This is a genomic window from Pseudomonas fulva, from assembly GCF_023517795.1.
Taxonomy (GTDB): domain Bacteria; phylum Pseudomonadota; class Gammaproteobacteria; order Pseudomonadales; family Pseudomonadaceae; genus Aquipseudomonas; species Aquipseudomonas fulva_D.
Window position 1 is genome coordinate 3,916,997 of record NZ_CP082928.1, and the last position, 53,705, is coordinate 3,970,701.

Genomic DNA, 53,705 nt, shown 5'->3' on the forward strand with positions numbered 1-53,705 from the left:
GGGCATCGGCATGTTCACCTCTGACGACGAGTTCGGCGCCGAAGTCTATGCCGGTGCGACGACAGAGAAGCAGGCCTGGGAGGTGTTCCGCCCGGCGCGCCTGATGGTCAAGCGCTCGCCCATGCTGATGGAAGCGGCCGGGATCGAGGTCAATGCCTCGAACATGAACCGCCCGCTGGACGGCAGCCGCTTCGAGCCGCTGATCGGCAACCCGGGCGACGGCGCCTCGCCGAGCTGCGCAATCGTCGACGAATACCACGAGCACCAGACTGCCGCGCTGTACGAGACGATGCTCACCGGCATGGGCGCTCGCCGCCAGCCGCTGATGTTCATCATCACCACCGCCGGCTCCGATATCGAAGGCCCGTGCTATGACCTGCGCCGCCAGGTGATCGAGATGCTCGCCGGCGACGTGCCGGATGACGAGCTTTTCGGGTGGATCTGGACCATCGACGAAGGCGACGAATGGACCGACCCCAAGGTGCTGGCCAAGGCCAACCCAAACTTCGGCATCTCGGTGTTCCGCGAGTACCTGGAGAGCCAGCAGCAGCGTGCCATCCGTACCGCGCGGTTCACCAACACCTTCAAGACCAAGCACCTCAACATCTGGGTGTCGGCGAAGGCGGGCTTCTACAACATGGAAGCCTGGCGCAACAGCGCCGATGCCAGCCTGACCCTGGAGCAGTTCGAGGGGCAGGACTGTGTGCTGGGCTTCGACCTGGCCCGCAAGCTCGACATGAACAGCATGGCGCGCGTGTTCTGGCGCGTGATCGACGACCGCATCCACTACTTCTGCGTGGCGCCGCGCTTCTGGGTACCGGAAGACACCGTGCGCAGCGTGGAAAACCAGCGGATGTCCGAGCGGTATCAGGCCTGGGTAAACACCGGTGACCTCATAGAGACGGCCGGCGCCGAGGTGGACTACCGCGAGATCCTGGAAGAAGCCAAGGACGCCGGCCGGCTGAGCGCCGTGAAGGAATGCCCGATCGACCCGCACGGTGCCACGGGCCTCTCGCACGAGCTCGAAGACGAAGGCCTTACGCCCGTCGTCATCACCCAGAACTACACCAACATGTCCACGCCCATGAAAGAGCTGGAGGCCGCCATTCTCAGTGGCCGCTTCCACCATGACGGCAACCCCATCATGACCTGGTGCATGGGCAACGTGATCGGCAAGAACCTGCCTGGCAACGACGATGTCGTGCGGCCGATCAAGCAGGGCAACGACAACAAGATCGACGGCGCCGTGGCGCTGATCATGGCAGTTGGGCGGGTGCTAGCCCAGGCCACAACGCCCAACACTGACGACGACTGGTTCGACGCCATACGGAATCCCATCATCACATGAACGCCTTCCATGCATTCCTGCTGGTCAGCCTGGCCGGCTTCGCGCTGTTGTGCGCGGGCGTCTGGTGGCTGGTTGGTACCGGCTGGGCGCTGATCGCCGGCGCGTGCTCGCTGTTCTGCATCGCAGGCTTCATCCGCCGGGGTATGACCAATGGGTAAAAGCCTCATGCAGGCGCTGGTCACCTCGGCGCAGCGGCCTGCCGCCAGCCTCACGGAGTGGGTCGGCAAACCGATTCGCCTGAGTGACGGCGGGTTCTGGAGCAGCTATTTCGGTAGCCAGTCCAGCTCAGGCAAGACGGTGAACGTCGACAACGCCATGCGCCTGTCAACCGTGTGGGCCTGTGTACGCATCATCTCGATGTCCGTCGCTGGCCTTCCGCTCAATATCTACCGCCGCAAGGCAGACGGCAGCCGCGAGACGGCGCGGGACTTCCCGCTGTATGACGTGGTGCACACCAGCCCCAACGAAGACACGACCGCCTTTCACTTCTGGCAGGCCGTTGTCGCCTCGATGCTGCTGTGGGGCAACGCCTACTGCGAGATCCACCGATCCGCCGGCCGCGTGATCGCCATCGACTTCCTGCTGCCGGGCCGCGTGAAGCCCGAAACGGACGATGACGGCCGGCTGCGCTACTGGTACTCGCCCAAGAAGGGCCCGCGCCGCGAGATCCGCCGCGAGAACATGCTGCACATCCCGGCCTTCACCCTGGACGGCAAGATGGGCCTCTCGGCCATTCGCTACGGCGCCGACGTGTTCGGCTCGGCGATGTCAGCGGATGACGCCGCCAACAGCACCTTCAAGAACGGCATGATGCCTACCGTCGCGTTCAAGATGGATCGGGTACTGACGCCCGAGCAGCGGACGGACTTCCGCGAGTACGCCAAGACCATTAGCGGCGCCATGAACGCCGGCAAGTCACCAGTGCTGGAATATGGCATCACGCCTGAGGCGATCGGCATAAACCCCGCCGATGCCCAACTGCTGGAGTCCCGCGGGCACAGCGTCGAAGAAATCTGCCGTTGGTTCGGTGTGCCGGCCTGGATGGTCATGAAGACCGACAAAGGCAGCAACTGGGGCACAGGGCTGGAGCAGCAGCAGCTAGCGTTCCTGACCTACTGCATCATGAGCTACACCGCGCCCATCGAGCAGTGCGTGGAGAAGAAGCTGCTCACCGCAGTGGATCGCATCACCTATTACGCCGAGTACTCGCTCGAAGCGTTCCTGCGCGCCGACAGTGCAGGGCGCGCCGCCTATTACGCCACCATGACTCAGAACGGGAACATGACCCGCGGCGAAGTGCGGCGCAAAGAGAACCTGCCTTCCAAGCCAGGCGACGACATCCTCACCGTGCAATCCAACCTCGTGCCGCTCGACCAACTGGGCAAGCAGAGCGAAAGCCAATCCGTTCGCGCCGCCCTGATGAACTGGCTCAACGCCGACAAGCCAAAGGAATAACCCATGAAGCTGAAGATCCAGTCTCGCGGCCTGCGCAGCGAGCTGAGCCCGCGCGCGCTGGAGAAATGGAACCCCGCCATCCAGGCGGCGGTGGAGAGCACCTCCGACACCATCACCATCTATGGCGTGATCGGTGAAGACTGGTACGGCGAAGGCGTGACCCTCAAGCGCATTGACGCCGCGCTGCGCGCCATTGGCGAGCGTGACGTGACCGTCTACATCAACTCCCCGGGCGGCGACATGTTCGAGGGCATCGCCATCTACAACCGCCTGCGCGAGCACAGCCACAAGGTCAGCACCAAGGTGCTGGGCATGGCCGCCAGCGCCGCCTCGGTGATTTACCTGGCCGGCGAAGAGCGTCAGGTGGCCAGCAGCGCTTTCTTGATGATCCACAACTGCTGGACGGTGGCGGGCGGCAATCGCCATTACTTCCGCGATATTGCCGACGACATGGAAGAGTTCGACGCCGCCATGGGCGACCTCTACGCCGAAACCAGCGGCCAGGCGGTCGAGAGCATGGCCGAGATGATGGACGACGAAACGTTCATCCGCGGCAAGCGTGCCGTCGAGCTGGGGCTGGCCACCGGGCTGCTGGCGGCCGACGAGGTGACCGAACGCGCCACCACCGAAACCCAGCAGAACAACGCCCTCAAGGCCATGGACATCGCCCTGGCCAAAGCCGGCGTGCCGCGCTCCGAGCGCCGCGAACTGTTCGCCAATTTTAAGTCCGGCACGCCTCGCGCTGCCGGCGGGGACACGCCGCGCGCTGTCCCGACCGATAAGCCCCGCGCTGTCGCTCCTGACCTGTCCGCATCGGTTGATGCGGTGAAAAACCTTCTCTCGCAATTAGGAGGCACACATGCCTAGCGAAAACTTCGATGCACAGGTCAAAGAGCTCAACGCTTCTCTGACCCAAATTGGCGACCAGATCAAGGCTCAGGCTGAGAAGGTCGAAAAGCAGATCAAGGCATCCGGCGAGCTGCAGGGTGAAACCCGCGCCAAGGTCGACGAAATGCTGACCAAGCAGGGTGAGCTTCAGGCCCGTCTGCAGGAGGCCGAGCAGAAGCTGGTGAACGCCAGCGCCGGCCGTAGCCAGGACGAACGCCAACAGTCCGCCGGCGAGTTGGTCGCCAGTTCCGAGCAGATGGAGGGCTTCAATAGCTCCTTCCGCGGCTCGCGCCGTGTGTCGGTGCCGCGCGCTGCGATCACCACCGTAACCGGTGGCGCTGTGGTCGCGCCTGATCGTCGTGCCGACATCATCCTGCCGCCGGAGCGTCGCCTAACCATCCGTGACCTCATTGCGCCGGGCGAAACTCAAAGCAACTCCTACGAGTACGTCCGCGAAACTGGCTTCACCAACAACGCCGCTCCAGTGGCGGAAGGTGCTGCCAAGCCATACTCCGACATCACCTTCGAGCTGGTAACTGCGCCGGTGCGCACCATCGCTCACCTGTTCAAGGCCAGCCGGCAGATCCTGGATGACTCCGCAGCGCTGCGCAGCTACATCGACGCCCGCGCTCGTTACGGCCTGATGATCGCCGAAGAGCTGCAGCTGCTGTACGGCAACGGCACTGGCGTGAACCTCGAAGGCCTGATGACCCTGGCCGAGGAATATGCGGCGCCGAGCGGCATCGTCGTAACTGGCGAGCAGCGCATCGACCGCCTGCGCCTGGCCCTGCTGCAGGCAGAGCTGTCCGAGTTCCCGGCCGATGGCATCGTGCTGAACCCGATCGACTGGGCGGCCATCGAGCTGACCAAGGACGGCGAAGGCCGCTACATCATCGGCAACGGCCAGGATGGCGCTACCCCGCAGCTGTGGCGCCGCCCGGTTGTGTCGACCCAGGCCATGCAGCAGAACGACTTCCTGACTGGCGCGTTCCGCCTCGGTGCCCAGATCCTCGATCGCATGGATGTCGAGATCCTGATCTCCACCGAGAACGCCGACGACTTCGAGAAGAACATGGTGTCCATCCGCGCTGAAGAGCGCCTGGCGTTCGCCGTGTACCGCCCCGAAGCCTTCGTCACCGGCCCGCTGACCGGCGCCGCCGGCGGCTGATCCTCAATTCGTCGATAACCCAAGGCGCCCGAGCCGGGCGCCGAACACGAGGGCATTCCCGTGGAAGGTACCGAGAACAGCAACACCCAGACCGCCTCCGGCGCAGGTGATGGCGCGAATGGCGCAGCGCCTGCAGCCACTGGCCAAGCCAACCCCCCAGCCACCGCCCCAGCCGCCGCTGCAGCTCCGGCCAAGCCGGCTGTCGGCAAGGCTGCCGGCAAGCAGGGCAAAAAGAACGCTGGCACCGCTGAGCAAGCCGATACAGGCGCAGCAGGCAAGGCCAACGCCAACCCGCAAACCGTCGAAGTCTGGCCGCTGCGCTCCTACCAGGACGCCGGCGAGATCAAGCGCCGTGGCGGGCCAGGCTATAGCGTTCCCAAGCGCCACTCCGATGCACTGATCACCCGTGGCCTGGCCACTGACGAGCAGCCGGCCTGGGCCAAAACCGACAGCACCGAGTAAGGAACCATCCCATGCCCATGCCGACCCTCGCGGACCTTAAAACCCACCTGCGGATCCGGCACGGGCATGAGGATGCGGATTTGCAGATGAAGCTGGACGCGGCCATCGACAACGCCAGCCAGTTCATCAACCGCCCGATCCCCTGGGCGGACGAAGCCGGGGACCCCGTGGACGTACCCAACAGCGTACGTCTGGGCATCCTCATCATCGCCGCCGAGCTGTACGCCAACCGCGAACAGTCCGTGGTGGGCACGAGCTACACGCCCATCCCCAAGGCCGAGAACATGCTGCACTTCTACCGCGTGGGGCTGGGCATATGAGAGCAGGGCGCCTCAACACCCCGGCCACGCTGCTGGAGCTCAACGCCGACATCCAGGCCTGCGAGCTCGACTGGCTTTGGTGCGGCATCGACACCAAGGAAAGCGCCGAACCGCCGTACCCCACCGGCCTGCGCAACCCCGCCAAGGTCGCCATCCGCGCTTGGTGGGACGAACGCCTGCGCCAGGGCCGCTACCTGCGTACCGAACACCGCCTGTTCCACATCGACAGCGCCCGCGACTACCGCGGCGACCGCGCCGAGCTGGCCATCACCGCCACCGAGTTCATCGGCGAGCAGGCCCAGCTGCTGCGCCCCGGTCAGCCGCCGCGCTGTGTGAGGGTGTTCATGATCTACGACGCGCCTTACCGCGATGACTTAGGTCAGGTGATCGAGTACCGCATCCGTGCCGAAGTCGCGCTGATTGAATCGGGCAGAGTTGAGAAGGGTGACCGCATCAATCTGGCCGGCCGAGCGTACTCGGTCACCAACCAGGCCGACGATGAGAACGACGGCATAGTGAGGGGCCTATGGCTCGCCGAGATGGAATGACCATCACGCTGCGCGGCGCTGACTCGCTGCTCAGGCAGCTCGATGCGGTCACCAAGAACGTGGCGCCGATGGTTCGCGGTGCCTTGAACACCACGGCCGCGAAGGCGCGCAACCAGCTCTACATCTCGCCGCTGCGGGCATCTATCAAGGCCGGCAAGCTGCGGCGCGCGCTGAAGCTCAAGCGGGCCAATACCCGGCACATGAACGCCCGGATCATCCCGTCCAGTTCGGGCATCCCCGTGCCGGAGTACCGCGGCTGGGGGTTCGACCGTATCGACGCCACCCGCGGGCGGATCTGGGTCACCGGCCCGCACGGCAGAAAGATCGCCGCCGGCTTCGTGAACCCGGCCTCGGTAGGTCGCCAGCCGCTGGCGACACGCAGCGAGGTCACCCGGCAACTCAAGGGGCGTGCGAAGGCGACCACGTACAGCTACCGCCGATCACTGGGCACAGCCCTCGGCCCGAGCCTGGCGTACTGGTTCAAGCAACTGACCACCCAGGGCGACATCGAATGGATTGGCGACGAGCTCGCCAAAGAGTTCGAGCGGCGCCTGGACCAAACACTCAGGACACGATGATGAGCAGAGCCGCTGAACTGTCGACCGCGATCATGGAGCGCCTGTCGTCCATCAAGCCGGCCGATGGCTTCAACACGCAGATCGACAGGGTGTACGGCTTCGGCGACGTGAAGCCAGAGCGTGCCCAGCCTCCGTATCTGCTGGTGCGCATCGCAGGCGATAGCCTCAAGGAAATGGCCGGCACAGTGGCCAGCCGCGAAGTCACCTACGAGATAGAGGGCGTGCTGGGCCGCGATGCCAGCCTGCAGGATCTGCAGCATCTGCACTACGACGTGCTCGTCACCCTGGGTACAGGCCAGCTGCCGCACATCAGCCCGCTCAAGACTGGCCGACCATTCGAAGAATCAGCCGAATTCACGCCCGACGTGAACGGCTCCAACGCCCGCAGCTTCGTCAGCTCAGTAACGCTGGTCTACGTCGAGCGGTACTGAACACACCACCCCAACAAGCCGGCCATGCGCCGGTTTTTTTTCGCCAAGAGGAAACCCGCATGGCCAACTATGCATACATGGGCAAGGGCATCGTCAGGATGCAGAAAGAGGGGTCGACCGAACCGGCGATCGACCTCGGCAACGTTTCGAACCTCACCTTCAACGTGAACGAGAACGTCATCAACCTGGCCAACTACCGTACCGCCGGCGGCGGCAACTACGCCCAGGTGCGCCGCATCGAAACGGTCGAGGTCAGCATGACCCTCACCGACCTCTCGCCCGAGAACCTCGCCATGGTGCTGTTCGGTACCGCCACGGTTGAGGCCAACGTGGCCACCATCGAAGCGCTTACCACCGGCGCCCAGACCTTCACCATGTTGTTCGAGGGCGTGAACGAGGCCAACACCGGCAAGACCGTGAACGTCACCGTGCACCGCCTCAAGGTCGGCGCCTCTCAAGGCCTGGGCCTGATCGGCGACGAATTCGCCGCCCTGGAAGTAACCGGAGAAGCGCTGCTCGACACCAGCATCACCGACCCGGGACTGTCGCAGTTCTTCCGCGTCGAGATGGACGTGATCACCTGAAAGCCTGATCGGCACCGCAGCAAACGGTCGGGAAACCGACCGATTTATTCCGTTTCACTCAAGCCCTGGCGGGCCATCCCGCCGGGGCTTTTTGTTTTTGGCTGCAGCTAGGGGGCACCCGAACGCGCCTTCCCTGGGGCGCTGCTGCAGCCGATCTATTCCAGGGCTATTGCAGGGGATATGCCATGAAGAACGTGATTCCTTTCAACTACCAAGGCCAGCCGGTGCGCTTCAGCAGCGAAGGCTGGATTAATGCCACTGACATCGCGGCCAAGCACGGCCTTCGCCTCGACAACTGGCTGCGCAACAAGGAAACGATCGATTACATCGACGCCCTGGCACGGCATTTAAATACCTCGGTTTCGAGGGATTTAATCCAGAGCCAGCGCGGCCGCGCCGGCGGCACCTGGCTTCATCCCAAGCTGGCTGTCGCGTTCGCCCGCTGGATCTCGCCAGACTTCGCCGTCTGGGCAGACCTGCACATCGACGCGCTGATCCGCGGCGAGCTGAACGAAAAGCAGCAGTTCGACAGGGCCTGTAAGCGGCTCAACGATGCCCAGGCCGTTGCAAGCTTGAGCGGGCGTGAGCTGGCCGCGTGGCGCTGGAAGAAGCCGGAGCTGGTCGAGCAGGTTGAGCACTGGCGCCATGAGCTTCAGCTGACGCTCGGGCTTGAGGTTGCTTAAGGGTAGGCAGATTGTGCCGACCCTTTGAATCTAACCCGAACAATCTTCGTGTTCGGCAAAGCAGGAATTCCTGCTTTGGGTCAGGCTGATGGAGCTACCTGGCGCCTTGAGTGAGCAAACGCCAGATCTGGCGTTAGTAGTTGGTGGCCACGGCAAACCGGGAATTCCCGGTTTGCCGTTGTTTTAACTCTTCTCGGTGGAAGAGTTAGAGGAGAGCGCCGCGCGGGTGCTCAGAATGTGCGTACTGCCATCGGCTACTGGGTAGCGAACCATGCGAAGCCGCGAATGAAAAGCAAAGCCGGAGTAACGGCTTTGACACCCAAAGCGGGAATTCCCGCTTTGGGCGTACGGAAGGGTGTCCACTCAATGGACCCATTTCACCGGGACTGATCAGCACTTCAGCAATCGGTCGGTGGACCGACCGATTTACCTTGATTCACTCAAGCCCTGGCGGGTCATCCCGCCGGGGCTTTTTGTATTTGGCTGCAGCTAGGGGCGCCCGAAAGCGCCTTCCCTGGGGCGCTGCTGCAGCCGATCTACGCCAGGGCTATTGCGGGCGGTTGGAACTAGAACCACAGATCATGGAGGCAGCAATTGCCCTATCTACAGGAGGAAAACAAAACCCCTCACTGGTAGGCCCTCGCTCGTGCTGTGAGTAAAGCGCACGAGTTGGGCTGAATTGCACCCCCGATCTCTGGCTGAATGATTTCAGCCAGCCAATAAAGCAAAACCCCCGAGGCCGGCCAGCCTCGAGGGTTTTTATTCCCATTCCTTACAGCACAAGGAACAGAACATTGCTCAATTATAGGCCCAAACACCGGGTCAAGGTAGATGGAATGATGCATCCAGAAGACGCTGGCATCGTAGGTAAGCGCTTAGCCAACGCGGCAGTGATTGCAGCTATTGGTTTCAGCTCTGCGGCAATCATCGCGGCGCTCGGCACGTTGCTTTCCTAAAAAGTCAGAGCGCGCAGGTCTACACGTCTGTAGTCCGAGCATCCAGCTCGGCAAGATCGCCGGGCGCCTGGTAGTCGGATTTGGCAGGCTCGATCAAAAGAAAGTCTCTCCCAGATGCTTTGAGCTTTTCGAAAACCTCATCGAAGGCTGCATCAGCCTGGAAAGAGTGAATGGATCCTCTGGCAGTGAATACATCGACTGCTGCAATCGATTGCGCAGCCAAAACGGTGTTCGCGTCGTCGGTGATGAGGAAGTAGGGGAACCGGGTCTGAGACATGTGACCTCCATGGTCGATGTACGGCGGTCGGTATGACCGGCGCCCGGTAACGCTAGCCGATGGAGTGGCAATCGGACAGCTGTCTTTGAGATAGCTTGACCACCACCCGAACCCGGTGCATAGTTCACCCGCCTCTGCAAATTCAGAGGTCGGGTTTGGCGACTCGGAAAAGTCAGGCGCACGACGCCTTAATGGCGTTTTTTTGTGCCCGCGTTATGGCGGGCCGTGCGTGGGAGTCCTTCGGGGCTGCCGGGTTCCCTGACCCCGGTTCGCCAACCCGCGTACGGTTCGTCACCATCTTTTGGCGAAGATGTGGCGAACCCTAAACGATCAGGGTGACCACAATGCAAAACGCTCAAGTAATTCCGTTCCGCTTCGAAGCTCGTGAAGTCCGCACCATGTTGATCGATGATCAGCCGTGGTTCGTCGCAGCCGACGTGTGCCAAGCACTGGCGATACGCAATAGCCGCGATGCTTTCGCCCGGCTCGACGAGGACGAGAAGGGTGTCGCTAATGCCGACACCCTTGGTGGTACTCAGAATGTGAGTATCCTTAACGAGTCTGGCCTCTACTCGCTCATCCTCACCAGCCGCAAGGCCGAGGCGAAGCGCTTCAAGAAGTGGGTGACCGCAGAGGTGCTGCCAGCGATCCGCAAGCACGGCCGTTACGAAGACGAGCAGGGCAAGATGGCCACCCTGATCGGCGAGACGATTGGCACCGACGGATTCCATATGCTGGGCGCCCTGATTAAGGGAAAGGTCGCCAGCCTGCCGGCCGCTGTGCAGCGAAAAGCCAAATCAAAGATCTGGTCGCAGACTCACGCCGCGTTCGGTGTGCGCAGTGCGGCCGACATCCCGGCCAGCCAGTTGGACAGCGCCCGCAACTTCATTGCCGCCTACGCGCTTGAAGGTGAGTGGTTACCCAAGGATGCGCGCCCGAAGATTCTCTCCAGGGAACACCGTGTACTGGGATACCTGGACCTCAATGGCGTTGAGCGCTGGGAGGACATTGCTGCAGGAGCCTACATCCTGACGCGCAGGGAGTTCATCGACTCAATGCTGGTTCACTGCGACATGCCAGTGACAACGGACGAGATGTTCGAGTTTGCGCAGCTTGCGCTGGCCAATCTGAACAGCCGCAGCAACTGCATGGCCGCGCAGCTGAAAGCCTTACGCAAGCGGGACTGATTTCCGTCATAGCCGAGAACCCAGTCATGCGCTGGGTTTCGGTGCTGGCAGATCCGATCAGTAGATAAGTTTTGCCAATTTGATCAGCTCCTTGAAGTCGGTTTCAGCGACTATTCGCAGAGGTTTGCCTTCTGCAATGAGTTTCTCTGCCTTCAAGTGCTTACTGCTCTTTCCTGTTTCATTGAGGCGCCAAATGTCTTGGTCACCCATGACGAGTAGTGTTGTGTGTTTCGTAACGCCCTTTTCGACAGCGCAGCCCGCCTGAGCTGCTAATGATCCTGCTTCGCTACGCGTGATGCTGAGCGCGCCAGTGAAAGCTACGCGCTCGCCATATAGAGGGCCATCAGCGTTCACGTCATGTATGGGATCATCTGGTTTTATGCTGATCCTGTCTTTGACCTTGGCAAGCCAGCCGTGGTTATCAAGGCCGCTATCGAATAATGCATGCAGGTAGACGTAACCCGCAGCCCTGGCATCGCAAAGTGCGTCGTGGTGCTTATCTAGTGGGATTTTGAAATCGCGACAAACATTGGCAAGGTTGTAGCCTATTTTCCCATATTTTTCCGGCCAGGCGCGGCGAACCACCTGATGGAGGTTCAGCCAAGTTAAGTCATTAGGTATCTCGATGCTGTGCCTATGACAAGCCCGGCCGAACGCAGCGAAATCAAAGTTTCCATAGCAAGTAAGGAGTTTTCCAGATGCTCTGCTCCAAACGTCCCGGATGACCTCTGGAAACGTAGGGGCGCCTCTGACGCTGTCCGAGCTTATTCCGTGAAGAAAGACATTGAATTCATCAAAGTCCTCTTCTGGGTCGACCAGTGATGACCACTCTGCCGTGATCTCACCATGTTCGTCGAACTCCACGATACCGATCTGACAAATCGAGCCTAGCCATGAATTAGCTGTTTCAACATCAATCGATAAAAAACCCTTTGAGTTCATAGTCATCTTCCTTGCTGAGATGGCAGGAAGCTACTACGCCGAAGGCTGAATAGGGTAGCTGGGCTTTCATACAGGCTGGGCCTGGGTTACGCATCTGGCGCTGCGATGGTAGATTCCCGACCTCAAACGGGAGGGAAGCCAATGAACAAAGCCGCCATGATGTTGCTGGGATTATCGATGCTTGCTGGATGCGGTAAAGCTGAGTTCACCTGCAGTGAAACCCGAGCTTACGGCGCTGCACAGAGGATCATCGAGAGACACTTGAAAGCCCCATCAACAGCCGACTTTCCCTCCTCGAACTCGTCACAGGTGAAAGTCACTGAGGTGTCCAAGTGCAAGTATCGAATTCAGGCTTATGTCGACGCTCAGAACGCTTTCGGCGCCAAGATCCGCACCCCTTTTTCTATAACCGTTGAGGGTTTTCCGGCCAAGGACGAATGGCAGGGGTCTGATCTATCAATGTAATTTCTACATCACCCAAAACCCGCCTCGGCGGGTTTTTTTATACCTGGAGAAAAGCATGACTGATTCAGCTGCAAAGGCAGTTGTGACCCTGCGTGATGGCGAGGAAAAGCTCGAAGTGGTGGTCAGGGAGCTGACTGTAGGGCAGATGCGGCAGGCAATGCTGCAGGACCCGTTCCCCGGCGCTGACGCCGCGCCGGAAGAGAGCTGCTACTACCAGCTGGACTGCACCCTGTTTCAGGACTGCAGGCTCTGCGACCTCTCGCTGATGACCAGCTTGGACAAGGACGCAATTTGCGGGCTGACCGGTGGCGAGCTGCGCAAGATCCTGGCGAAATCCAAGGAGCTGAACCCCGATTTTTTCGGCGCACTGGGGCGGCTGGCACGAGCAAAGAGCGCGCCCTGAGCAACCTCGAAACCTGCATTGCGGCCCTTGGCCGCCTTGGCCACCCCAACGCCCTGAGCTACCCCTGGCGCTTGTTCAAGCGCTGCCTGAAAGGTTGACCCGCCATGACTGACGTTGAACTGCGCCTCACTGCCGACACGGCTGGTGCCGAGAAGGGTATTGCCGGTTTCCGCAAGGAATACGTGGAGCTGGTGCGTGCGATCGAGAAGCCCCTGAGGCAGATCGATGCCCTGCAAAAGGCGCAGGAGTCGGCCAAGAAAGCGAGCACAGAATTCTTCGCGGCCAAGAACCGCGTCGACCAGCTACGCACCGCCATGGAGTCGGCCGGCCAGCCAGTGAAAGACCTGGAGCGCGAGCTGCTCGCCGCCGAGCGGGCCCTGGCCAAATCCACCCGCGCATTCGATGTGCAGAAGGAGCGAGTGAAGGCCCAGCGCGCCGAGCTGCGTGCCGCCGGCATCGACTACCGCAACCTGGCTGCCGAGCAGACGAGGCTGCAGGGCGCCCTGGCCGGCGCCATGGGTAAGGGTCAGGCGGACGCCACCATAAGCCGGGCGCTGGACACCTTCGGCGTTAACAAACTTCGCGAGTTGCGGGCGCAGCTGGTGCAGTTGCGCTCTGATTACGCACGGCTTTCGCAGTCCGGACAGATGGCCGCCACTGAGCGCATCGCCGCCGAGATCAGCTATCAGGCTTCGTTGCGGCGGACACAGCAGCAGATTCAAGCCCTGACCACGGCAGATGCGGGTGGGGGTAGTGGTGGCATTGCTGCAATAACCGCCCGCCTTGCGGCTATCACGGCCGCGGCTTACACCGTGCAGCGCGTGGCCGGGTTCTACTTCAATGCTGCAGATGCAGTTGGCGAGCTTGAAGATCGGATGCGCAACGCGTTGCCGGTTCAAGAGGATTATGAGCGCTCCCAGGCCCGACTCGAGGACATATCGAGGCGAGTGCGCATCCCAATTGCCCAGGCTGGCGAACTGTTTCTGGGGGCTATTGGCCCGCTCAGAGATCTGGGGTTTACCGCTGCGCAAACCACCGATTTGGTAGGCGCACTGACAGCGGGCCTAGTAGCGAACAGTGTGAAGGGTGAAAAGGCTGCGTCGGTCATCGACCAGATAAGCAAGTCGCTGCAGACAGGCGCGATCAATACAGATGCGCTTAGTAGCATTGTGAAGAACTCTCCAGCCCTCACTGATGCGCTCGTTCGTGGGCTCGGTAAAAGTCGCGATGAGCTTCAGCGAATGGCATCTACCGGTGAGCTGACGGCTGACAAGTTCGTCACAGCACTGTCCGGCCAGTCTGACGCACTACTCAAGCTCGCAGATAACATGCGAGTGACTGGCGCAGATGCCGCGGGAACCTTTTCTCAGTCAATTGAAAAACTGATTGGATCGATCGATAAGATAACCGGCGCATCTGCTGCCGCCACCGCTGGCCTCGACAAAATTTCTGATTCGATCAGTGATCTAGCAGATGGGAAAAGCCAGAAGGCGCTGAATTTGCTGAACAGTTTCGCTATCACGGCGGGCAAGCAACTGGGCACTCTGCTTCCCGGGGCTGGAGCTATTGCGAACCTGGCAGATGGATATCAGCAATACAGCGCCCAAGCTGTCAGCGCAATTGAGGATGTCACCGCCGCAGAGGAACTTGGCCGAACCGAGTCAGAGCGAATCAACGAGCAGCGCGGCGAAGAGCAGCGAGCTTGGGCCGCCAAGTTCAACGAGTCGATCCAGAACGACCTGGTGAATCCGTTCAAAACGGCGCTCAATGATCAGGTGGCGGCGCAGAACCGCGCCAACTCCAAGCTGCGCAAGGCTCAGGAAGAGCAGATCGCTACCCAGAAGCGCTACAGCGATGCGCTGAACAAGCTGCGCAACGGCGCCACCGGCCCGGCAACGTTCGGCAACGCACAGGACCTGCGCGTTGCTGCCCGCCGGGCGCTTACGGACGGCGACTTCAAACGCGCCAAGGAGTACGCCCAGCAGTCCCTAGACATGCTGATGAAGATCGCCGAGGAGGGCGGCAACACCTACGGCTTTGCCGGCCTGATCAAGGGGCTGCAGGCAATCGAGGAGCAAGCGGACAAGTCGCTGGTCGCCACAGCGGACGCGGAGCGTACGGCTCAGATCGAGAAGGTCAGGGCTTGGAAAAAGGAGTTCGAGGAGCTCAAGAACTTCAAGATAGCGCCCACCATCGACGACGCCGCACTGGCCGAGGCGACGGCGAAGATGAAGCGATGGTCGGACATGATCGGCAAATCGTTCACCTTCAGCCCGTTTTCGTCCAGCACCACCCCAGCAGCCAAAGCGCCGGAAGGCTGGAGGCCGCCGATGGCGCTGCCAACGCCTGGCGCCTCGCCGGCCGGCAAGCCTGCGACCACGCCGAGCACGGTCAGCGTCACCAAGCCGAGCACCACACCAACGGTGCAGGCGGTGATCGAGCCGGTGGCCATCCAGAAGCCGAAGACGCCCACCCTGGTTGCGCTCGAAGTACCAGCGAATCCGAACTGGATTAGGGAAGGAAACTCGTACAGGCAAAAGCCACTGGATGTGGACGCCAAGCCCAAATGGGTGAGGGACGGAAACTCCTATACGGATAGGCCGGTGGATGTTGAGGCGAAGCCGAAGTGGGTCCGTAATGGCAACAGCTACACCGATGCTCCGGTAGAGGTGGACGTGGTCGCCAAGAAGGTGGCCACGCCCGAAGGCGAGCCGCTGAAGGTGCCGGCGCTGCTGCAGCCCCTGCCGCCGGCCGTTGATACGCCGCCGGTCGAGGTGAAGAGCGCTGTGGATACCGAGTCGCTGGCGGCTGTTACGCAGCAGTTCGGCGCGTTCATCACCGAGCTGGCCAAGGGCGCGGTGGTACCGCTGCGCACCACGCTGCTCGGTCCGGATACCGGGCCGCTGCCGCAGTACGCCACCGGCGGCATTCTCCGCGGCCCTGGTACCGGCACGAGCGATAGCATCCTGGCCAGGCTCTCGAACGGCGAGGGCGTCATCAACGCCCGGGCGGTTCGTCACTACGGCCCCAGCCTGGTGCACCAGATCAACCGCCTGCAGTTGCCGGCCTACGCCACCGGCGGGGTGCTGGACATGTCCGGCATGGGTATTCCCGACATCCCAACACCGAGCCCTGAGCTGCTTGCGCGGGCTGCAGGGCCTGAGCATCTCGGTTCGCTTGATCTGACCCTGGGTGGCGAGACCCACACGGTTTATGTGGATCGGCAGCAACGCGACGGCCTTGCGAGGCTTGCAAGAAAATTCGGCGGTACAAGCCGCAGCTAAAAAGCCCGCCACCCGGCGGGCTTCTTGTTTCTGGAGCAATCACATGTCCCTCGCACCCATCATGCTCGGCGGCCTGCCGATCGTGGCGCACTCTGGCGCGCCCGAAGAAACCATCGAGCCCATCGGTGGGAATGCCGTGCTGCGAATGAGCGACGGCTCGGCGGTCAAGCAGCAGCACTGGAGCCGCATGTCTGGCTCCATCAACGGCCAGGGCTTCATGCCGCCCGGCCTTGACGGCCTGGACTACACCCAGCCGCTGGAGCTGCGCAGCACCAAGGTGCAGAACATGGTGGATGAGTCGCCCACGTTCGTGCTGATCGGCACGCCACGCCCGGACGTTGAGCCCTGGGCACAGGCACTGGTCGGTGAGCAGTGGGTGGCCACGGCGAGCACCTTCGAAGATGGTCAGCTCACTGCCGTGGCGGTGCCTGGTGCTTCGCTCTACCAGGCCAGCTGGCTGCCGGTGTACTCCGTTTTCGGTAACAAGCCGTCGGGCTCGCAGAGCACTGGCACGGCCATGCACAGCTGGACGTTCAACTGGGAAGAGGCCTGACATGATCAACGGATCCCCGCTCAACAGCGGCCCGCTGAACACGCTTCGGGCCGGGGTGGCGCCGCAGCCTGAGCCGGAGTACCGGGTGCACGGCACCTCGTACGTGTGGCGGGTGCGGCTGATGATCGGCGGGGTGGACATGACGGCCATTCTCACCGGCCAGCTGGACGTCGACCGGGAAGAGGGCGCCGCCGCGGTGGCGGGCTTCAGCCTGTACCTGGCGCCCGGTCAGCCGGTGGTGCCCACGCAGTGGATCGGCAAGGCCGTGACGCTCGACTACATCAGCCGTGACCGCTACGGTGTGGTGACCGAGGCGCGCCTGTACACCGGCCTGCTCGAGCTGCCCACCTGGGACGCCACCACCCGCGTGCTGGGCTGCGAGTGCAGCGACCAGCTGCAGCAGCGCATCGAGGGCCTGACCCTGGAGCAGATCGACGATCTGTGCGGCGGCCACTGGTCGGCGGACGTGTTCGAGCCCGTGGAAGGTCGCAGCCGCTGGGACTACGCCGGCGAGCGCATGAGCACCCGCCCGGCCAGCCTGGATGCGGACACCCTGGGCAACCTGCGCACCACCAGCTGGTACGCCGCCGCCAAGCCGCACTTCGTGTTCGGCCCAGGCCAGACGCTGGACGGCAGCGTGCAGCTTGAGCTGCAGGCCCACGGCGGCACCACCAACTATGTGGAGATCACGCTGGACTATCGGTACAGCCGGTTGTGGCAGCTGGCCCAGGGCTTCGGCTGGACGCATGACGGCATGGCGGGGCTTAGCGGCCTGCAGGGCTTCTGCCAGTGGCGCCGCGATTCGACTGAGCTGCCGACCACCGAGATGGTGGAGTCAGCCATTACTGGTGCCGGCTTGACCCTTGTCGGCGGTGTTGGGGGTTACAAGCTGCCGCCAGGCATGACGAACCCCTGTGGCGACGGCATACCCTGGATCAATACCTTCGACAATCTCTGGCTCAGCGTGAGCGTTACCGGCTCGCGTCGCTGGGTGCAGACGGTAACCGAGCAGTACAAGCTCGAGATGTATACGCCTCTAGGTGAGGACGAAGCCACCCGAGTGATCAGCCGCGAGTCGACGAGCTTCGAGGTGGAGAACAGCCGTGCCGACGACTGGGAGAGCACCAACCCCGACGCCGGCTCCCGGCACGAGGATCTGACGGACGACGGCCGGCTCTTCTCAGCGCTGGTCTGCTTGCTAAACCGCGGCAGCACCACGCTGAACGGTGCGCACCGAGGTACGACGCTGAACTGGCAGGTGCCGACGGATATGGCGCTGGATATCGACCTGGTGCACACCCTGAAGCTGAGCGACCGTGCGAACGGGCAGGGCAAGTGCCGGCGCATCCAGCACGTGCTTGACCTGGGTGCCGGCACGGCGATTACCACACTCAGCGTGGCGATCGCCCAGGGCGGGGGCGAAAGTGACCCGCTCACGCCGCCGGCCGCGCCGGACACCGATCTGCCACCCATGCCAGGCGGTGCGCCGTTGCTCACCACCCATATTGGCGGCCGGCCAGATGCCCCGCCGTACAACGAAAGCTGGATGGGCTTCACCGGTAACTACTCGTTCACCACGAGCGATAACACCTACCCACGCCAGTTCAAAGCCCAGGCGCGGGACATCCCCGGCGAGTACCGCGACGAGCGCACGGCCACGGCTGAGCGCTCGTACCGGGTGGGCATCCCCGTTGATCTGCTGGAGCTGTAAACATGGCGACGAACGAGGAGATTCGCCGGGGCATCGGAAAGACCAACGAGGCCAACCGGCGCAGCATCGGCAAGAACAACGAAGCCCAGCGGCGCCAAATCGGCCGCGACATGATCGAGCGCCGCACCGGCCAGCAGCAGGTGCAGGACATCAACGCCCTCGTCAGCCAGCCTAGGCAGCAGCGCACACTGCAACGGCAGGAACCGCGTGGCGGCCTGGCCGGCAACGTCGGCACGGGCGTTTATACCCCGCCGCCGGCCAGCTCCGGCGGTGGTGGCATCGCCAGCCCGCTGACCGTGCAACAGATCATCTATTCGGAAGAGCCCAGCTACGTGCCGACTTTCGATGCCAGCGGCTATTTCGCGGTGAAGAAGATCGCCCGCATGGTGATGGTCGACGCCGAGGGCCGGCAGATCATCGTCGAGGGCTTTGCCGACCTGGACGAAAACGGCAACCCGAAACCACCGGAGAACCCGAATGGCTAGCAACTGGCCGCCCAGCGCGATCACGGCCATCGACCCGCTGCCGTACCACGGCCTGGTGTACACCATCCAGGGCAACCCGCAAATCATGCTTGACCCCTTGGACGGCCGGCCGCCGGTGCCCATGCCGGCGTTCTACTCAAGGTACCTGGGCGAGAACCACCGGATGGCGGACTACGCCGCGCAGCAGGACGGCTTCTTGTGGGACATCGGCATGCCGGACCCGCCACCCAACGCAGAGATCGAGGCCGCTGGCGGCAAGCTGCTCGGCCGTCGGATTGTGGGCGGCGGGTTGTTCTTACCGGTGCGCCTGGGTGAGTTGACCCGCCATTTGTTCATTTCCGGCAGTGTGTTCGATGGGCAGTTGCTGTTCGAGGCACAGCCGCGCGGCGGCGTGGGCCGGACGCTTGCGCAGATGCCGCTGGCTGACGTCGAGCTCGACTGGTCCAAGGCCGCGATCGAGTACGACGGCTCGCTGGCCTCGAGGATAATGCCCGTGCCGAGCTACGGGCTGAGTAAGCTGGATATCAGCCCGGACGGCACGCGCCACCTGTTCGGTGTAAGCCTGGCCGGCCTGGCAGATACCGCGGGCTGGGCCACCACCATGGTGGCGATCATCGAGCTGGTGCTGAGCCTGGATGAGGAGGGCGAGGTAAAGGGTGCGGCTACGATTCGGCGCACTGCAGCCGAGCTGCTGGGCAATTACAGCTTCACGGTGAGCAGCAGCCTCCAGCGCCTGACCAGCGTTTCGGACGGTTACCCGAGCTGTACCTCGCATCCCGAAGTGCAGGACAGGCCCAACGAAACCAGCGGCGATAACGGGTCGCGTGGGTGGGAGAGCAAGCGCACGGGTGTGGTGATCGGCGCGGTGTATGCGGGTGATGACATTGACTTCATCACCGCAAGCTATGCCGACCAGCGTAGCGAGACGATCAGTACCACAACTGATTCATACCAGTGGGGCAAGCCCAACGCTGAATCTGGCACCTGTGAGCCCTGGCAGCCCGGTGAAGAACCGCCCAGGCCACCGACGCGGCAGCGCTATACGTCGACTTATCACTATGAGCTGGCCTTCAGCTTCAGGGGCGCGAGCATCGACACCAGCATGGATTCCGATCGGCTGGTTACGCTCACGCAGCCTTCGGGTGGGCGGGCTACCGGCACTTCGGTAACCAATGACTCGGCATCCGCGGGCCTGCAGCGCACGCTTGAAGAGGAGGTTGCCCCCGGCACATTGCAATCGCTGGACAAGCTGAACCCTCGAAATGACGCGGGCCTGATCTACTTGCCCGCGGCGCTGTGGGCCACAAACTACTTCACGGTGAGCGCGGTGGTCCGGCGCAACTGGGTGTCGCTCGCCACGTTCGAGAGCTACACCCTGACCGGCCAGCCCGGCTACAAAACGTTCTGGGGTCCGCTGCTCACGCCGCTGGGGGTGGTGGGTGAAACCACCGAATACCCGATCCGCACTTCTGGCAGCGGCCTGGTACCGAACTTCATCTACAACGCCGCCTATAACCCCATCACCGGCCAGGCCGTGCGCGAGTGCGATATGCCTGGGCGAACCATCGCAGGATTCATATGAACTACGTCAACAACTGGAGCCGGCCCGTCACCCTGGCGCTCGGCGCGACGTCGCTCGCGCTGGATCTGCCGGATGGGCCGTACCGCCTGACCCTGACGGACAGTGCCGCCGAGCCGACGCGCTGGGAAATCATCGACGCGGTGGTGGCCAGCGGCACTGCCACGTTGCAGCGCGGCCGGGAGGGCACGCTCGAGCAGAACTGGCCGGCTGGCAGCGTGATTTACAACGCGCTCACCGCCGGTGTGCTCACGGACTTGCTGCAGGCGGTGGCTGATCTACAGGCCCGCGTGGCGGCGCTGGAAGGCGGCGCGGGCGGACAGCTGGTGACGGTGGGCGACAACGGCTTTTTCCTGGGCTACTTCCTTGACGCCCAGGGCAACCAGCTCGGCAGTATCGAGCCGCAATCCGTATCGGTGCCTGGGGCTGGCGATCGCCAGTTGATCGGCGTGGCCTTTCTGCAGGGTGCCGATCTGTTCGTGCTCGGCCTGGCCGGCGGCGAGGTGCCGGGTGATGTGCTTCAGGCTGTCGAGGTGGAAGGCTACGGCCTGCTGCTGGCGGCTGATGCCACCTTCACGCCAAGCGAGGACGGCGGCCAGTGGCAATGGACGGTCACTAGCACAGGCGGCTGGGCGGCCGGCGAGCAGCGCCGCATCGATATCCAGGTTAGCGGCGCGGGCGGTGCTAACGAGCTCACCGATTCACAAGGCCAGCCGCTGGTAGACAGCGCCGGCAATCAACTGACTACAGGGGCAACCGCGTGAGCGTACAACATGAATACCAGGGTGCCGGCGACCCGAACGGCGTCGTGACCGCCGAAATCAACAGCCACTACTTCAACCGTGATGATCAAGGCGTTTGGATTTGCACGGGCCGAACCGAGAATGTGTCGCAGTGGGCGCTGATCGGCGGTCCATTGAGCGATGCGGCGGGTGAGCGCTATGACATCAACGACTTGCAGTACTTCGACGGCGTTGTAGCGACGAGCGTGCAGTTCGTTTTCAACCTGCCCAATCGACTGCTCTCCAACGTCGAGATCAGCGGCAGCCCACCCAGTTTTCTAACCTCGGCGCGTCATTCACGCGTCGAACTCCGGCCGGTGGCCAACGGCGACCTGATGGTTTGCGTAACCCCGCTCACCGAGTACTGATCCCCTTGCCCTGGAGTAGCCAGCCATGCAGCCGGCCTGCCTCGACCTGCCCGTAACGAAAGGCGCCACGCTGCGCAAACCGCTGCTGCTGATGCAGCCCACCTACACCTACCGTCCGATCACGGCCATCCAGCAGAGTGCGCCGCTGCGCCTCACCGTGCCAGCGCATGGCCTGCCCGGCGACTGGCCGACGTGGGTGGAGGGCAGCAGTTGGTCAGCGCTGAACCGCGACAAGCAGCGCGAGCCGTTCCGTATCGCCAGGGCGGTGGACGCGGACACCCTCGACTACAACGACCTCAACGGCCTGGGCCAGCGCGCCCAGGGCGGCACGCTGGTGTATCAGCTGCCCGTTGACCTGGCCGGATGCCGCGCCGTGCTGCTGATCACCCCAGATGCTGCCCAGCCGATCGAGTTGACAACCGAGAACGGTGGCCTGGCCATCGCCGGCCTGGGCCGCCTGCTGCTGGAGATGACCGCCGTTCAAACGGCAGCCATCGACTGGAACGAGGCCCGCTACAACTTGGACATCACCTTCACCGACGGCAGCGTGCAGCGCTGGCTGCAGGGCAGGGTGACAGTCAACGGAGGCTGCTGCCATGGCTGAAGCACCGACCGTGCTCGTCGACGCCGCGCCCTTCGTGCTGGTGGTCGAGCCGCAGCAGGTGGCGGCGGTGGTGGTGGCCAGTGGGGAGCAGGGGCCGGCTGGTCGCCAGGGTGATCCCGGCCCTGCCGGCGGCTCGGCTGTGCAGCGCATCGCCGGCGAACAGCTCAGCGCTCTGCGCGTCGTGTACGAGTGGGCAGGGGTTGTGCGCTACCTAGACCTGCAGGACGCCGAGCATATCGACCAGGTGGCCGGCATCACGCTCACGGCGGTGGAGCAGGGCGAGCTCATCAACCTGCAGCTTTCCGGCCCGCTCGATGACGCCGCCTGGAGCTGGCAGCCCGGCCCGGTGTGGCTTGGCCCCGCCGGCACCCTAACTCAGATCCCTCCGCTGGATGGACACCTGTTGTTCATCGGCAACGCCGTTTCACCCACCCGCATCATCATCAACATCGACCAGCCGATCGCGCTGGCAGAGGAGTAACACCATGGCTGCAAAAACTTACCTGCGTCTGGTCAGCGGCAAGCTGCGGCAGATCGTGGCGACCGTGATCTCTGGCGGCGCGGCCAACGCCGGCGACCTGGTGGCGCTAGACGATACCGGCCGCCTGGACTCCAGCGTGCTGCCCGTCGGCATTGGTGCCAACACCAAGCAGATCCCGGCCAGCGAGGCGCTGACGGCTGGCAACTTCGTCAACTTCCACACCAATGCGGGCGCCCTCAACGTGCGCAAGGCGGACAACAGCAACGGACGCCGCGCCGATGGTTTCGTGCTGGCCGCCGTTGCCAACGCTGCCACGGCTACCGTATACCCGCTGGACTCGGCCAACACCGCCCTGACCGGTTTGACGCCTGGCGCTGACTACTGGCTCGGCACCGCGGGTGCTGTGACCAACACGCCGCTGGACGAGACCCTACCGGCCAACCAGGGCGGCACCAAGGTCAGCCAGCTGATCGGCACTGCGATCTCGGCTACTGAGCTGGTGACCAACGACTACGACCCGGTGATTCTGTAATGACTGCCCGCCGTCCACTCGTCCGCGTCGGCGGGCGCGATCAGCAGCTGCCAGCAGGTGACACGCTCGACCTGCCGCTGGCCACCACGCTCGAAGCCGGGCTGATGCCCTCCGCCGACAAGGCCAAGCTCAACGGCGTGCAGAATGGCGCTACTGCGAACAGCACCGACGCTACGCTGCTCAACCGGGCGAACCATACGGGAACGCAGCCGGCCAGCACGGTTACTGGGTTAGGAAGTGCTGCATTTAAAAATGCCACCCTGGACGCAAACCCTGGAGACGTCATGCTAGTGGAATCGGGCGGATGGATGGGGCATTCCGCACGGACTAGTCTGCAGGCGCCCGGAAGCGATACCAAGGCGCTTTACGAATACCCGACTGCTGCCTATGGATTCGGTGCTGGGGGATATTTAAACCCTGCCCCCGGCGATTACTACAACGTTCTTCACATTAAAAACGTCAACACAGCTTTCGATATATCGGCGGCTATGTTGAGTAATGAGTTTGCGGTGCGTAGGGGGTACAACGGCGCCTATGAGCCTTGGGTCACGCTGCTGCACACGGGCAATACAAATCTAAGCAACTACTCATCTATCTCGCAGACCCAGGCGGCTATTGTCGCGGCCACTACTGGCGCTCGTGTTGTCGAGTTAGCTTCTGCGTCAGGCAACACAGTTGGGGTAGGCGACTTTTATGCAGGCGCTCTCTACTGTCGCCTGACGGCTCCCAGTGCTACGACATTCACTATCCCTGCCAACAGCTCCCAGCCAATTCCAATCGGAGCCGAAGTAACCCTGCGCCGTGCATCGAACGCCAACCTCACTATTGCCGCCGCTTCAGGTGTAGTCATCAACCCTCCGGCCGGCGGCACACTGGTGATGACGCAGAACATGACAGCCACCCTCAAGAAGGTTGCCACCAACGAGTGGGATCTGATCGGCCAGACCGTGGCCGCTTAATGGAGAAAACCATGGCACTCACTGAACAAACCCGCGTTCGCCAGATCATCCTGGATTTCCCAACTGCTATCGGCTACACGTTGCGGTACCGCGAGGCGGTCGACCTGATGCGAGACGGCGTGTTCGATCAAGAGCTGCGCGTAAGCGAGCCCATGCCAGTGGTCGGTGTTGGCGAGCCACTGCCGAGCGCGCTTGCAGAGTTGTTTGGCCAGGAGGCCGGCAAGATCATCCTCGGCTCACACGAGGCAGCGCTCGAACACGAAGCGCGTCTGCAACTGCTGGCCGACGAAACCCGGCGAGCCGATACCGCTGAACAGCAGATCGAGGAGCAGGCGCGGCGCGCTGATGTGGCCGAAGCGAAGCTGGCCGCGGTGATGAAGGCGCTAAGCCCGGATTCCGCGGCACTGGCTATTCAGCCGTGATACCGGGCGTAGTGGCGGGCTTCACCCGGCCCCGAGCGCTTACTCCGCCCGGGGCGCCGCAGAACCTTCGAACCCAGGGTGGCGGCTCATCGAGCCAAATCAACGCTGCATGGGATCGCGGGTCTGGTGGCCTGCCGGATCAATACGAAGTGTGGCACCGCGCTGGCAGTTCTGGATCTTTCACTCTGCGGGGCACAACGGCCAGTACCAGCTTCCTGTTCAGCATCAACACCTCAGTGATCAACCACTTCGTTTATGTGGTGGCCCGCAACAGCGCCGGATCGGCGCAGTCCGCAACGATGCAGGTCACGGTGGCCTGATCCCACAGTATCCATCAAGCCCGCCGCGTGCGGGCTTTTTAATGCCCGGAGAGAACCATGGCCCGAATTTATGCTGCCCAGGCGGGCGGCCCGAACGTGCTCGCCTTTCTCGATATGCTCGCGTGGAGCGAAGGCACATCGACCATCAAGGCCAGCGACGACGGCTACAACGTGCTGGTCGGTGGCAAGCTGTTCACCGACTACAGCAAGCACCCGCGCGTGCTTGTGCCTCTGCCGCGCTACGGCATCAAGTCCACCGCCGCCGGCCGCTACCAGTTCCTGGCGCGCACTTGGGACAGCATCGTGCGCCTCTACAACTTCCGCGGCCGCTTCACGCCCGAAGCGCAGGACCTGGCCGCCGTGAAGCTGCTCACCGAGTGCGGCGCGCTTCCCCACATCCAGGCCGGTCGCATCAAAGAAGCCATCGCCGCCGCCGCCCCCATCTGGGCCAGCCTGCCCGGCGCCGGCTACGGCCAGCGCGAGCATGCCCTGAAAACCCTGCTGCAGATCTACGACGAAGAACGCGCGGCCGAGCCGTGCGCCGAGGGCGAGCTGCTGGCGATGTTCACTGCGTGTGGCGGGGAGATGGCGGCATGAGCTGGCCAGCATTCATCCCCGTGCAGTACCGGGCCCTGGCCCTGGGTGTGCTGGCGCTGGCGTTGATCGCCGCCGGCGCCGGCATTGGCTGGGCCGCTCAAGGCTGGCGCCTGGGCGAGCAGATGGCCGAGCAGGGCCGGGCGCTTGAGTCGCAGCTCGCTGACCGGGACAGGTTGCATGCCGCCACCCTGGCCGAGATCGGCCGCGCCGCCGCGGATCAGGAGCGCCGCAACCAGGAACAGCGCCTGCTGCTCGAGCAACAGCTGCAGGCATCATCCGCCGCCCAATACGGGAAACTCTCCGATGCTGAAAAGAATGCTGCTCGCCTGCGCGATCGCCTCGCTACTGCTGAGCTCCGGCTGTCAGTCCTCATCGCCAACCCCGGCGCCGCAGGTAGTGGCAGTAGCAACGCACTGCCCACGCCCGCCGGCGCCGGATGCCTGGTGGATGGCGCCGGCCGAGCCGACATTGACCCAGGAGCTGCTCAACGAATTGTCGGCATCGCCAACCGAGGCGACCGGGCGATCATCGCCCTGACGGCATGCCAGGCGTACGTTGAAAAGGTGTCGAAAGGGGGAGGGTAAGTGTGCCCAGGACGGGCGAGACGGGTGTCTAATACTAAGTTCGGCAATCTCGCATTTACTGGCCTGTAGCCCAGCTAAATGCTGGCAGAGTATTAGACCAGATAGGGCAGGGAGCCACGCACGGCGGGGCTTTCAGCCACGATAATCCGCTAATGCTGCATCATCGGGGTGTGGCTGGAGAGGTCGCTTTGGCTCATCGTGTCGAGTGTCCGGCTGAATCGCAAAAGCGCGTAGTGTACGGTATCGACACCCCCCGCTTTAACCCCGGAGCGCAGATGAATATCGATGATCGGCCCATCACCGCACTTGCCGCCCGTCTCGGCCAGGCACTGCTGACCAAGGGCGCCCAGGTGAGCACCGCCGAATCCTGTACCGGCGGCGGCATAGCCGAGGCCATTACCCGTGTAGCCGGCAGTTCGGCCTGGTTCGAGGCCGGCTTCGTGACCTATTCCAATGCCCAGAAGACCCGCCAGCTGGGCGTGCCCGAAGCGCATTTCGCCCGGGTGGGCGCGGTCAGCCGCGAGGTGGTCGAGGCCATGGTGCAGGGTGCCCGGACGCAGAGTGGCGCCCGCTATGCGGTGGCGGTCAGCGGCGTGGCCGGGCCGGGTGGCGGTAGCCAGGAGAAGCCGGTCGGCACCGTGTGGATCGCCTGGGGCGATGGCGAAACGCTGTTCAGTCGGCGCTTCCAGTTCCCCGGTGACCGTGATGCGGTGCGCCGGCAGACGGTGGAAGCCGCACTGCGGGGGCTGTTGCGACTACTGGTCGAAGAAAATCCTGCTGCGGGGTAGGCGAGTGCCGAACCCTGTGGAATAATACTGTCTACTTATACAGTTATTGGCCGTCAGGCCCTTCTGATCACGTGAGGAATACAATGGACGAGAACAAGAAGCGCGCGTTGGCGGCTGCCCTGGGCCAGATCGAGAAACAGTTCGGCAAGGGCGCGGTTATGCGCATGGGCGATCACGACCGTCAGGCCATTCCGGCCATCTCCACCGGTTCCCTGGGCCTGGACATCGCACTGGGCATTGGCGGTCTGCCGAAGGGCCGTATCGTGGAAATCTACGGCCCGGAATCCTCGGGTAAGACCACGCTGACCCTGCAGGTCATCGCCGAAGCGCAGAAGGCCGGTGCCACCTGCGCCTTCGTCGACGCCGAGCACGCGCTGGATCCCGACTACGCCGGCAAGCTGGGCGTCAACGTCGACGACCTGCTGGTCTCGCAGCCGGATACCGGCGAGCAGGCCCTGGAAATCACCGACATGCTGGTGCGCTCCAACGCCATCGACGTGATCATCGTCGACTCCGTTGCCGCCCTGGTGCCGAAGGCGGAAATCGAAGGTGAGATGGGCGACATGCACGTCGGCCTGCAGGCTCGCCTGATGAGCCAGGCGCTGCGCAAGATCACCGGCAACATCAAGAATGCCAACTGCCTGGTGATCTTCATCAACCAGATCCGCATGAAGATCGGCGTGATGTTCGGCAGCCCGGAAACCACCACCGGCGGTAACGCCCTGAAGTTCTACGCCTCGGTTCGTCTCGACATCCGCCGTACCGGCGCGGTGAAGGAAGGCGACGAGGTGGTCGGCAGCGAAACCCGCGTCAAGGTCGTCAAGAACAAGGTGTCTCCGCCGTTCCGTCAGGCCGAGTTCCAGATCCTCTACGGCAAGGGCATCTACCGCAACGGCGAGATCATCGATCTCGGCGTGCAGCAGGGCCTGGTCGAGAAATCCGGGGCCTGGTACAGCTACAAGGGCAACAAGATCGGTCAGGGCAAGGCCAACGCCGCCAAGTTCCTGGAAGACAACCAGGAAGTGGCCCGCGAGATCGAAGGTCAGATCCGTGACAAGCTGCTGGTGGTTTCCGGTCCTGCCAAGGCCAATGCGCCGGCCAATGACCTGGTGGATACCGAAGCGGACTTCTGATGCCCGCTGTTCTGGATAACGCCGCAGCGGTGCGGCATGCCGCCATGGATCTGCTGGCGCGTCGCGAACATGGCCGCGTCGAGCTGGCGCGCAAGTTGCGCCAGCGCGGCGCCAGCGACGAGCACATCGAAACAGCCCTCGATCGCCTGAGCGAAGAAGGGCTGTTGTCCGAGGCGCGTTATCTGGAGAGTTTCATCAGTTACCGCGCGCGCTCGGGTTTCGGCCCGCAGCGCATCCGCGATGATCTCTCCCAGCGCGGCCTGGCGCGAGCGGATATCGACCAGGCGCTGCGTGACAGCGGTATCGATTGGCGTGAAGGCTTGCGAGAAACCTGGCAACGCAAGTTTGCCGGCGAGCTTCCGGCCGAGGCTCGCGAGCGAGCCAGGCAGATGCGGTTCCTAGTGTATCGCGGCTACCCGATGGATCTGGTCGGTCAGTTGCTGCGTGGCGGGTTCGACGACTGATCCACAGCCCCAGCCATTCAGGTTGAACCGCCCGGTTCACCGCCCCCTGACGCCCAGGCGTCCCTTTCCTTTCAACGTGTGTTCAGCTCAGCCAATGCTCCGGCTGGTTGATCACGTCGAGCAACTCCCGCAAACGTCCCGCATTACGTCCGCTGAAGGCGAACGTCAGCCTTGGCAGTTTATGCAGCTCGGCGCCGTCGACGAGTTCGTCACCGGCTGGTTGTTGCTGAATGTCGCCGTGCTTGCACAGGTCGCTGAACTGCAGGTTCAGCTGGGCGATTGCGTCTTCCCTGAGCGCATGGCGCATGCGCACCACGAACTGATCCTTCAGCCAGCGGCTGGAGTGGTAGTTGGCGTAGAAACGATCGATTTCCTGGGCGGCCGACTCGGCATCCTGTACCAGGCGCATCAGGTTCATGTCGCTGGCCAGGATGTAGCCGTTGCTGTCCAGGTTCTGCCGGATGTAATCGAGCAGGCCCTGCCAGAAGGTGCCATTCGGCTCGTCGAGCAGAATCACCGGCACCAGCGGGCTCTTGCCGGTCTGGATCAGGGTGATGACTTCCAGGGCCTCGTCCAGGGTGCCGAAGCCGCCGGGGCAGAGCACCAGCGCATCGGCTTCCTTGACGAAGAACAGCTTGCGCAGGAAGAAGAAATGAAAGGACAGCAGGTTGTCGCTGCCTTGCATGACCGCATTGGCGGATTGCTCGAAGGGCAGGGTGATGTTGAAGCCCAGGCTGTTGTCGCGGCCCGCGCCCTCGTGGGCGGCAGCCATGATGCCGCCACCGGCGCCGGTGATCACCATCAGGTCATGGCGGGCCAGGGTGCTGCCCAGCTCCCGGGCCAGGGCGTAGACCGGGTGACCGGGCTGGGTGCGCGCCGAGCCGAACACGGTGACCTTGCGGCGGTGGCGGAAGCGCTCGAGCATGGCAAAGGCGCGTTCCAGTTCGCGCAGGGTCTGCAGCATGATCTTGGCGTCCCAGCGGTTGCGGTCGGCCTGGGCCATGCGCGCGACGGTGGCGAGCATTTCCCGGTACAGCGCAACGTTGGCGCTGCCGGCGGGGGTCATCCGCGTTGCCAGGGCGTCCAGCTCGGCCGCCAGCGCATCACCGCTGGCAGGCAGGTTGCCGTTCGCGTGGTCGTCCATTGCGCTACTCCTTATGCGTCAATGCCGCGAGTTCTAGCACAGTCCAGTGACTTACAGACGGCAGTCGACCTTGTTGAATCGCTCGGTGGTGATGGGGCGGTTGCTCTGGATCTCGCTGAACTCATAGCGCAGCACCGCGCCACTGGCCAGCAGCTTGCGAAACCCCGGGTTGCTGCACACGCTGTTGGTCAGTTGCGCGCGAACCGTATCGGGGTTGCCGCGCATCTGCGAGGCGTGCGAGGGGCGCACGCTGAGGTGATTGATCAGCTCGTTGCCTTCGACGCTGTAGCCGCGGTCGAGAATGTCCTCGTTGATGGCCCGTGGCGTACCGGCGCTGCTTTCCTTGGCCACTTTTTCCAGCGTCTTGGTGAGCTCATAATCCTTGAGCGACGCGGCGTGAGCGGCTGGCAGGAGCAGGCTGGCGAGGATAACGGATAGGGCGATGCGCTGCATGGGCAGACTCCTGAAGGCAGTGAGCGGTAATAGACCGGGTGCTGCTGGTTATGTTCGTTCTGGCGAATCAAGTCGACGACCGATGATCGATGTTACCAAGCTTGCGGTCACTGCGGCGTGCGTATTGAGCGGCACCGGGCGGCCTGCCCTTGATAAACTATGGGCCCCTCTCGTCAGGCGGTTCGCCAGCCATGCATTTCCCTGCTTTTCATCGCGTGATCTCCAAACCGGGCGTACGCCCATGAGCCATGCCGTTCACGCATTGCGCGCCGCACGCCTGGCACGCAGCGTCAAACCGTTTCTGGCCAGGGGCTCGCGAGCGGCGCGCTGCCCGGACTGCCGGCTGGCCGCCAGCCATTGCCTGTGCGCGTGGAAGCCGCAGGTATCCGCCCGCTCGGGGGTGTGCCTGGTGATGCACGATGTCGAGGCGCTGAAACCGAGCAATACCGGCTGGCTGATCGCCGACGTGGTGGCCGATACCTCGGCCTTCGGCTGGTCACGCACCGAAGTCGATCCGGCGCTGCCGGCCCTGCTCGATGACGGGCAATGGCAACCCTATCTGGTGTTTCCTGGCGAATATGCCGGGCCCGAGCGGGTGGTGACCTGCGTGGAGCCGACGGCGGGCAAGCGGCCGCTGTTCGTGCTGCTCGATGCCACCTGGACCCAGGCGCGCAAGATGTTTCGCAAGAGCCCGTATCTGGACGGCCTGCCGGTTCTCAGTCTGCAGCCGGAGGCGCTGTCGCGCTATCGGCTACGGCGCTCCAAGCGTGACGATCACCTGTGCACCGCCGAGGTCGCGGCCATGTGCCTGGAGCTGGCCGGCGACGAGCGTGCCGCCGATGCGCTGAACGCCTACCTGGATGTGTTCAGCGAGCATTACCTGGCCGCCAAGGCGCCCCGTGCCGTGGATCTCGGCGATGCCCTGCACGAGCGCCTCAAGACCTTCCTGTAAGCGCAGCAGGTTTCGGCCACAGCTGGGCGAGCAGCATGCCGGCGAACATCAGCGCGCAGCCGAGGTAGCCGCGCGAGGACAGCGATTCGCCCAGCAGCAGGGCACCGGCAATGGCGGCGAACACCGCCTCCAGGGACAGGATGATCGCCGCGTGGGAGGCGATTGCATGCTTCTGGGCGATGACCTGCAAGGTGAAGCCCACCGCCACGCCAAACAGGCCGCCATAGAGGATCGCAGGTAGCGCCTGGATGATCTCGGCGCCGGGCAGGTGCTCGAAGGCCAGCGCCAGGGCGAGGCTGATCACGGCGCAGGTGATGAATTGCACCAGGGCCAGCAGCAGGGCGTCGTGGCGGGCGGCGAACACGCTCACCAGCAGCACGTGGATGCCCCACACGAAGGCGCCGGCCAGCTGCAGCAGGTCGCCGGAGGCGACATGAAAACCATCGCCGACGCTGAGCAGGAACATGCCGACCACCGCCAGCGAGGCGCCCAGCCAGATGCCCAGGCCGGTCTTGTGGCCCAGCAGCAGGCCGAGCAGGGGCACCACGATCACGTAGAGGCCGGTGATGAAGCCCGAGTTGGTGACGCTGGTGAACAGCAGGCCGACCTGCTGCAGGTTGATGCCCAGCGCCAGTACGGCGCCCATCAGGCTGCCGCCGAGCAGCAGCGGGCGGCTGATGGACGAGGCCGGCTGCGCGCGGCGGCGACGCAGCAGCATGATCACCGGCAACAGCACCGCCACCGCCAGGGCGAAACGCAGGCCGCTGTAGAGGAACGGCCCGATGGCGTCCATCCCCAGCCGCTGGGCGACGAAGGACGAGCCCCAGATCATCGCGGTGACCAGCATCAGCAGGTCGGCGCGCAGCGCGTGGTTGGCCATGGTGGTGAGCTCCCTGCAAAAGGGCGCAGACTTTGCCGCAAAGCGCTGTGCTTGACCACCCCGCCTGCGCTCGGCATGCTGGTGGGCGCCGTACGTCATGCTGTCAGGCAGATGGGGTCTGCAGCACGGTATGCCTATAAAAAGAACAGGATCTGCAATGGTCGCTTACGAAATCCTGATAGCTGATGATCATCCTCTGTTTCGCAGCGCGCTGCAGCAGGCCCTGACGATGGGCCTCGGCTCCGGCGTGCGGTTGGTGGAAGTCGCCAGCATCGCCGAGCTGGAAGCCCGGCTGGCCGAGAAGACCGACTGGGATCTGGTCCTGCTCGATCTCAACATGCCCGGCGCCTACGGCTTCTCCGGGTTGGTGCTGCTGCGCGGGCAGTACCCGCAGATTCCGGTGGTGATGATCTCCGCCCAGGAAGAAGCGGCCGTGGTGGTACGCGCCCGCGAATTCGGCGCCAGCGGGTTCATTCCCAAGTCCAGCTCGCTGGAAGTGCTGCAGCAGGCCGTACGCCAGGTGCTGGAAGGCGAAGTCTGGTGGCCACCGCAAAGCGAGGAGGCGGTCAGCCTGTCCTCCGAGGCGAAAGCCGCCAGCGCCGGGCTGGCCAGCCTCACGCCCCAGCAGTTTCGCGTGCTGACCATGGTCTGCGAAGGCCTGTTGAACAAGCAGATCGCCTATGAGCTGAGCGTCTCCGAAGCGACGGTCAAGGCCCACGTCACGGCGATCTTCCGCAAGCTGGGGGTGCGCACCCGTACCCAGGCGGCGCTGCTGTTGCAGCAGCTGGAGTCCGTGCCGGCTGCCTGATTGCAGCTTCGTCCCGTGGATTTCACGGGATTTTCACGGTGTGCTCGCGTACCCTGCGCGCCTTTCCCTGTCATAGCTCACTGCCCATGTCGCCGTTCAAAGGACAAACCGGTCTCAAGCGTATTCTCAATGCCGCAGGCTATTCGCTCGATGGCCTGCGCGCCGCATTTACCGGCGAGGCCGCATTTCGCCAGCTGGTGCTGCTCAACGTGGTGCTGATTCCGATCGCCCTGCTGGTCGATGTCAGTCGCGTAGAGCGGGCGCTGATGGTGGCCGTCTGCCTGCTGGCGCTGATCGTCGAGCTGCTCAACTCGGCGGTCGAAGCGGCGATCGACCGCATATCCCTCGACCTGCATCCACTGTCCAAGACTGCCAAGGACATGGGCAGCGCTGCCCAGCTGGTTGCCCTGACCCTGATCGCCAGCGTCTGGGCGATCATCCTGCTTGGCTAGCAGCGGCTAGCGCACTGGCGGCAGCACGATCTCGTCGCTGCGGCGGATACCGGCGGTCAACGCCCGGCACATGTCTAGGAACTCGCGCATGGCGGCGGTCTGGTACTTCTGCCGGTGCCAGATGAAATAGAACTGCCGGCGCAGGTCCAGGTCCGGCGTTTCCACCGGCACCAGGCTGCCACGGCGAAAGGCATCGCGCAGTGCCAGCCGTGAAATGCAGCTGATACCCAGGCCTGACTCCACGGCGCGCTTGATCGCTTCGGTGTGTTCCAGCTCGAGGCGCACGTTGAGGGCGTCGGAGTGGTGGCGCATGGCCTGGTCGAAGGTCAGGCGTGTGCCCGAGCCCTGCTCACGCAGGATCCAGTCCTCGCCGCTCAGTTCGCGGATGCCGGCATGCCCGCGTTTGGCCAGCGGGTGGTGCGGCGCGCAGAACACCACCAGTTCGTCCTCGACCCAGCTCTGCACCTCGATGTCCGGGTGATTGCAGTCGCCCTCGATCAGACCCAGATCAATTTCGTAATGGGCCACCTGCTGCACGATATGTGCGGTGTTCTGCACGTGCAGTTTTACCTGGCTTTCCGGGTGCACCTTCATGAAGCCGCCAATCAGCAGGGTGGCCAGGTAGTTGCCGATGGTCAGGGTGGCGCCGACGGCCAGCGAGCCGAAGCCTGACTTGCCGTTCAGAAGGTCTTCGATCTCCTTGGCCTGGTCGAGCAGGGCGACCGCCTGGGGCAACAACTGGCGGCCCATGGCGTTGAGGCTCAGGCGCTTGCCGGCGCGATCGAACAGCTGGCAGCTGGACTGTCGCTCCAGCTCGCTGATCGAAGTACTCGCCGCCGACTGCGACAGGGCCAGCTGTGAGGCCGCCCTGGAGACGCTCTCCTGCTGAGCAGCGGCGACGAATACCTGGAGTTGACGCAATGTGAATCGCATATCTATATAACCGATAACCCATATCTTGATAATTCATTTAACAGATATTCTGGCCGCGATTAGAATGCCGCGCAATTGCGCTTACGAATCAGCGCGCCCGACGTATTCAGGAGCCCCGTACATGAGCAACATGAACCACGAACGCGTTCTGAGTGTTCACCACTGGAATGACACGCTGTTCAGCTTCAAGTGCACCCGCGACCCGGGTCTGCGCTTCGAGAATGGCCAGTTCGTGATGATCGGCCTGCAGCAGGAAAACGGCCGTCCGCTCATGCGTGCTTACTCCATCGCCAGCCCCAACTGGGAGGAGCACCTGGAGTTCTTCAGCATCAAGGTGCCCGATGGCCCGCTGACCTCGCAGCTGCAGCACCTCAAGGAAGGCGACGAGGTGATCATCAGCAAGAAGCCCACCGGCACCCTGGTGCTCGACGACCTCAACCCGGGCAAGCACCTGTACCTGCTCAGCACCGGCACCGGCCTGGCGCCGTTCATGAGCGTGATCCAGGACCCGGAAACCTATGAGCGCTTCGAAAAGGTGATCCTGGTGCACGGTGTGCGCTACGTCAACGAAGTGGCCTACCGCGAGTTCATCACCGAGCACCTGCCGCAGAACGAGTTCTTCGGCGACGCGCTGAAGGAAAAGCTGATCTATTACCCCACCGTGACCCGCGAGCCGTTCGAGAACCAGGGCCGCCTGACCGACCTGATGCGCAGCGGCAAGCTGTTCGCCGATATCGGCCTGCCACCCATCAACCCGCAGGACGATCGGGCGATGATCTGCGGTAGCCCAAGCATGCTCGACGAAACTAGCGAAGTACTCGACAGCTTCGGCCTGAAGATTTCGCCGCGCATGCGCGAACCCGGTGACTACCTGATCGAGCGCGCATTCGTCGAGAAGTAAGTTAGGACCAGCTGCGCGTCGGCCCAGCTGCGTTGAAAACTGGCTCAAAATGCTCATGTACAAAAGTACACTCCGCTTTTTCGCCAGTTTTCGCCTTGCAGGGCTCTAGCTCGCAAGCTCCTAGCGCCTGTATTAAAAAACCGGAGTGTCTTTGGGCGCTCCGGTTTTTTATGCCCAGATCAAAGGTTAAAAAAACGGGAGCCTTGGCTCCCGTTTTTCTGTACAGCTGCTCCCAGCTTATTCTTCCATCTGCGACTGCAGGTAGTTTTGCAGACCTACCGCCTTGATCAGGCTCAGCTGGGTTTCCAGCCAGTCGATGTGTTCTTCCTCGGACTCGAGGATGTCTTCGAGCAGTTCGCGGCTGGCGTAGTCGCCGACGCTTTCGCAGTAGGCGATGGCCGCTTTCAGGTCGATGTGTGCCTTGTGCTCGATCCGCAGGTCGCATTCGAGCATTTCCTGGGTGTTCTCACCGATCAGGATCTTGCCCAGGTCCTGCAGGTTCGGCAGGCCTTCGAGGAACAGGATGCGCTTGATGAGCTTGTCGGCGTGTTTCATCTCGTCGATGGACTCGTGGTACTCGTGCTTGCCCAGCTTGGTCAGGCCCCAGTCTTCGTACATGCGGGCGTGCAGAAAGTACTGGTTGATCGCGACCAGCTCGTTGCCGAGGATCTTGTTCAAGTGCTGAATTACTGTCTTGTCGCCTTTCATGATGAAGCCCGTCCTGCCTGGAATTAAGTAACCGATGGCGAATTCTGGGCTTGCCAAATACGACTGTCAAACGTAAGTTATTGAAATATAAGTGAAAATAAATATAAATGAGAGTGTTTAAGTTGTGCGTCTTGGCGCTAAATCATTGAATTTCGGGCATAAAAAAACCGGATACGAGATCCGGTTCTTGAAAAAAACGCTTATTCAGGCCGCAACAAAATTTCCCGGGTAGGCCATCGCTACCTGACTTTGCTGCACTTCACCCAGGGTTTCACGTACCACCTGCTTGGCCAGGCAAGCGCATTTGCCACACTGACTGGCTACGCCCAGCGTTTCACGGACTTCACGGTAGCTGCAGCAACCTTCATAGATCGCTTCGCGGATCTGACCGTCGGTGACACCTTCGCAGAGGCAGACATACATAGGCTTGGCCCGTCGCTTGGCTGAGACTGATGGCGAAGGATACTAATGTTAATGAGAATGCGTGTCAAAGATAAACCGACTCTTGATTGGGACGCTTGGACAGGCGGTACTCTGCGCCGGCAAACGGCCTTGAAAATCGGCCGGACAGCTGACGCGCAGGCAATAAAAAACCGGCCTGTGGCCGGTTTTTCGGGGGGCGGGCAGGGCTCAGCCGATCTGCGTGCACAGCCCTTCTTCGAGCCCCAGCATGATGTTCAGGTTCTGCACCGCAGCCCCCGAGGCTCCCTTGCCCAGGTTGTCCAGCTTGGCTACCAGCAGCGCCTGCTGACCATTGCTCGCACCGAACACCTGCAGCTCGGCGCGGTTGCTGCCGCTCAGGCCGTGGGGGGTGATGAAGGGTGCAGTGTCGGCCGCGATCTCGTTGTAGGGCTGCACCTGAACGAACTGCTCACCCTGATAATAGGCGCTCAGTGCCTGGTGCAGCTCGGCACCGTTGCTGCCCTGCAGGGGGATCATCACCAGCATGCCCTGGTCATAGCTGCCGACCGCCGGCTGGAAGATCGGGCGCGCCTCGAGGCCGCTCCAGTGCTGGATTTCCGGGATGTGCTTGTGATCGAAGCCCAGGCCGTAGGCCGCATAGACCGGCGCGCCTTCGCCCTCGTAGCGTTCGACCATCTTGGTGCCGCCGCCGGTGTAGCCGGACACGGCGTTGATGCACAGCTCACGATCCGCGCTCAGCAGCCCGGCATCGATAAGCGGGCGCAGCAGCAGAATGGCGCCCGTGGCGTAGCAGCCCGGGTTGCTCACCGCAGCGGCCTTGGCGATGGCCTCGCGTTGGCCCTTGGCCAGTTCGGCCATGCCGAACACCCAGTCGCTGGCGGTGCGGTGCGCGGAGCTGGCGTCCAGTACCCGGCAGCCGACTTCACGGGCCTGGGCGGCGGTTTCCTTGGCAGCGTCGTCAGGCAGGCACAGCACGGTCACGTCGACCGAGCGCATCAGCGCGAGCTTGGCCTCGACGTCGCGACGCTTGTCATGGTCGATGGTGACCACCTCGATCTGCGGGTGGTTGGCCAGGCGCTGGCGGATCTGCAGGCCGGTGGTGCCGGCCTGGCCATCGATGAAGATCTGGTATTTTTTCATGGCATTCACTCGTCGAAGTCTTCCCAGCCGCCCATTTCCTTCCAGCGATTGACGATGCCGCAGAACAGCTCGGCGGTCTTCTCGGTGTCATAGCGGGCGGAATGGGCTTCACGGCCATCGAACTCGATGCCGGCGGCCTGGCAGGCTTTGGCCAGCACGGTCTGCCCATAGGCAAGGCCGGCGAGGCTGGCGGTGTCGAAGCTGGAGAAGGGGTGGAAGGGATTGCGCTTGAGGTCGCAGCGGGCGACCGCGGCATTCAGGAAGCCCAGGTCGAAGCTGCTGTTGTGGCCGACCAGAATGGCGCGTTTGCAGCCATTGGCCTTCAGGGATTTACGCAAGCCACGGAAGATTTCCGTCAGGGCGTGCTCTTCGCTCACCGCCATGCGCAGCGGATGGTCGAGCTTGATGCCGGTGAAATCCAGCGCCGCCTGTTCGATATTGGCGCCTTCGAACGGTTCGACCCGGAAGAAATGGGTGTGATCGGGATACAGGAAGCCACCTTCGTCCATGCCGATGGTGGTTGCGGCGATTTCCAGCAGCGCGTCGGTGGCACTGTTGAAGCCACCGGTCTCGACGTCCACCACCACCGGCAGATAACCGCGAAAGCGCGCGGCCATCGGATGGCGCGGGCCGCCGCTGCTCGGTTGATCCTGATCGTCTTCGTAGAGTTCTTCGCTCATTGACCCGCCTCCAGCAAGCGCCAGCGCAGGGTTTCGCCAGCGCGTAGCGGAATCACCGTCTGCTCGCCGAACGGCAGGCTGGCCGGTGCCACCCAGGATTCACGCACCAGGGTGATGGTGTCGGTATTGCGTGGCAGGCCGTAGAAGTCCGGGCCGAAGTGGCTGGCGAAACCTTCCAGCTTGTCCAGTGCGCCACGCTCCTCGAACGCCTCGGCGTACAGTTCGATGGCGGCATAGGCGGTGTAGCAACCGGCGCAGCCACAGGCGTTTTCCTTGGCGTGCCTGGCGTGGGGGGCCGAGTCGGTGCCGAGGAAGAACTTCGGGCTGCCGCTGGTGGCGGCCTCCAGCAGTGCCTGCTGATGGGTGTTGCGCTTGAGGATCGGCAGGCAATAGAAGTGCGGCCGGATACCACCCACCAGCATGTGGTTGCGGTTGTACAGCAGGTGCTGGGCGGTGATGGTGGCGCCGACGTTGGCCGGTGCCTCCCTGACGAACTGCGCGGCATCGGCGGTGGTGATGTGCTCGAACACCACCTTGAGCGTCGGGAAACGCTCGACGACGCGGCACAGGTGCTCGTCGATAAAGGCCTTTTCGCGGTCGAAGACGTCGATTTCCGCGCGCGTCACCTCGCCGTGCACCAGCAGCGGCAAGCCGGTTTCCGCCAGGGCTTCCAGTGCACCGCTGATGTTGTCCAGGCTGGTTACGCCGGAGTCGGAGTTGGTGGTCGCGCCCGCCGGGTACATCTTCGCCGCATACACGTAGCCGCTGGCCTTGGCGGCGCGAATGTCCTCTGCCGTGGTGCGGTCGGTGAGGTACAGCACCATCAGCGGCTGGAACTGGCTGCCAGCCGGCCGTGCGGCCAGAATGCGCTGGCGATAGTCACCTGCTTCGGCGGCGTTGCGCACCGGCGGCACCAGGTTGGGCATGATGATCGCGCGGGCGAAGGTGCGGGCCACATCACCAACGGTGTGCGGCAGTACGGCGCCGTCGCGCAGGTGAATGTGCCAGTCGTCGGGACGCAGCAGGGTGATGCGGTCGGTCATTGAGGCTTCCAGGCGGGGCGAAACATGCCCGGAATGCTACCGGAAAAGGGCGGCGGGGGCACGCCGCAGATGGGTAGGGTCTGTTGCCGTTTCACGCACGGCCGCGCCGGAGCCCGTTTTGTCACGAGGCAAGGCACGAGCCGCGAAGTTTAGCTGGCTAAATGAGCCGGCGAGAAACGCCGCATCGTGACAAAACGGGCCCGGCCCTACGGGTTGCGCGAGAAATCTCGCCATGCGTCGTTGGAGGACTTGGCAAGGGAACAACCATTGCCTGCGTCCTCCGCCTAGCCTGGCGAGATTTCTCGCGGCAACGCGGCTCGCGTTGAAACGGCAACAGACCCTAGGCTACGCACTCAAGTTTTTCCGCCGGCCACCGATACCAGAAGGGTAAGGTGCATTTACCCGGAGCTCGCTGTGCGTCTGCCTCTTTTGCTCATCATCGGCTTGGCCGTCAGTGCTGGCGCGAGCCTGCCTGCCGCGGCGATCAGCTTCCAGACCCGCCTGGAAAAGGTCGAATGGCAGGTGGCCGGCGACAAGTTCGAGTGCCGCCTCAGCCAGCCGATCACCGATTTCGGCGCTGGGGAATTCGTGCGCCGCGCCGGCGAGCAGGCGACCTTCCGCCTGCAGGCGCGCGAGCGCTGGCTGGGCAGTGGCTCTGCCACCTTGCTGGCCGCCGCAGCGCCCTGGCAGCCGGGGCGTGGTGACATCAACCTCGGTGCTGTCAGTGTCGGCAGCGGCGAGGTGCCGTTCAACAGCAGCCAGGAGCAGGCCGGGCGCCTGCTTACCGGTCTGCTGGAAGGGCGTAGCCCGTTGGTCCGCCACCGCACCTCGCTGGGCAGCGAAAGTCTGGAAGTGCGGCTGCTGCCGGTGCGTTTTCGCAAGGCCTACGAGGATTACCTCGATTGCACCGCCAAGCTGCTGCCGGTCAATTTCGACCAGGTGCGCCAGTCCAATATCGGCTTTCCCGGCGGCGGCACCGAGCTCGATGCCATGGCCAAGGCCAGGCTGGAGATCATCCTCGACTTCATGAAGGCCGACCCCACGGTCAACCGCATCGAACTCGACGGCCACTCCGACAACAGCGGCAATCGCCTGACCAACCGCGACCTGTCGCGCCGCCGTGCCCTGGCGGTGATGGAGTATCTCAAGGCCCAGGGCGTGCCCGAGGAGCGCATCATCATGCGTTTTCACGGCGAGCGATATCCGCTGGTGCCCAACAACAGCGTGGCCAACCGTGACAAGAACCGTCGTGTGTCGGTGCGGCTCGACAAGGTGCCGGAAGCGCCGGTGCAACCGACCGAGCAGGCCACCCCGGCGGCGCCACCGGTGCCGGCAACGCCCGCTGCCACTTCCTGAGTCTGTCGCCTTGACGCCATCGCCTGTCGCACCCCTGTAAATCGCGGCCCGTGGCAAGTAGAATCACGGGCTTTCGAACAACCCCGTGGAGTGGATGGCATGGCGGACGTCAAAAAGGTAGTTCTGGCCTATTCCGGTGGCCTGGACACCTCGGTGATCCTCAAGTGGCTGCAAGATACCTATAACTGTGAAGTGGTGACCTTCACCGCCGATCTCGGTCAGGGCGAAGAGGTCGAGCCGGCCCGCGCCAAGGCCCAGGCCATGGGCGTCAAGGAAATCTACATCGACGACCTGCGCGAAGAATTCGTGCGCGATTTCGTGTTCCCGATGTTCCGCGCCAACACTGTCTACGAAGGCGAGTACCTGCTGGGTACCTCCATCGCCCGTCCGCTGATCGCCAAGCGCCTGATCGAGATCGCCAACGAGACCGGCGCCGACGCCATCTCCCACGGCGCCACCGGCAAGGGTAACGACCAGGTGCGTTTCGAACTCGGCGCCTACGCGCTCAAGCCAGGCGTGAAAGTCATCGCCCCTTGGCGCGAGTGGGATCTGCTGTCGCGTGAGAAGCTGATGGATTATGCCGAAAAGCATGCCATCCCGATCGAGCGTCACGGCAAGAAGAAGTCGCCGTACTCCATGGATGCCAACCTGCTGCACATCTCCTATGAAGGCGGCGTGCTGGAAGACACCTGGACCGAGCACGAAGAAGACATGTGGCGTTGGACCAAGTCGCCGGAAGCGGCGCCGGATACGCCGACCTACATCGAACTGACCTACCGCAACGGTGACATCGTCGCCATCGACGGCAAGGAGCTGAGCCCGGCCACCGTGCTGGCCGAGCTGAACCGCATCGGCGGCGAGAACGGCATCGGCCGTCTGGACATCGTCGAGAACCGTTTTGTCGGCATGAAGTCCCGCGGCTGCTACGAGACCCCGGGCGGCACCATCATGCTCAAGGCCCACCGCGCCATCGAGTCGATCACCCTCGACCGTGAAGTCGCGCACCTCAAAGACGAGCTGATGCCCAAGTACGCCAGCCTGATCTACAACGGCTTCTGGTGGAGCCCGGAGCGTCTGATGCTGCAGCAGATGATCGACGCCTCCCAGGCCAGCGTGAACGGCGTGGTACGCCTGAAACTGTACAAGGGCAACGTCATCGTCACCGGCCGCAAGTCCGACGACTCGCTGTTCGACGCCAACATCGCCACCTTCGAAGAAGACGGCGGCGCCTACAACCAGGCCGATGCGGCGGGCTTCATCAAGCTCAACGCCCTGCGCCTGCGTATCGCTGCCGGCAAGGATCGCAAGCTGCTGTAAGCGCTGGCATCCCGCTCAACGCGCCGCCCCGCATTTGCCGGGGCGGCGCTGGGCGATTCACGATTCTGTTTCCTTCACCCGCACCTCTTTTACCGCTCTGGCTCTACGGCCGGCAGGGGCGATGGGCTGTGGGCGTGATGATTTGATGTGCGGAATGCACCCGCCAGGCGTGCTAGCGGGTGCGGGGAGAGCGTCAGGCTTTGCGGGTCAGCGGTTGCTGATCGAATTCGACGCCGGCCAGGCCGCTCTTCATCAGGGCGCGGATGTTGCCGTGGTCGCTGCCTTCGGGGGTGGCCAGCACGCTGCGGTAGTGTTCGCCGAAGCACAGCAGGGCTTCCTGGTCGCTCAGGCCTTCGAGAAGGGCTAGGCCCAGGGTCTTGCACGAGCCTTCGTTCTGGCCGGCGGCGTTGCTCACTTCGCCGTTGCGAAAGGCGCTGGGCTGGTAGTCGTAGTGCTCGGCGACGAAGGCCAGGGTTTCGGCGAAGGCGAAGTGCTCGGCGCCCAGGCGGGCACGGAAGTCGTTCAGATGGCTCATGCGGATCCTTTCGGGTTCTTGGCGGTGAAGGCGGCCTGTTGCTCGGCGCTGGCTTCGGTCTGGTACCTGGCTTTCCACTCGGCGTAGGGCATGCCGTAGACCTCTTCACGGGCCTGGTCCGGGGTGATGGCGATGTCCAGGTCGTCGGCCGCGGCCTTGTACCACTTGGACAGGCAGTTGCGGCAGAAACCGGCCAGGTTCATCAGCTCGATGTTCTGCACGTCCGGGCGTTCGCGCAGGTGCTGAACCAGGCGGCGATAGGCGGCAGCTTCCAGTTCGAGGCGTTGTTGGTCGTTCATGGCGATGCTCTCTCCGGGAGGGATGGCGGCGATGATAGAAGCCGGCAGGCTGCTCGGCAACCGGGCGGCCGTGGCTCAGCGATGCCCGGCGAGGGTGATCGATACCGACTCGGCGAAGCGCAGGGCGTGGGGTTTGTCGACCTCCACCTCGGCGTAGCGCACGGCCTCGTGGGTCATCACCAGGTCGAGAATCTCCTGGGTCAGCCGCTCCAGCAGGGCGAAACGGTTGCCTTCCACGTGGGCGATGATGGCCTTGGTGATGGTGCGGTAGTTGAGGGCGTGTTCGATGTCGTTGTCACGCACCGCATCGACGGCAGGGTAGAGGATGGTCAGGTTGATCAACACGTCCTGCTTGTTGTTGATCTCCTCTTCCTTGATGCCGATGAAGGTGCGCAGGCACAAGTCCTTGACGCGGATGCGCGCCATGCCGGGTTCGAGTCTGGGCATCTTTACTTGCTCCGTCCGATCAGTTGCAGGAATTCGTGACGGGTATTGTAGGACTCGCGGAAGGCGCCGAGCATCACCGAGGTGCTCATCACCGAGTTCTGCTTCTCCACACCGCGCATCATCATGCACATGTGCTGGGCCTCGATGACCACGGCCACGCCGGCGGCCTGGGTGACCTCCTCGATGGCACTGGCGATCTGCCGGGTGAGGTTTTCCTGGATCTGCAGGCGGCGCGCGTACATGTCGACGATGCGCGCGATCTTCGACAGGCCGAGCACCTTGCCGGTGGGGATGTAGGCCACGTGCGCCTTGCCGATGAAGGGCAGCAGGTGGTGCTCGCACAGCGAGTAGAGTTCGACGTCCTTGACGATCACCATCTCGTCGCTGTCGGAGCTGAACAGCGCGCCGTTGACGACTTCCTCGAGGGTTTTCTCATAGCCGTTGCACAGGTACTGCATGGCCTTGGCGGCGCGCTTGGGGGTGTCGAGCAGGCCTTCGCGCTCGGGGTCTTCACCGAGGCCGAGGAGGATTTCACGGTAGTGGTTGGGCAGTAATGGGTTCATCGTCAGGGTCCTCGCGGCGCCTCATCTAAGGTGGCGGCCGCCGTTCACGGTCAGGGTGGTGCCAGTGATATAGGGGGTGTCCAGCAGGTAGCGCAGGCTCTGGTAGATCACCTGGGGGCCGGGTTCGAAGCCCAGGGCGGATTTGCTCAGGGCCTTGGCGCGGTATTGGGCGTCGTCGTCTTCGTTGAACATCAGCAGTGCCGGGGCGATGCCGTTGACCTTGATGGCTGGCGCCAAGCGCGCGGCGAACGACAGGGTCAGGCTGTCCAGGCCCGCCTTGCTGGCGCAGTAGGCCGGGCGGTTGGCGGAGCCCTTGCGCACCACGTCGTCGCTGATGTGGATGATGTCCGCCTGCGCGCTGCGCTGCAGCAGTTCGGCGCAGTGCAGGTTGATCAGGTAAGGCGCCAGCATGTGCACGGTGAACAGCTGCGCGAAGGCCGCCGCTTCCTCGCCAGGTGCTTCGGCGAACCAGGCCGAGGCGTTGTGCACGATCGCACGCAGGCTGTCGGTATGGCGCTTCAACTCCTCGATGAAGGCGAGGATGCTGGCTTCGTCGCGGAAATCGGCCTGCAGGGTCAGCGCCCCGCGCTCGCGCAGGCGCTGCAGGGCAGGCTTTTCGCGGCGAAAGGTCACGATCAGCGGGTGGCCATCGTCGAGCAGGCGCTCGGCGCAATGCAGGCCGACTCGCTGGCTGGCGCCGGTGATCAGGATCGGGGCGTTGCTGACGCTCATGGGTAGTCGACCGCAGGTAGGCGAAGAGGCGCCGCGATGAACGCCGGCTGGCCAGGTTGTACAACGTTATAGCAGCCGTACAACCTGTACAACCCTTCGAGCGCTACGGGCAAGCGAGGCGCCATCACCTTTTGCCGGCGACGGCGCCTAGGTCAACTGCTGGTCGAGGGGCTGGCTCGGCGCGGCAACGCGGCGCTGCGGGTTCCCTGCAGCCAGGGGGCGAGCAGGCGGGTGACCAGGGGAATGAACAGATAGGTCATCAGCGGCGTCAGGGCCAGGGTGCTGAGCAACACCCGGGTGATCAGCGACACATCCACCAGCAGGTTGCCGAACAACAGGTTGAAACACAATGACACCGGGAAGAAGGCCAGCCAGATGGCGATGGTCTGTTTCCAGCGTGGCGGTTGCCGCTGGCCACTGCCGAACCAGGCGTCGAGGCCCAGGGCACGGTGCTCGTGGGGTTGGGCGAACAGGCCTTTGCCACGCTCCAGCCAGGCACGTCGCGAGGCGGAGTGTTCCCAGGTGGCCATGGTGTGCTCGTCGGTAAAGCGGAAGATCATCTGGAATTCGTCGTCGCCAGGCGGTGGGGCGAGTACGCCGGAGCCCAGATAGCCGGGAAAGTCGGTGGCCAGCTGTTCGCCTTCGCGCAGCCAGGCGATGAAATCGTGATAGCGCTCGCTGGCGACGCGGCGCGCCACCATCAGGGTGACCGGTTCGGTAGACATCGTATATCTCCTGCTGAGCACATGGCCAGGGTAGGGCCAGGCGATAGGCGCGGTTCGGGGTGGTGAACCGCGTCGTGATTGCAGCAAGGATTATTCCTATTTCCGGCCAATTAGCTAGAGCAGTTCGCCGTCGGATCGAGAAAAGTGGCCAGGTGCCGCCATATACAAGGACGGCTGGCGACTTGCCGTTCGTCGGCAGGCACCGCCCGCACCGCTCGGCTTGCGGAAATTCACCTCAACTTTGCACCGGCTGGAGCAGTCAGGATTCGTTATGGAGCACTGCAGCCGGGTCCTTATCGCCTGTACAGGGCTTGTACAAGTAAAGTCAATGGCGGCTCGAGCTGGAGTAGACTTGTGAAATCCTGACCTCTGCAACGGTTTTTTCTATGTCCGATCTGGTTGGTTCTGCACCTTTCAACGTCAATGCTTTCAAGGAGGAGGACCTGTTCCCGATCCGCGAGGTGGCGCGGTTGACAGGCGTGAACCCGGTGACGCTGCGCGCCTGGGAACGGCGTTACGGCCTCATCCAGCCGGTGCGCACCGACAGCGGCCATCGGCTCTATTCGCCCGCTGACGTGGAAACGGTTCGCAGCGTGCTGGCGTGGATCGAGCGTGGCGTGCCGGTCAGCAAGGTCGGTCGCATCCTCACGCGCAACGAGACCACCCAGGCCAGCTCGACGCCCACCTACGAATCAGCCACCTCGGGCGAATGGGCGCAATGGCAGACTCGGCTGCTCGCGGCGGTGCAGGCGTTCGATGAGGCCGAGCTGGATCGCGTCTATGGCCAGGTGTTTTCCAGCTATCCGCTGTCGGTGACCTTCCAGGACATCATCATGCCGCTCTGGCAGCGGTTGCTGCTGCGTTACGGGCGCCCAGGCTATGGCAGCGAATGGCTGTTCTTCGACACCTACCTGCGTGGCCGGGTGTTGCAGCGGCTGCACAATCTGCGTGACCAGCCGGGGCATCGCCTGCTGCTGGTGGCTTTGCCAGGCCGCTGCCGCGAGTTGGAGCTGCTGGTGACCGGGCTGCTGCTCAACCCCACCGACGCCGCCGTGCACGTCCTTGGCATCGGCCAGGCGCTGGAGGAGTTGCCCCAGGTGTGCGCCAAGATGCAGCCGGTGGCCGTGGCGGTGTTTTCCAATCAGCCCCCGGCAGCCGATACCCAGCAGTTGCTGGAGCGCCTGTCGCTGAGCCTGGCCTGTCCGGTCGCGCTGGTAGGCGAGGGGGCGGATCTGTTGGAAGAGAGTTTCCGGGGTTCGCCGATCGCCTGTCTCGGCAGCGATGGGCCGTCTGATACGTCGTCGCCTGCGGCAGTTCCTGGCCGGGCGCCTGGATACCTGAAGCGGGTTACAGGCTGAGCGCGTGGGGGTACAGCTTGCGGTGCTGCTGGTAGAGATGCGCCTGGAGGCGTTCGCTGCTGTCCTCGTCAAGCGTCAGTTCGTAGGCGAGCAGGCCATCGTCGGTAATGCGCACCAGGCTGCCCTGCAGGATCACCGGTTCGACATCCTCGATATCCAGACCCAGGCTGAAGCGTTCGGGCGGTGAAGCCTTGGCCGTCTGTGCCACCAGCAGGCCGCTCAGCGACAACTCGTGAACCACCAGGCTGCTGGGCTGACCGTCACGGCGCAGCAACGGCTGCGGCGGGTCGAGCTGCAGGCGCCAGGCGCGGTGGAAGGAGCCTTCCTCGAAGATCTGCGGGATACCCAGTTCCAGGTGCGGGGTGTTCTGGGCATCGGTGATCAGGTGCGGCTTGAACGTCAGGCGCTGGTTGTCGATATGCGCCTCGATGGTCAGTTGCTCCTTGGCGGCGCAGCTGGCGAGCAGCTCGGCCGTCTGGCGCGCGGCATCGACCTGCAGAGCCGGGGCCGGTTCGGCTGGGGCGGGAGCGTTTTCCGTAAGCTGCTGGATGAATTCCATTTCGAGGGGGGTTAACAGCGACGAGTCCTGCATTACGACTTCTGCGCAAGGTGGTGGGACTCCCTTGTGACAACTCGTCGGATGTTTCGTTACCGTTACCGCGATTTTTTCAGTTCGGCCAGTTCGGCCCGCAGGGTTGTCAGCTCGGTTTCCAGGGCCTGTATGCGCTGCTGGGCTTCGACGTGCTCGCTGACATTCTTCTGGATGCCGATGAAATAGGTCAACTGGTCGGCTTCGTTGAACAGCGGAGTGATCGACAGCTCGTTCCAGAAAGTGCTGCCGTCCTTGCGGTAGTTGCGAATCACCTCGCGACAGGGCTGCCGGCTATGGATGGCCTTGCGGATCAGCGCGGCGGCGGGCTGATCACGGTCGTCGCCCTGCAGGAATCGGCAATCCTGGTAGAGAATTTCCTCGCTGCTGTAACCGGTAAGTCTTTCGAACGCCGGATTGGCATAGATGAGGATATGGTCCTCGCCTTCCTGTTCGGCGACGACGATGCCGTCGTTCGAGGCCTCGACCACCCGTTGCAGCAAGTTGGCATTGATCATCACAAGGGCCCCCGTCGATTTTCCACAGTCTACCAGAGGCGCACAGATTGCCGCCTGGCTGTGCACGGCAGCGGGCGAGGCGATGCGGCATAATGGGGCAGTTCTAGTCGATGGAGTTTCCATGAAAATCGCGATTCTCTCCGGTTCGGTCTACGGCACCGCTGAAGAAGTGGCCCGCCATGCCGAGTCGCTGCTCAAACAGGCCGGTATCGAAGCCTGGCACAACCCCCGCGCCACCCTCGAGGAGGTAAAGGCATTCGCGCCCGAAGCGTTTCTGGTGGTTACCTCGACCACCGGCATGGGCGAGCTGCCGGATAACCTGCAACCGCTGTATCACGATATCCGCGACCAGTTGCCGGCCTGGAGCGGGTTGCCAGGCGGGGTGATCGCCCTGGGTGATTCCAGCTACGGCGATACCTATTGCGCGGGCGGCGAACAGGCACGTGAGTTGTACGGCGAATTGGGCATTCGCGAAGTGCTGCCGATGCTGCGGATCGACGCCAGCGAAAGCGTCACGCCCGAGCAGGATGCCGAGCCCTGGATCGGCGAATTTGTCGGGATGTTGCAGAAAAGCGACCGTTTATCCTGATTTACGAACGTTGTCGAACGCAGGCCAGTCGGGTGTAGGGAGCGTTCGCTGTCATTGATGAAAGCGGATGAGCTTGCACACCAACTGGATGAAAGGTGACGACAATGAACAAGATGAAGATTCCTGCCCTCGTACTCAGCGGCCTGCTGGCCGGTGCCGTTCTGCCTGCCGTTGCGGATTCCAGCGCGCCGGCTCCGGGCACCACCACGCCGCAGCAGTCGACCACTCCGGGAGCTCCGCCTACCGATAACGGCATGATGACCCCAGGCACCCCGGCACCTGGTACCGATGGCACCACCACCACGCCGGGCACCGGTACCGGTACGGGCAATGGCACCGGTGCTGGCTCCGATCCGATGCCAGGCGGCACGGGCACCAACGGTGGTGGCACCGGCGGTTCGGGCAGCGGTACCGGCACGGGTACCGGTACCGGCGGCGGCACCGGTGGCGGCACTGGCGGTAGCGGTGGCGCAGGTGGCGCTGGTGGCGGCGCCGGTGGTTCCGGCCAGTAAGCCTCCCCAGGGGTGTGGGTGTTTCTGCCTCCATGGTCGGAGCACCCGCCCGCCTAGGGTCATGGGGCCCTAGCGGCTTGCCTTGATCCCGTATTTGCGCAGCCGTGTGGCAATGGCGCTGTGTGAAGTTTGCAGACGCGCTGCCAATTGCCTCGTCGAGGGATGGCTGGCGTAGTAGGTTTCCAACAATTCCTTTTCGAAGGCCGACACAGCCGCTTCCAGGCTGGTCACCTCACCCCCAGCCTGCTGCTGGGCTACCGCCGTCCCGGCAATGTCCAGATCACCGACCTGCACCAGATTGCTTTCGCAGATGGCCGCTGCCCGGAAAATCACGTTCTGCAACTGGCGCACGTTGCCCGGCCAGCGGTTGCCGAGCAGGGCCGGGTAGGTGTCAGGCGTGAGGCGACACTGGGTACGCTGGATCTGCGCGCAGGCCTGCTGCATGAAGTGGCGGGCCAGCAGCACGATGTCCTGGCCGCGCTCGCGCAGCGGCGGCACCTGCAGGTTCAGCACGTTGAGACGGTAGAACAGATCCTCGCGAAACTCCCCCTCGGTGACCATGCGCTCCAGATCGCGGTGGGTGGCGCTGATGATGCGCACGTTGACGCGCTCCTCCCGATCACCGCCGACCCGGCGAAAGGTGCCGTCACTGAGAAAGCGCAGCAGCTTGGCCTGCAGGTAGGGGGACATCTCGCCGATCTCGTCGAGAAACACCGTGCCGTGATTGGCCAGTTCCAGCAGCCCGGGCTTGCCACCGCGCTGGGCGCCGGTGAAGGCACCGGGGGCATAGCCGAACAGCTCGCTTTCGGCCAGGCTCTCCGGCAGCGCCGCGCAGTTGAGCGCCAGGAAGGGCGCGGCATGGCGCGGGCTCAGGGCATGGCAGGCGCGCGCCACCAGCTCCTTGCCGGTTCCGGTTTCGCCATGGATCAGCAGCGGGGCGTCCAGCGTCGCCACCCGCTGTGCCCGCGCTTTCAGGGTGCGGATCGGCGTCGAGTCGCCCAGTAGCGAGTCGAAGCCCTCGGCATGGTCATGGTGCAGCGCTGCCAGGCGCGCGCCGATGCGGCTGGGCTCGTAGAGGGTGAGCAGGGCGCCGGCCAGTTGGCCGGTTTCGGCGGTTTCGCTGATCGGCGCGGCGTCGAGCAGCAGCGCCTGGCCGTTGAGCGTCACCTCGCGCAGTGGCAGACGAAAATGCTGATCGAGCAGGGCCTGCTGCAAATCGGCGTCGGCGAACAACTCGCCCAGCGCTTCGCCCTCCGGCTCACGGCCACACAGGGCGATCAGTGCCGGGTTGGCCAGCAGCACCCGGCCGCCGCCATCGACGGCCAGTACCGGATCGCTCATGGCCGCCAGCAATGCATCGAGCTGCAGGCGCCGGCGTTGCCCGGGCAGGATATCGACCACCTTCACCGCCTGCACACCACGTACCTTGAACAGCGCATCGCGCAACTCTTCGAGCACCGCGGCGCTGAGGGTCGGCGCGTCGATATAGACGTTCGGCGGCACCATCTCCACGGCGTCGAGGTTGAGGTTGCGACCGCCCAGCAGGGCAAGCACTTCCTGGGTGATTCCAACGCGGTCGATAAAGGTGACGTGAATACGCATGACGGGCCGGGCGAGGGGATAACGGTGGCTCAGTATGCCCGGTCTGCGCCGCCCCTGTTAACCGCTGCGGATCGTTAACTTGAGCGTAACTATCTGTCGTCGGGCTTGATTGATGGGCTTCGCGGCGACTCCTAAGGTGCCCTCACGACAGCGGAACTCGTGGAGTCTTCAATGACAACAACCCTTTCCCCACCGCCGCAATGGTCGCGGCGCCGTGCCGAAAAGGCCCGGCGGCTCGATCAGGCGCGCCACCTCGCCGAGGGTGTGGTGCTGCCGGGCGACAGGATCGTCGCCGCCCTCGAAGCGCTGATCGCCCCCGGCGACCGCGTGGTGCTCGAAGGTAACAACCAGAAGCAGGCGGACTTCCTTTCCCGCTCCCTGGCCCAGGCCGATCCCGGGCGCCTGCACGACCTGCACATGATCATGCCCAGCGTCAGCCGCGCCGAGCACCTGGACCTGTTCGAGCGCGGCATCGCCCGCAAGCTCGACTTCTCCTTCGCCGGGCCGCAGAGCCTGCGCATCGGCCAGTTGCTGGAAGACGGCCTGCTGGAAGTCGGCGCCATCCACACCTACATCGAGCTGTACTCGCGCCTGCTGGTGGACCTGATCCCCAACGTCGCCCTGGTCGCCGGCTTCCAGGCCGACCGCTACGGCAACATCTATACCGGGCCGAGTACCGAGGACACCCCGGCGCTGGTCGAGCCCACCGCGTTCAGTGACGGCATCGTGATCTTTCAGGTCAACGAAATCGTCGACGAGCTGCCGCGGGTGGACATTCCCGCTTCCTGGGTGGACTTCGTGGTGGTGGCCGACAAGCCCTTCTATATCGAGCCGCTGTTCACCCGCGACCCGCGCCATATCAAGCCGGTACACGTACTGATGGCGATGATGGCGATCCGCGGCATCTACGAAAAACACAAGGTGCAGTCGCTCAACCATGGCATCGGCTTCAATACCGCTGCCATCGAGCTGATCCTGCCCACCTACGGTGAGTCCCTGGGCCTGAAGGGCAAGATCTGCCGCAACTGGACGCTCAACCCGCACCCGACGTTGATCCCGGCCATCGAGACCGGCTGGGTGGAAAGCGTGCACTGCTTCGGCACCGAGCTGGGTATGGAGGGCTATATCGCCCAGCGCCCGGACGTGTTCTTCACCGGCCGCGACGGCTCCATGCGCTCCAACCGCATGATGTGCCAGCTGGCCGGGCAGTACGCGGTCGACCTGTTTATCGGCGCCACCCTGCAGGTGGATGGTGATGGCCATTCCTCCACCGTGACCCGCGGCCGCCTGGCCGGCTTCGGCGGCGCGCCGAACATGGGCCACGACCCGCGCGGTCGACGCCACAGCACGCCGGCCTGGCTGGACATGGCGACGCCGGGCGGCGAAGGCCCGGTGACCCTGCTCGAACGTGGCAAGAAGCTGGTGGTGCAGATGGTCGAGACCTTCCAGGAGGGCGGCAAACCCACCTTCGTCGAGCGCCTGGATGCGGTGGACGTGGCGAAGAAGTCCGGCATGCCGCTGGCGCCGATCATGATCTACGGCGACGACGTCACTCACCTGCTCACCGAGGAAGGCATCGCCTACCTGTACAAGGCGCGCTCGCTGGAGGAACGCCAGGCGATGATCGCCGCGGTCGCCGGCGTCACCGCCATCGGCCTGCGTCATGACCCGAAAGCCACCGCACGCATGCGTCGGGAAGGGCTGATCGCCCTGCCCGAAGACCTCGGCATTCGCCGCACCGACGCCAGCCGCGAACTGCTTGCGGCCAAAAGCATCGCCGAGCTGGTCGAGTGGTCGGGGGGGCTCTACAACCCGCCCGCCAAGTTCAGGAGCTGGTGATGAATGCACTGACTGCAATTCAGCCTCAGCTCTCTTTAGGCGACTGGCTGGCGGATCTGGCCGTCGACGCGCTGATCGACGAGGCCGACCTGTCGCCCAAGCCGGGGTTGGTGGACCGTCGTGGCAGCGGCGCCCATACCGACCTGCACCTGGGCCTGATGCATGCCTCGGCGCTGGCTCTGTGGCCCAGTTTCAAGGCCATGGCCGAGGCCGCCCAGCAACGGGGCGAGATCGATCTGCATCTGCGTGAGTCGGTTGGCCGTATCGGCCGCGAAGGCGAGGAGGAGATGCTGCGCGTTACCGGCGGCGTCAACACCCACCGCGGCGCGATCTGGGCGCTGGGCCTGCTCAGCAGTGCTGCCGCGCTGGACGTTCGAACCCTGTCACCGGCCCAGGTGGCCGTGCGCGCCGCGCGTCTGGCTCTGCTCGATGACCGCGCTGCACCGCTCACTGGCGACAGCCATGGCGCCCAGGCCTGCCGCCGGTACGGCGTGTACGGGGCCCGTGAGGAAGCGCAGCTGGGTTTCCCCGCGGTGCTCCAGCAGGCGCTGCCGCAACTGGCGCGCAGCCGCGCCGCCGGGGCAGGGGAGCAGAACGCTCGCCTCGATGCGCTGCTGGCGATCATGACCCAACTGGCCGACACCTGCGTGCTCTACCGCGCGGGCATGGCCGGGCTGATGCGCATGCAGAGCGGTGCCCGCGCGGTGCTCGCCGCCGGCGGCTGCGCCAGCCTCGACGGTCGCCGCTGCCTGCGCGAGCTGGAGCGCGACATGCTGCACCTGCGTGCCTCGCCTGGCGGTGCTGCCGATCTGCTCGCCGCCACCCTGTTCCTCGACCGCCTGCAGCATGGGCTGCCGGCGCCGCTTGGGAGTCTGTGAAATGGAAACCCTGTCTTTTCGATTTCCCGCCGGGCAACCGGCTCAGGGCCGTGCGCTGGTGGGCTGCGTCGGCTCCGGCGACCTGGAAGTGATGCTCGAACCCGGCCTGGCCGGCACGCTGGCCATTGAGGTGGTCACCTCGGTCAACGGCAGTTCGCCACGCTGGCAGCTGCTGTTCGAGCGCATGTTCGGTGAGCAGCAACTGCCGGCGTTGAACATCGCCATTCATGATTTCGGCGCCACGCCCGGCGTGGTGCGCCTGCGCCTGGAACAGGGCCTGGAGGAACTCAACCATGGCTGAGCAGAACATCCAGCGCCTGTTGGCGCAGCGCAGTTTCACCGAACTCGGTGCCCGTGAGCGGGCTCGCGCACTGCTCGATGCCGGCAGCTTCCGTGAACTGCTCGACCCCTTCGCCCGGCTGATGTCGCCCTGGCTGCCCAAGCAGGGCATCGTGCCTCAGGCCGATGACGGCGTGGTGGTGGCCAAGGGTTCGCTCGACGGCCAGCCTGCGGTGATCATCGCCATCGAAGGGGCGTTCCAGGGCGGCAGCCTCGGTGAGGTGGGCGGCGCGAAGATCGCAGGCAGCCTCGAGTTGGCCTCCGAAGACAACCGCAATGGCACACCGACCCGCGCCGTGCTGCTGCTGGAAACCGGCGGCGTGCGCTTGCAGGAAGCCAACCTGGGCCTGGCGGCCATTGCCGAGATCCAGGCCGCCATCGTCGAGCTGCGCCAGTACCAGCCGGTGATCGGCCTGGTGGCCGGCCCGGTCGGCTGCTTCGGCGGCATGTCCATCGCCGCCGGGCTGTGCAGCTACCTGCTGGTCACCCGCGAAGCGCGCCTGGGGCTCAACGGCCCCCAGGTGATCGAGCAGGAAGCCGGGCTGGACGAGTACGATTCCCGCGATCGTCCGTTCATCTGGAGCCTGACCGGTGGTGAGCAGCGCCACGCCAGCGGCCTGGTCGACGGCTATGTGGCCGATGATGTCGA

Annotated in this window: 64 protein-coding genes and 1 pseudogene (2 of these 65 running past the window's edge); 45 read left to right on the forward strand and 20 right to left on the reverse strand. The window is 63.7% G+C overall.

The genetic code is table 11. The features are described from left to right. From K8U54_RS17975 to K8U54_RS18030, 12 genes are all read left to right on the forward strand, one after another. A protein-coding gene (locus K8U54_RS17975) for a terminase large subunit (RefSeq protein WP_249907095.1) crosses the window boundary here: on the forward strand, positions 1–1,348 show its 3' portion. Its footprint begins 380 nt before the window's first position; only the last 1,348 of its 1,728 coding nucleotides appear in the window; its start codon lies beyond the left edge, outside the window; its stop codon occupies positions 1,346–1,348. Beyond that, entirely contained in the window at positions 1,345–1,506 is a 162-nt protein-coding gene (locus K8U54_RS17980) for a hypothetical protein (protein ID WP_249907096.1), read from the forward strand. Before K8U54_RS17975 ends, K8U54_RS17980 begins: the two co-directional genes overlap by 4 nt. After that, positions 1,499–2,803 (forward strand): phage portal protein, encoded by a 1,305-nt coding sequence (locus K8U54_RS17985; RefSeq protein ID WP_249907097.1) that lies wholly within the window; start codon positions 1,499–1,501, stop codon positions 2,801–2,803. Before K8U54_RS17980 ends, K8U54_RS17985 begins: the two co-directional genes overlap by 8 nt. A 3-nt stretch (positions 2,804–2,806) precedes the next feature. Next, positions 2,807–3,670: a head maturation protease, ClpP-related gene (locus K8U54_RS17990; protein ID WP_249907098.1), complete on the forward strand. Its 864-nt coding sequence runs from the start codon at positions 2,807–2,809 to the stop codon at positions 3,668–3,670. Beyond that, a complete protein-coding gene (locus K8U54_RS17995; RefSeq protein WP_249907099.1) occupies positions 3,663–4,859 on the forward strand; it encodes a phage major capsid protein in 1,197 nt (398 codons plus the stop codon). The genes K8U54_RS17990 and K8U54_RS17995 overlap by 8 nt, the downstream gene beginning before the upstream one ends. Before the next feature lie 60 nt (positions 4,860–4,919). Then, a complete protein-coding gene (locus tag K8U54_RS18000) occupies positions 4,920–5,321 on the forward strand; it encodes a hypothetical protein (protein WP_249907100.1) in 402 nt (133 codons plus the stop codon). A 17-nt stretch (positions 5,322–5,338) separates the two neighbouring features. Further along, a complete protein-coding gene (locus K8U54_RS18005; protein WP_249910470.1) occupies positions 5,339–5,641 on the forward strand; it encodes a head-tail connector protein in 303 nt (100 codons plus the stop codon). Further along, entirely contained in the window at positions 5,638–6,189 is a 552-nt protein-coding gene (locus K8U54_RS18010; protein WP_249907101.1) for a hypothetical protein, read from the forward strand. Before K8U54_RS18005 ends, K8U54_RS18010 begins: the two co-directional genes overlap by 4 nt. Beyond that, positions 6,186–6,767, forward strand: coding sequence for a hypothetical protein (locus K8U54_RS18015; RefSeq protein WP_249907102.1), 582 nt, complete (start codon positions 6,186–6,188; stop codon positions 6,765–6,767). The genes K8U54_RS18010 and K8U54_RS18015 overlap by 4 nt, the downstream gene beginning before the upstream one ends. Continuing rightward, positions 6,767–7,198, forward strand: coding sequence for a hypothetical protein (locus K8U54_RS18020; RefSeq protein ID WP_249907103.1), 432 nt, complete (start codon positions 6,767–6,769; stop codon positions 7,196–7,198). Before K8U54_RS18015 ends, K8U54_RS18020 begins: the two co-directional genes overlap by 1 nt. Positions 7,199–7,257: 59 nt before the next feature. Continuing rightward, positions 7,258–7,782 (forward strand): hypothetical protein, encoded by a 525-nt coding sequence (locus tag K8U54_RS18025; protein WP_249907104.1) that lies wholly within the window; start codon positions 7,258–7,260, stop codon positions 7,780–7,782. A 185-nt stretch (positions 7,783–7,967) separates the two neighbouring features. Then, entirely contained in the window at positions 7,968–8,465 is a 498-nt protein-coding gene (locus K8U54_RS18030; protein ID WP_249907105.1) for a KilA-N domain-containing protein, read from the forward strand. Positions 8,466–9,440: 975 nt separating this feature from the next. Here the strand turns inward: K8U54_RS18030 and K8U54_RS18035 are convergent. Continuing rightward, positions 9,441–9,698 (reverse strand): hypothetical protein, encoded by a 258-nt coding sequence (locus K8U54_RS18035; protein WP_249907106.1) that lies wholly within the window; start codon positions 9,696–9,698, stop codon positions 9,441–9,443. A gap of 344 nt (positions 9,699–10,042) precedes the next feature. Between K8U54_RS18035 and K8U54_RS18040 the strand changes: the two genes are divergently transcribed. Continuing rightward, complete coding sequence (locus K8U54_RS18040; protein WP_249907107.1) at positions 10,043–10,885, forward strand: BRO family protein; 843 nt, start codon at positions 10,043–10,045, stop codon at positions 10,883–10,885. A gap of 57 nt (positions 10,886–10,942) precedes the next feature. Here K8U54_RS18040 and K8U54_RS18045 read toward each other — a convergent pair whose 3' ends face one another. Next, positions 10,943–11,827, reverse strand: a complete 885-nt coding sequence (locus tag K8U54_RS18045; RefSeq protein WP_249907108.1) for an exonuclease domain-containing protein — start codon at positions 11,825–11,827, stop codon at positions 10,943–10,945. A 141-nt stretch (positions 11,828–11,968) separates the two neighbouring features. Between K8U54_RS18045 and K8U54_RS18050 the strand changes: the two genes are divergently transcribed. From K8U54_RS18050 to recX, 19 genes are all read left to right on the forward strand, one after another. Then, positions 11,969–12,292, forward strand: a complete 324-nt coding sequence (locus K8U54_RS18050) for a hypothetical protein (RefSeq protein WP_249907109.1) — start codon at positions 11,969–11,971, stop codon at positions 12,290–12,292. Between the two features lie 55 nt (positions 12,293–12,347). After that, positions 12,348–12,695: a hypothetical protein gene (locus K8U54_RS18055; protein WP_249907110.1), complete on the forward strand. Its 348-nt coding sequence runs from the start codon at positions 12,348–12,350 to the stop codon at positions 12,693–12,695. Positions 12,696–12,799: 104 nt separating this feature from the next. Then, entirely contained in the window at positions 12,800–15,979 is a 3,180-nt protein-coding gene (locus K8U54_RS18060) for a tape measure protein (RefSeq protein ID WP_249907111.1), read from the forward strand. A 43-nt stretch (positions 15,980–16,022) separates the two neighbouring features. Then, positions 16,023–16,532 carry a hypothetical protein gene (locus tag K8U54_RS18065; protein ID WP_249907112.1) on the forward strand — a complete coding sequence of 170 codons (510 nt, stop codon included), beginning with the start codon at positions 16,023–16,025 and terminating at the stop codon, positions 16,530–16,532. 1 nt (position 16,533) lies between these two features. Next, a complete protein-coding gene (locus K8U54_RS18070; RefSeq protein ID WP_249907113.1) occupies positions 16,534–18,243 on the forward strand; it encodes a hypothetical protein in 1,710 nt (569 codons plus the stop codon). Positions 18,244–18,245: 2 nt separating this feature from the next. Then, positions 18,246–18,728: a hypothetical protein gene (locus K8U54_RS18075; protein WP_249907114.1), complete on the forward strand. Its 483-nt coding sequence runs from the start codon at positions 18,246–18,248 to the stop codon at positions 18,726–18,728. Further along, positions 18,721–20,310, forward strand: coding sequence for a hypothetical protein (locus K8U54_RS18080; RefSeq protein WP_249907115.1), 1,590 nt, complete (start codon positions 18,721–18,723; stop codon positions 20,308–20,310). Before K8U54_RS18075 ends, K8U54_RS18080 begins: the two co-directional genes overlap by 8 nt. After that, positions 20,307–21,071 (forward strand): hypothetical protein, encoded by a 765-nt coding sequence (locus K8U54_RS18085; RefSeq protein ID WP_249907116.1) that lies wholly within the window; start codon positions 20,307–20,309, stop codon positions 21,069–21,071. Before K8U54_RS18080 ends, K8U54_RS18085 begins: the two co-directional genes overlap by 4 nt. Then, complete coding sequence (locus K8U54_RS18090; RefSeq protein WP_249907117.1) at positions 21,068–21,457, forward strand: hypothetical protein; 390 nt, start codon at positions 21,068–21,070, stop codon at positions 21,455–21,457. The genes K8U54_RS18085 and K8U54_RS18090 overlap by 4 nt, the downstream gene beginning before the upstream one ends. A gap of 25 nt (positions 21,458–21,482) precedes the next feature. Next, a complete protein-coding gene (locus tag K8U54_RS18095) occupies positions 21,483–22,061 on the forward strand; it encodes a hypothetical protein (RefSeq protein WP_249907118.1) in 579 nt (192 codons plus the stop codon). Beyond that, positions 22,054–22,542: a hypothetical protein gene (locus K8U54_RS18100; RefSeq protein WP_249907119.1), complete on the forward strand. Its 489-nt coding sequence runs from the start codon at positions 22,054–22,056 to the stop codon at positions 22,540–22,542. Before K8U54_RS18095 ends, K8U54_RS18100 begins: the two co-directional genes overlap by 8 nt. A 4-nt stretch (positions 22,543–22,546) precedes the next feature. Beyond that, complete coding sequence (locus K8U54_RS18105) at positions 22,547–23,074, forward strand: hypothetical protein (RefSeq protein WP_249907120.1); 528 nt, start codon at positions 22,547–22,549, stop codon at positions 23,072–23,074. After that, positions 23,074–24,033, forward strand: coding sequence for a hypothetical protein (locus tag K8U54_RS18110; RefSeq protein ID WP_249907121.1), 960 nt, complete (start codon positions 23,074–23,076; stop codon positions 24,031–24,033). The genes K8U54_RS18105 and K8U54_RS18110 overlap by 1 nt, the downstream gene beginning before the upstream one ends. Positions 24,034–24,044: 11 nt before the next feature. Continuing rightward, positions 24,045–24,455 (forward strand): hypothetical protein, encoded by a 411-nt coding sequence (locus K8U54_RS18115; protein WP_249907122.1) that lies wholly within the window; start codon positions 24,045–24,047, stop codon positions 24,453–24,455. Between the two features lie 377 nt (positions 24,456–24,832). Continuing rightward, positions 24,833–25,372 (forward strand): glycoside hydrolase family 24 protein, encoded by a 540-nt coding sequence (locus K8U54_RS18120; RefSeq protein ID WP_249907123.1) that lies wholly within the window; start codon positions 24,833–24,835, stop codon positions 25,370–25,372. Next, a complete protein-coding gene (locus K8U54_RS18125) occupies positions 25,369–25,956 on the forward strand; it encodes a lysis protein (protein ID WP_249907124.1) in 588 nt (195 codons plus the stop codon). Before K8U54_RS18120 ends, K8U54_RS18125 begins: the two co-directional genes overlap by 4 nt. 275 nt (positions 25,957–26,231) lie before the next feature. Continuing rightward, a complete protein-coding gene (locus K8U54_RS18130) occupies positions 26,232–26,744 on the forward strand; it encodes a CinA family protein (RefSeq protein WP_249907125.1) in 513 nt (170 codons plus the stop codon). A gap of 83 nt (positions 26,745–26,827) precedes the next feature. Continuing rightward, the gene (gene recA, locus K8U54_RS18135; protein ID WP_027905707.1) at positions 26,828–27,877 is read left to right on the forward strand and encodes a recombinase RecA; all 1,050 of its coding nucleotides are present in this window, start codon (positions 26,828–26,830) and stop codon (positions 27,875–27,877) included. Then, positions 27,877–28,341, forward strand: a complete 465-nt coding sequence (gene recX / locus K8U54_RS18140; RefSeq protein ID WP_249907126.1) for a recombination regulator RecX — start codon at positions 27,877–27,879, stop codon at positions 28,339–28,341. Before recA ends, recX begins: the two co-directional genes overlap by 1 nt. Positions 28,342–28,423: 82 nt before the next feature. Here the strand turns inward: recX and K8U54_RS18145 are convergent, their stop codons facing one another. Beyond that, the gene (locus K8U54_RS18145; RefSeq protein ID WP_249907127.1) at positions 28,424–29,485 is read right to left on the reverse strand and encodes an LOG family protein; all 1,062 of its coding nucleotides are present in this window, start codon (positions 29,483–29,485) and stop codon (positions 28,424–28,426) included. Positions 29,486–29,536: 51 nt separating this feature from the next. Beyond that, a complete protein-coding gene (locus K8U54_RS18150; RefSeq protein ID WP_070885594.1) occupies positions 29,537–29,938 on the reverse strand; it encodes a quorum-sensing-regulated virulence factor family protein in 402 nt (133 codons plus the stop codon). 241 nt (positions 29,939–30,179) lie between these two features. Here K8U54_RS18150 and K8U54_RS18155 point away from each other — a divergent pair, with 241 nt between their 5' ends. Then, entirely contained in the window at positions 30,180–30,890 is a 711-nt protein-coding gene (locus K8U54_RS18155; protein ID WP_249907128.1) for a tRNA-uridine aminocarboxypropyltransferase, read from the forward strand. Here the strand turns inward: K8U54_RS18155 and K8U54_RS18160 are convergent. Continuing rightward, entirely contained in the window at positions 30,874–31,770 is an 897-nt protein-coding gene (locus K8U54_RS18160; RefSeq protein ID WP_249907129.1) for a DMT family transporter, read from the reverse strand. The genes K8U54_RS18155 and K8U54_RS18160 overlap by 17 nt on opposite strands. 157 nt (positions 31,771–31,927) lie before the next feature. Here K8U54_RS18160 and erdR point away from each other — a divergent pair, with 157 nt between their 5' ends. Together erdR and K8U54_RS18170 are read left to right on the forward strand one after the other, a co-directional pair. Further along, positions 31,928–32,578 (forward strand): response regulator transcription factor ErdR, encoded by a 651-nt coding sequence (gene erdR / locus K8U54_RS18165; protein WP_249907130.1) that lies wholly within the window; start codon positions 31,928–31,930, stop codon positions 32,576–32,578. An 80-nt stretch (positions 32,579–32,658) separates the two neighbouring features. Further along, entirely contained in the window at positions 32,659–33,030 is a 372-nt protein-coding gene (locus K8U54_RS18170; RefSeq protein ID WP_249910471.1) for a diacylglycerol kinase, read from the forward strand. A gap of 6 nt (positions 33,031–33,036) precedes the next feature. Here the strand turns inward: K8U54_RS18170 and K8U54_RS18175 are convergent, their stop codons facing one another. Continuing rightward, entirely contained in the window at positions 33,037–33,963 is a 927-nt protein-coding gene (locus K8U54_RS18175; protein WP_249907131.1) for a LysR family transcriptional regulator, read from the reverse strand. A gap of 121 nt (positions 33,964–34,084) precedes the next feature. On the opposite strand from K8U54_RS18175, the gene fpr reads away from it, so the two are divergent. After that, a complete protein-coding gene (gene fpr, locus K8U54_RS18180; protein ID WP_070885588.1) occupies positions 34,085–34,864 on the forward strand; it encodes a ferredoxin-NADP reductase in 780 nt (259 codons plus the stop codon). A 237-nt stretch (positions 34,865–35,101) separates the two neighbouring features. Here the strand turns inward: fpr and bfr are convergent, their stop codons facing one another. The 5 genes from bfr to pyrC all read right to left on the reverse strand — a co-directional run bounded on the left by bfr (position 35,102) and on the right by pyrC (position 38,858). Further along, positions 35,102–35,572, reverse strand: a complete 471-nt coding sequence (bfr, locus tag K8U54_RS18185) for a bacterioferritin (protein WP_042552039.1) — start codon at positions 35,570–35,572, stop codon at positions 35,102–35,104. Positions 35,573–35,776: 204 nt separating this feature from the next. Beyond that, positions 35,777–35,995 carry a bacterioferritin-associated ferredoxin gene (locus K8U54_RS18190; protein WP_070883855.1) on the reverse strand — a complete coding sequence of 73 codons (219 nt, stop codon included), beginning with the start codon at positions 35,993–35,995 and terminating at the stop codon, positions 35,777–35,779. A 207-nt stretch (positions 35,996–36,202) separates the two neighbouring features. Beyond that, positions 36,203–37,135: an N-acetyl-gamma-glutamyl-phosphate reductase gene (argC, locus tag K8U54_RS18195; RefSeq protein WP_249907132.1), complete on the reverse strand. Its 933-nt coding sequence runs from the start codon at positions 37,133–37,135 to the stop codon at positions 36,203–36,205. Between the two features lie 5 nt (positions 37,136–37,140). Beyond that, positions 37,141–37,815 carry a ribonuclease T gene (gene rnt, locus K8U54_RS18200; protein WP_249907133.1) on the reverse strand — a complete coding sequence of 225 codons (675 nt, stop codon included), beginning with the start codon at positions 37,813–37,815 and terminating at the stop codon, positions 37,141–37,143. Beyond that, a complete protein-coding gene (gene pyrC / locus K8U54_RS18205) occupies positions 37,812–38,858 on the reverse strand; it encodes a dihydroorotase (protein ID WP_249907134.1) in 1,047 nt (348 codons plus the stop codon). The genes rnt and pyrC overlap by 4 nt, the downstream gene beginning before the upstream one ends. 414 nt (positions 38,859–39,272) lie before the next feature. Between pyrC and K8U54_RS18210 the strand changes: the two genes are divergently transcribed. Both K8U54_RS18210 and K8U54_RS18215 read left to right on the forward strand, forming a co-directional pair. Next, positions 39,273–40,214, forward strand: a complete 942-nt coding sequence (locus K8U54_RS18210) for a flagellar protein MotY (protein ID WP_434059958.1) — start codon at positions 39,273–39,275, stop codon at positions 40,212–40,214. A gap of 99 nt (positions 40,215–40,313) precedes the next feature. Then, on the forward strand, positions 40,314–41,531 hold the full coding sequence (locus K8U54_RS18215; RefSeq protein ID WP_249907135.1) for an argininosuccinate synthase: 1,218 nt from the start codon (positions 40,314–40,316) through the stop codon (positions 41,529–41,531). Positions 41,532–41,724: 193 nt separating this feature from the next. Here K8U54_RS18215 and K8U54_RS18220 read toward each other — a convergent pair whose 3' ends face one another. The 6 genes from K8U54_RS18220 to K8U54_RS18245 all read right to left on the reverse strand — a co-directional run bounded on the left by K8U54_RS18220 (position 41,725) and on the right by K8U54_RS18245 (position 44,832). Beyond that, entirely contained in the window at positions 41,725–42,066 is a 342-nt protein-coding gene (locus tag K8U54_RS18220; RefSeq protein WP_249907136.1) for a HopJ type III effector protein, read from the reverse strand. Further along, positions 42,063–42,365, reverse strand: coding sequence for a DUF1244 domain-containing protein (locus tag K8U54_RS18225; RefSeq protein WP_249907137.1), 303 nt, complete (start codon positions 42,363–42,365; stop codon positions 42,063–42,065). The genes K8U54_RS18220 and K8U54_RS18225 overlap by 4 nt, the downstream gene beginning before the upstream one ends. A gap of 75 nt (positions 42,366–42,440) precedes the next feature. Continuing rightward, positions 42,441–42,812 carry a dihydroneopterin triphosphate 2'-epimerase gene (gene folX / locus K8U54_RS18230; protein WP_249907138.1) on the reverse strand — a complete coding sequence of 124 codons (372 nt, stop codon included), beginning with the start codon at positions 42,810–42,812 and terminating at the stop codon, positions 42,441–42,443. Between the two features lie 2 nt (positions 42,813–42,814). Beyond that, complete coding sequence (gene folE, locus K8U54_RS18235) at positions 42,815–43,375, reverse strand: GTP cyclohydrolase I FolE (RefSeq protein WP_249907139.1); 561 nt, start codon at positions 43,373–43,375, stop codon at positions 42,815–42,817. Between the two features lie 21 nt (positions 43,376–43,396). Next, on the reverse strand, positions 43,397–44,107 hold the full coding sequence (gene folM, locus K8U54_RS18240) for a dihydromonapterin reductase (RefSeq protein WP_249907140.1): 711 nt from the start codon (positions 44,105–44,107) through the stop codon (positions 43,397–43,399). A 152-nt stretch (positions 44,108–44,259) separates the two neighbouring features. Continuing rightward, positions 44,260–44,832, reverse strand: coding sequence for an antibiotic biosynthesis monooxygenase (locus K8U54_RS18245; protein ID WP_249907141.1), 573 nt, complete (start codon positions 44,830–44,832; stop codon positions 44,260–44,262). A 386-nt stretch (positions 44,833–45,218) separates the two neighbouring features. Between K8U54_RS18245 and K8U54_RS18250 the strand changes: the two are divergent. Further along, positions 45,219–46,173 (forward strand): annotated as a pseudogene (locus K8U54_RS18250) (MerR family transcriptional regulator). Between the two features lie 6 nt (positions 46,174–46,179). On the opposite strand, the gene K8U54_RS18255 reads toward K8U54_RS18250, so the two are convergent. Together K8U54_RS18255 and K8U54_RS18260 are read right to left on the reverse strand one after the other, a co-directional pair. After that, a complete protein-coding gene (locus tag K8U54_RS18255; RefSeq protein ID WP_249907142.1) occupies positions 46,180–46,782 on the reverse strand; it encodes a hypothetical protein in 603 nt (200 codons plus the stop codon). A gap of 62 nt (positions 46,783–46,844) precedes the next feature. Further along, on the reverse strand, positions 46,845–47,297 hold the full coding sequence (locus K8U54_RS18260) for a PAS domain-containing protein (protein ID WP_249907143.1): 453 nt from the start codon (positions 47,295–47,297) through the stop codon (positions 46,845–46,847). Positions 47,298–47,418: 121 nt separating this feature from the next. Here K8U54_RS18260 and K8U54_RS18265 point away from each other — a divergent pair, with 121 nt between their 5' ends. Beyond that, positions 47,419–47,886, forward strand: coding sequence for a flavodoxin (locus tag K8U54_RS18265; RefSeq protein ID WP_249907144.1), 468 nt, complete (start codon positions 47,419–47,421; stop codon positions 47,884–47,886). A gap of 104 nt (positions 47,887–47,990) precedes the next feature. After that, the gene (locus K8U54_RS18270; protein ID WP_249907145.1) at positions 47,991–48,398 is read left to right on the forward strand and encodes a hypothetical protein; all 408 of its coding nucleotides are present in this window, start codon (positions 47,991–47,993) and stop codon (positions 48,396–48,398) included. Between the two features lie 69 nt (positions 48,399–48,467). On the opposite strand, the gene K8U54_RS18275 is transcribed toward K8U54_RS18270, so the two are convergent. Further along, entirely contained in the window at positions 48,468–50,000 is a 1,533-nt protein-coding gene (locus K8U54_RS18275; RefSeq protein WP_249907146.1) for a sigma-54-dependent transcriptional regulator, read from the reverse strand. Positions 50,001–50,171: 171 nt separating this feature from the next. Here K8U54_RS18275 and mdcA point away from each other — a divergent pair, with 171 nt between their 5' ends. The 4 genes in view from mdcA to K8U54_RS18295 are tightly spaced (at most 1 nt apart) and all read left to right on the forward strand, a layout consistent with a single transcriptional unit that may run on beyond the window. After that, a complete protein-coding gene (mdcA, locus tag K8U54_RS18280; RefSeq protein WP_249907147.1) occupies positions 50,172–51,839 on the forward strand; it encodes a malonate decarboxylase subunit alpha in 1,668 nt (555 codons plus the stop codon). Continuing rightward, a complete protein-coding gene (locus tag K8U54_RS18285) occupies positions 51,839–52,717 on the forward strand; it encodes a triphosphoribosyl-dephospho-CoA synthase (protein ID WP_249907148.1) in 879 nt (292 codons plus the stop codon). Before mdcA ends, K8U54_RS18285 begins: the two co-directional genes overlap by 1 nt. 1 nt (position 52,718) lies before the next feature. Next, positions 52,719–53,018, forward strand: a complete 300-nt coding sequence (locus K8U54_RS18290; protein ID WP_249907149.1) for a malonate decarboxylase subunit delta — start codon at positions 52,719–52,721, stop codon at positions 53,016–53,018. After that, positions 53,011–53,705, forward strand: partial view of a biotin-independent malonate decarboxylase subunit beta gene (locus K8U54_RS18295; protein WP_249907150.1) — the 5' portion only. It continues 157 nt past the right edge of the window; the window shows 695 of its 852 coding nt (coding positions 1–695); its start codon is at positions 53,011–53,013; the stop codon falls past the right edge of the window. The genes K8U54_RS18290 and K8U54_RS18295 overlap by 8 nt, the downstream gene beginning before the upstream one ends.

What these genes read in the sequence shown, in the direction of transcription:
- K8U54_RS17980 (WP_249907096.1), top strand. Translation starts at nt 1,345, where the DNA reads ATGAACGCCTTCCATGCATTCCTGCTGGTCAGCCTGGCCGGCTTCGCG.
- K8U54_RS17985 (WP_249907097.1), top strand. Translation starts at nt 1,499, where the DNA reads ATGGGTAAAAGCCTCATGCAGGCGCTGGTCACCTCGGCGCAGCGGCCT.
- K8U54_RS17990 (WP_249907098.1), top strand. Translation starts at nt 2,807, where the DNA reads ATGAAGCTGAAGATCCAGTCTCGCGGCCTGCGCAGCGAGCTGAGCCCG.
- K8U54_RS17995 (WP_249907099.1), top strand. Translation starts at nt 3,663, where the DNA reads ATGCCTAGCGAAAACTTCGATGCACAGGTCAAAGAGCTCAACGCTTCT.
- K8U54_RS18005 (WP_249910470.1), top strand. Translation starts at nt 5,339, where the DNA reads ATGCCGACCCTCGCGGACCTTAAAACCCACCTGCGGATCCGGCACGGG.
- K8U54_RS18010 (WP_249907101.1), top strand. Translation starts at nt 5,638, where the DNA reads ATGAGAGCAGGGCGCCTCAACACCCCGGCCACGCTGCTGGAGCTCAAC.
- K8U54_RS18015 (WP_249907102.1), top strand. Translation starts at nt 6,186, where the DNA reads ATGACCATCACGCTGCGCGGCGCTGACTCGCTGCTCAGGCAGCTCGAT.
- K8U54_RS18020 (WP_249907103.1), top strand. Translation starts at nt 6,767, where the DNA reads ATGAGCAGAGCCGCTGAACTGTCGACCGCGATCATGGAGCGCCTGTCG.
- K8U54_RS18025 (WP_249907104.1), top strand. Translation starts at nt 7,258, where the DNA reads ATGGCCAACTATGCATACATGGGCAAGGGCATCGTCAGGATGCAGAAA.
- K8U54_RS18030 (WP_249907105.1), top strand. Translation starts at nt 7,968, where the DNA reads ATGAAGAACGTGATTCCTTTCAACTACCAAGGCCAGCCGGTGCGCTTC.
- K8U54_RS18035 (WP_249907106.1), bottom strand. Translation starts at nt 9,698, where the DNA reads ATGTCTCAGACCCGGTTCCCCTACTTCCTCATCACCGACGACGCGAAC.
- K8U54_RS18040 (WP_249907107.1), top strand. Translation starts at nt 10,043, where the DNA reads ATGCAAAACGCTCAAGTAATTCCGTTCCGCTTCGAAGCTCGTGAAGTC.
- K8U54_RS18045 (WP_249907108.1), bottom strand. Translation starts at nt 11,827, where the DNA reads ATGAACTCAAAGGGTTTTTTATCGATTGATGTTGAAACAGCTAATTCA.
- K8U54_RS18050 (WP_249907109.1), top strand. Translation starts at nt 11,969, where the DNA reads ATGAACAAAGCCGCCATGATGTTGCTGGGATTATCGATGCTTGCTGGA.
- K8U54_RS18055 (WP_249907110.1), top strand. Translation starts at nt 12,348, where the DNA reads ATGACTGATTCAGCTGCAAAGGCAGTTGTGACCCTGCGTGATGGCGAG.
- K8U54_RS18060 (WP_249907111.1), top strand. Translation starts at nt 12,800, where the DNA reads ATGACTGACGTTGAACTGCGCCTCACTGCCGACACGGCTGGTGCCGAG.
- K8U54_RS18065 (WP_249907112.1), top strand. Translation starts at nt 16,023, where the DNA reads ATGTCCCTCGCACCCATCATGCTCGGCGGCCTGCCGATCGTGGCGCAC.
- K8U54_RS18070 (WP_249907113.1), top strand. Translation starts at nt 16,534, where the DNA reads ATGATCAACGGATCCCCGCTCAACAGCGGCCCGCTGAACACGCTTCGG.
- K8U54_RS18075 (WP_249907114.1), top strand. Translation starts at nt 18,246, where the DNA reads ATGGCGACGAACGAGGAGATTCGCCGGGGCATCGGAAAGACCAACGAG.
- K8U54_RS18080 (WP_249907115.1), top strand. Translation starts at nt 18,721, where the DNA reads ATGGCTAGCAACTGGCCGCCCAGCGCGATCACGGCCATCGACCCGCTG.
- K8U54_RS18085 (WP_249907116.1), top strand. Translation starts at nt 20,307, where the DNA reads ATGAACTACGTCAACAACTGGAGCCGGCCCGTCACCCTGGCGCTCGGC.
- K8U54_RS18095 (WP_249907118.1), top strand. Translation starts at nt 21,483, where the DNA reads ATGCAGCCGGCCTGCCTCGACCTGCCCGTAACGAAAGGCGCCACGCTG.
- K8U54_RS18100 (WP_249907119.1), top strand. Translation starts at nt 22,054, where the DNA reads ATGGCTGAAGCACCGACCGTGCTCGTCGACGCCGCGCCCTTCGTGCTG.
- K8U54_RS18105 (WP_249907120.1), top strand. Translation starts at nt 22,547, where the DNA reads ATGGCTGCAAAAACTTACCTGCGTCTGGTCAGCGGCAAGCTGCGGCAG.
- K8U54_RS18110 (WP_249907121.1), top strand. Translation starts at nt 23,074, where the DNA reads ATGACTGCCCGCCGTCCACTCGTCCGCGTCGGCGGGCGCGATCAGCAG.
- K8U54_RS18115 (WP_249907122.1), top strand. Translation starts at nt 24,045, where the DNA reads ATGGCACTCACTGAACAAACCCGCGTTCGCCAGATCATCCTGGATTTC.
- K8U54_RS18120 (WP_249907123.1), top strand. Translation starts at nt 24,833, where the DNA reads ATGGCCCGAATTTATGCTGCCCAGGCGGGCGGCCCGAACGTGCTCGCC.
- K8U54_RS18125 (WP_249907124.1), top strand. Translation starts at nt 25,369, where the DNA reads ATGAGCTGGCCAGCATTCATCCCCGTGCAGTACCGGGCCCTGGCCCTG.
- K8U54_RS18130 (WP_249907125.1), top strand. Translation starts at nt 26,232, where the DNA reads ATGAATATCGATGATCGGCCCATCACCGCACTTGCCGCCCGTCTCGGC.
- recA (WP_027905707.1), top strand. Translation starts at nt 26,828, where the DNA reads ATGGACGAGAACAAGAAGCGCGCGTTGGCGGCTGCCCTGGGCCAGATC.
- recX (WP_249907126.1), top strand. Translation starts at nt 27,877, where the DNA reads ATGCCCGCTGTTCTGGATAACGCCGCAGCGGTGCGGCATGCCGCCATG.
- K8U54_RS18145 (WP_249907127.1), bottom strand. Translation starts at nt 29,485, where the DNA reads ATGGACGACCACGCGAACGGCAACCTGCCTGCCAGCGGTGATGCGCTG.
- K8U54_RS18150 (WP_070885594.1), bottom strand. Translation starts at nt 29,938, where the DNA reads ATGCAGCGCATCGCCCTATCCGTTATCCTCGCCAGCCTGCTCCTGCCA.
- K8U54_RS18155 (WP_249907128.1), top strand. Translation starts at nt 30,180, where the DNA reads ATGAGCCATGCCGTTCACGCATTGCGCGCCGCACGCCTGGCACGCAGC.
- K8U54_RS18160 (WP_249907129.1), bottom strand. Translation starts at nt 31,770, where the DNA reads ATGGCCAACCACGCGCTGCGCGCCGACCTGCTGATGCTGGTCACCGCG.
- erdR (WP_249907130.1), top strand. Translation starts at nt 31,928, where the DNA reads ATGGTCGCTTACGAAATCCTGATAGCTGATGATCATCCTCTGTTTCGC.
- K8U54_RS18175 (WP_249907131.1), bottom strand. Translation starts at nt 33,963, where the DNA reads ATGCGATTCACATTGCGTCAACTCCAGGTATTCGTCGCCGCTGCTCAG.
- fpr (WP_070885588.1), top strand. Translation starts at nt 34,085, where the DNA reads ATGAGCAACATGAACCACGAACGCGTTCTGAGTGTTCACCACTGGAAT.
- bfr (WP_042552039.1), bottom strand. Translation starts at nt 35,572, where the DNA reads ATGAAAGGCGACAAGACAGTAATTCAGCACTTGAACAAGATCCTCGGC.
- K8U54_RS18190 (WP_070883855.1), bottom strand. Translation starts at nt 35,995, where the DNA reads ATGTATGTCTGCCTCTGCGAAGGTGTCACCGACGGTCAGATCCGCGAA.
- argC (WP_249907132.1), bottom strand. Translation starts at nt 37,135, where the DNA reads ATGAAAAAATACCAGATCTTCATCGATGGCCAGGCCGGCACCACCGGC.
- rnt (WP_249907133.1), bottom strand. Translation starts at nt 37,815, where the DNA reads ATGAGCGAAGAACTCTACGAAGACGATCAGGATCAACCGAGCAGCGGC.
- pyrC (WP_249907134.1), bottom strand. Translation starts at nt 38,858, where the DNA reads ATGACCGACCGCATCACCCTGCTGCGTCCCGACGACTGGCACATTCAC.
- K8U54_RS18215 (WP_249907135.1), top strand. Translation starts at nt 40,314, where the DNA reads ATGGCGGACGTCAAAAAGGTAGTTCTGGCCTATTCCGGTGGCCTGGAC.
- K8U54_RS18220 (WP_249907136.1), bottom strand. Translation starts at nt 42,066, where the DNA reads ATGAGCCATCTGAACGACTTCCGTGCCCGCCTGGGCGCCGAGCACTTC.
- K8U54_RS18225 (WP_249907137.1), bottom strand. Translation starts at nt 42,365, where the DNA reads ATGAACGACCAACAACGCCTCGAACTGGAAGCTGCCGCCTATCGCCGC.
- folX (WP_249907138.1), bottom strand. Translation starts at nt 42,812, where the DNA reads ATGCCCAGACTCGAACCCGGCATGGCGCGCATCCGCGTCAAGGACTTG.
- folE (WP_249907139.1), bottom strand. Translation starts at nt 43,375, where the DNA reads ATGAACCCATTACTGCCCAACCACTACCGTGAAATCCTCCTCGGCCTC.
- folM (WP_249907140.1), bottom strand. Translation starts at nt 44,107, where the DNA reads ATGAGCGTCAGCAACGCCCCGATCCTGATCACCGGCGCCAGCCAGCGA.
- K8U54_RS18245 (WP_249907141.1), bottom strand. Translation starts at nt 44,832, where the DNA reads ATGTCTACCGAACCGGTCACCCTGATGGTGGCGCGCCGCGTCGCCAGC.
- K8U54_RS18255 (WP_249907142.1), bottom strand. Translation starts at nt 46,782, where the DNA reads ATGCAGGACTCGTCGCTGTTAACCCCCCTCGAAATGGAATTCATCCAG.
- K8U54_RS18260 (WP_249907143.1), bottom strand. Translation starts at nt 47,297, where the DNA reads ATGATCAATGCCAACTTGCTGCAACGGGTGGTCGAGGCCTCGAACGAC.
- K8U54_RS18265 (WP_249907144.1), top strand. Translation starts at nt 47,419, where the DNA reads ATGAAAATCGCGATTCTCTCCGGTTCGGTCTACGGCACCGCTGAAGAA.
- K8U54_RS18270 (WP_249907145.1), top strand. Translation starts at nt 47,991, where the DNA reads ATGAACAAGATGAAGATTCCTGCCCTCGTACTCAGCGGCCTGCTGGCC.
- K8U54_RS18275 (WP_249907146.1), bottom strand. Translation starts at nt 50,000, where the DNA reads ATGCGTATTCACGTCACCTTTATCGACCGCGTTGGAATCACCCAGGAA.
- mdcA (WP_249907147.1), top strand. Translation starts at nt 50,172, where the DNA reads ATGACAACAACCCTTTCCCCACCGCCGCAATGGTCGCGGCGCCGTGCC.
- K8U54_RS18285 (WP_249907148.1), top strand. Translation starts at nt 51,839, where the DNA reads ATGAATGCACTGACTGCAATTCAGCCTCAGCTCTCTTTAGGCGACTGG.
- K8U54_RS18290 (WP_249907149.1), top strand. Translation starts at nt 52,719, where the DNA reads ATGGAAACCCTGTCTTTTCGATTTCCCGCCGGGCAACCGGCTCAGGGC.